The organism is Metabacillus sp. 22489 (genome assembly GCF_052044855.1).
Taxonomy (GTDB): Bacteria; Bacillota; Bacilli; order Bacillales; family Bacillaceae; genus Metabacillus; species Metabacillus niabensis.
This window is the reverse complement of record NZ_JBQENT010000001.1, coordinates 1-57671: the sequence shown is the minus strand read 5'-3', so window position 1 is coordinate 57671 and position 57671 is coordinate 1. Positions and strand designations below refer to the sequence as shown.

The following is a 57671-nucleotide window of genomic DNA, read 5'->3' as shown; positions in this document are numbered from 1 at the left end:
ATTCTACTATAATCGACATAAAGAGTCATTTTATGTGATTATTCGACTATAATAAATATATGAAGAAATCCTCATATTTAATTGATTACAAGAGTACTAAAGTAGAGTTTACGTAAATTTATTACATATTACATCCATTTTGACATTCTCATCGTTGTTCTAGGTTATTTTACAAAAATAGTTCGTTACTCGAGAAAAATGTAAGACAGGAGATATAGAGAAAATGCGCTTAATTACGTTAGATCGAAGTGAGGCAGGGATTACATTAGGTAAATCTATCTACTATGAAAACGGAAAGATGTTACTTGCAAAAGGAACGTTACTATCAGACAGTCTAATTAAAAGGCTTAAAAATTTTCAAGTTTTTACTATATACATAGAAGATGAAGAATCAGAAGGTATCGATGTTGTCGAATCTATACCAGAGGAGCTACGAGTTGAATCAATCGAAGCGATTACTAAAGGATTGACTTCAATTGCTAATTTATCCTCACATACTAAAAATATCCAAGGTATGATGCAATCTGATAAAGCGATACATGAAATGCAACGGATCTTCCAAAGTATTTCAAGCTGTTTAACGGAAAATCGTACTGCGTTAAACTTATTAGCTACGACAAAAATTATTGATAATCACCTATACACTCACAGCTTAAACGTTGCCATCTATGCATGTCAGTTAGCAATTGAGAATGGTTTGCCGAAAAGTCAAATCGAAGAAATTGGTTTAGGCGCCTTATTACATGATCTCGGAAAAATGTTTATCCCACCTGAAGTTTTAAACAAAAAGGAAAGATTATCAGATGAGGAATTTGAACTAATCAAGATGCATTCAGAGCTTGGTTTTGAATTACTTCGTAAAATTCATTCTCTACCTTTAGTCATCTCACATTGTGCACTTCAACACCATGAACGCCTAGATGGAAAAGGCTATCCAAGGGGTATTAAAGAGGAAGAAATTCATCCATACGCAAAAATATTAAGTGTAGCAGATGTATTTGATGCTGTAACATCACAGAGGGTTTATCGATCCGCTATGCTTCCTCATAAAGGATTGGAAGTTTTATATTCAGGATCAGGAACACAATTTGATCAAAACCAAATCAATCTTTTTAGAGGCTGTATCGCGATTTATCCTCCTGGGTTAACCGTCAAATTAAATGACGGCCGAACAGGAATTGTTACAAAATATAACTTCACGTCAGTAGGAAGACCAATTATTCGCATTATAAAAGATGAAGAAAACCAACCTGTCCAACCTTATGAAATTGATTTGTCTACAAGCGAAAACCTTACATTAGAAATTGTTCAAGCTGACGCCTTACTATAATTTCTTTGAACTAACGTAATCACTATATCTAATTTATCTTACATATCATTTCAAACTCTCTATTTTTTAGAGAGTTTTTTTATTAAGAATAAAGTTAAAAAACTACCATCTAATGGATAAAACGAAAGAAAATCATAAATACTATCCACTAGAAATCCAAAAAAGGCGAGGTGAGTAAAATGAAATATTTAACGACAAAGGAATTATCTTTAATAGAGGATGAACTGCGATCTGAACAATTGCTTGCTAAGACCTTCAATTGGTGTGCTTCCCAATGTGAACACGAGGAAATACGCTCTCTTTTAGAACAACTTGCTGAAACTCATCAATTAAATATCGCCGATTTATCTCAATATTTTAATCGGTCGCAAATGATCCAATAAAATACAGGGGGAAAGTTCAATGCCAAATAATATTGCAGGACGCGGATTAACAGACAGGGAATATCTTCAGCTTTGTTTAGAGCTAGAAAAAGGGAGATGTCGTACCTTAAGCAATACACTGCTAGAAATCAATCATCAAGAGCTACGAGAAATATTTTTGCATTGCTTTGAGACTGCACATAAAAATCAATATAATCTATTTGATTTTATGAAAAATAAAGGATGGTATCGTACAACAATTGCCACACAGCCTGAGATTGAAATCGTGCAAAATAATATCCAACATAATTTACATCCCGACAGTTAAATTTTTTAATATGAATCCTAATCAAAACGTTTAGCCGCATTTTCATGATAGCTTTTATGTAACATTCCTAATATATTCACTCAATTACTCAATTTTTCAAATAAACAAAAGCCTTCTTTTAGGAAGGTTTTATTCATTTGACTAACAATCATTTTTTACAAATGTTTCTACAAATATTGAATAAATCTTCCAATAACATACATTCTAATAAAATAACGAATGCACGTTTGTCAGATTTCGTTTCAGCCCATTTGAGGAGTGAATCAGATTTATGAAAATTCCATTTTTCAAAACAAAAAGGCAAGCAGACATAAAGGATGATAGGCTGGAGGAGAAAAAAAAGAAAGAGGTTGAGCAACCCTTTTCTTGGCAAATTAGCAAGGATATTGAAACGTTAAAGGATATCTATTCATTACCTGACAATATCGATTTCGTTGTAAGAGAATTCACTTTAAGAATGAATAACAAAAAAGCTGTTTTATTTTTTGTTCCATCCTTAACAGATATTCAACTTATTCAAGAACAAATCATCAAACCGTTGATTATGAATGAAAAGAAATCAGAAATCCCTTCCTGTATTAGCATAAGTACGATCAAAGAAGAAACTTGTATGAAAAAGGCGATTGAAGAGTTAAATTCAGGAGAAACTGTTTTATTAGTAGAAGGTGAAACGAAGGCTTTTATTATTAAAACAGGTAAAGTAGCCGGTAGAAGTGTCGAGAAACCACAGAATGAGACTACTCTATTTGGTCCTAAAGAATCGTTCATTGAAAAGGCAGACGTTAATATATCACTCATTCGCAAGAAAATAAGAAATGAAAATTTCAAAGTTGAAAAAATGTCAATTGGAAACAGTACGAACAACGAGGTATTTCTTGTCTATCAAAATAACTTAGCTAATAAACAGATTCTAAAGGAAGTAAAACAAAGAATTAACCATGTAAAAAGAGATGATATTCAGAATTTAGAACTTTTAGTTCAAATTATTGAAGACCGAAAATCAAGTTTATTTCCCACTGTTTTACAGACAGAGCGTCCAGATAGAGCAGCATCTTTTCTTGAGGATGGCCATATTATTCTCATTATGAACAACTCTCCTATTGCCCTAATTACACCAGCAACATTTTGGACGTTTCTCCATTCTGCAGATGACCACTATTTACGGTTTATTTATGGTAACTTTACAAGAGCATTACGACTTATTGCCGTCTTTATTACGCTATTTACTCCTTCTATATATATTGCCATAACGAATTACCATCGTGAAATGCTTCCTGCTGATTTACTATTAGCAATAGCTGGAGCGCGTGAAATGGTTCCATTCCCAGCAATCATTGAATTATTTCTCATGGAGCTAGCCTTTGAATTAATTAGGGAAGCAGGAATACGTGTCCCTGCACCAATTGGTCCAACAATTGGGATTGTCGGTGCATTAATTTTAGGTCAAGCTGCAGTAGAAGCAAATGTTGTAAGCCCGATTGTCGTTATCGTTGTAGCAATAACTGGATTATCATCATTTGCCATAAGTGATGTCAATTTAAATTATGCGATTAGAATTGCTAGATTTGGATTTTTAATTGCCGCAAGTTTATTAGGAATATTTGGAATGGTCGGCTGCTTTCTCATTGGTTTATTTTATGTTTCTGTATTTAAATCGTTTGGTGTTCCATACTTTGCACCGATGACACCAAAATATAAATCCTCAAATGATACGTTATTTAGAAGAATGATTAAAAATGAAAGATTCAGACCTGCATATTTAAAAACGAAGGATATAAAAAAAGGCGCAGCAGAATAATTTATTTGGAACAGGTGGTTAGATGGTTACTCGTGAAAAAGATCTCATCAGCTTTAAAGAGTTATCTTCACTTATAGTCATCATGATCGGAACAAAAGCGACTGACATGACGGCAACATTACTTTTTGATCGTAGTTTAAATGCTGCGTGGATCGTTTGTATCCTTTCCTTTCTAATTGTTTTGCCTTCATTACTAGTCCTTAACTATTTACTAAAGAAATTTGAATCAAAAAATTTCCTTGAGATCACAAGATGCTTGATAGGCAAGAAGCTTACGTTTATAATCGGATTTCTTTTCTTTTTATTTGCATTACTAAAAATGGCAATAGACACAAGAAGCTATACAGACCAGCTTATAACAGTTAATCTCCCAAAAACTCCTTTATTTATCTTATATATCCTTCTTCTTCTTGTATGTTTATGGGGGGCTAAAAAAGGTTGGGAAGCGATCGCATCTATTGCGATTATGCTTTTACCATATATATTAATTGCTTTAACATTACTTTATCTTTTACTTTTTAAAGAAATACATTTCAATCGGATTTTTCCTTTATTTGGCTTTGGATTTAAAAACATTACAGAAAACAGTTTTCATTTTTCATCTATGTATGCAGATGCTTTTCTTATCGCAATGATGTACCCGTTTGTCAAAAATCATAAAACCTATACTAGAGGACTGATTGGTTCTCTTACTTTTACAGTTCTTCTAGTGGCGTTACTTTTATTGTTATACAACTTAGTATTTGACTACAGAAGCATTGATAAAATTACATATCCTTTTAATGAAGCAATTCGATTTGTTTCAATCGGAAAAACCATAACAAATATTGAAACATTCTTCCTTACGTTTTGGCTACTAGGTATTTTTGTTAAATTTACGATTTATTTATATTTAGTCTGTAAAATATTTGGTTTTGTTTTTAGTATTGAAGAATTCGAACATACTCTACTGCCAATTACAATTTTAGTATTAGTTATAGGAATGGTTCCAGAAAATGATATTTCTAATATATATTCCGTTAGAACGATTGTTTCTTCGTTTTTTGAATATGGTCTACTTTACCTCCCATTCTCTCTTTTGATTGTATACAAAGTAAAGGAGGTACGGTCACGATGAATAAATGGCTACACTTATTCACAATTTTCTCCATGGTAATCCTTCTGACGGGATGTTGGGATCGTAAGGAATTAGAAGAAATATCATATGCTGTGGCAGTTGGCATCGATATTCCTGAAGGGGTTGATTTAGAAAAAGAGCAATCCTTTGATATTACATTTGAATTTTCTAATCCTAAGCTACAGATTAATGGAGCAGCAGGGGAGACTGATAAAAAGGAGGTCATTACCATTACATCCCCTGATTTTATTACAGCTAAAAATACGGCAAACTCATTTGTGACGAGGCAGATTTCCTTAATACATGCAAAGGTAATTGTTGTTTCAGAAGAATTAGCAAGATCCAAATATTTTTATCGAATGATCGGAACTGCACTAAAGGAAAGGGAGATTAGAAGAGAAATAAACCTCATCGTTACGGATGGAAAAGCAGTCGATTTTATCAAGAAAAACAAACCGGAAATGGAAATTAGACCGCATCGTTATTATCAGTTTGTTTTCGATCGTTCAATCGAAACAGGATTAGTACCTGATTCAACTTTAAATCGGCTATTTTCTATTACTGATGGTGATGCAGATTTGTTTCTCGCGATTTATGGTTCTGTTAATGATGATAAAGATAAGAACGAATTTAAAGAAGAGGATCAATATTTAAGCGGAAGGGTGCCAAAGGAAGGGGGAAATCCCGCACAGCTAATGGGGTCCGCAGTATTTAAAGAGGGAATAATGATCGGGAAATTGTCTGGTGAAGAAACAAGAAGTGTTATGATTCTCGACGAAACGATGGATATGGAAGATATGTATGTTAGCTATACAGACCCAATGAATGATAATTATAAGATCGTTGTAAGGTTAAAGAAAAAAGATAAAACGGATATAAAGGTAACATTAAGAAAGGGACCTCCTAAAATAACGGTCAATGTACCACTATCGGCAGAAATTTTATCGGTACCAAGCATGATCAATTACGCTACAAATGAAAAAAATCAGGATATCCTACGAAAAGCAATTGCTTCTGAAGTTAAAAGAAACTTTGATTCTCTTGTGAAAAGATCACAACAGGAATTCAAATCAGATCCATTTTATTGGTCTCTATATGTTAGACCACTTTTTAAAACGATACAAGAGTATGAAAAATGGGATTGGACAAACAAGCAATTTTCCGAAGCGGATATCAAAATAAATGTAGATATTGAAATCTTTGGGTATGGTAAGCAATTAAAAGAAACAGACATGGAGATGATAAATGATTGATGAGATTTCTATTGTACTTAATCGTATTCTTTGGATTTGCTTATAGTATCGGACATTCATTTGTATTATTTAAAGATAAAAATAAGCTTGGTGCTTTCGGTATGTTGTTAGTCGGTATTTCTATCGTCGTTTTCTCTTTCTTCATTCAACTTAAATAGAAGGCTTATTACAATGCGAATAAAATGGGACAATAACGGGGAAATAAAAAGAGAGGTGATCAAATTGGATCGATTTGAAAAAGTCTATAATGAATACCGCAACCAGCAACAAGATGAAGCTGAAAAAAATCAAAAAGGGACCTTTTCAACTGGAAAAGAGCAAATTGTTGCTGTTCGAAAAAATGATGACGGTGATTTAATTGCCTTTCAAACAAATGCCGGGAGAGAACTTGATTATGTTCAGGCTCTATCTGAAGCAAAATCCGGAAAGCTCGCAAATGTCGATGTATTTCATAAATATGGCCGCGATATTTTAAGAAGTGAGCCTGATGGCATTAAAGAAAATAATTTAGACGAGTTACCTGAATTCTAAAAAGGGACTGACCCCAATTTTTGGGGTTTATTTTTTTGTCTAAACTGATTTCCTTGAAAGAAAATCTGTAGTTTGAAATAATTGTATTGGTAAAGTATTGAAACTGTGAGGTGTATTGCTAATGATTAGTTCGATTGTATTAACAATCCTATTTGCCATTGGATTCATTTATTTAATACAATATCCATTTTATTTAAAAAAGGCCGCTCTATTATCAAAGGAAGCTATCTATCCTCAACAAAAAGACGAATTTCAAACGATCCTACTCCCAAATGAATGGAAAGAGATGACTCCCATTTCTAAAAAAGAGAAATCTTATCAATTTGTAAAATGGGGGACAATTGTCGCAGTCTTGCTCCTGACAACTGTATTGATTATCTCTGTTGCAACCGATTGGTTAAGCTCGTCTTTTTTAAATGTAGCATATCTCTTCATTGTAATTATCAACTCGATAAAACACCATGGTAATTTATTTATTTTGCCTTCAGGTATTATACTTCATTCAAAGTATTATCCGTTTAACCGAATATTAAATTATCATTACGAAGAGATTATCCGTTGGCATGAATTATATGGATTACACCCTCGCCTTAATAATGGATATAAGTTAACAATTACTCTGAAAAATAGGTGGTTTCAACCTAACTATTTAGTAATAGAGGATGAAGAGCATTTAAAAAGAATTATTACTCTATTAAAAGATATGGGAATTGAACAAGAAGAAAAACGTGCAAGCTAATAATATTGTCTATCTACTCCAACTTTTCAAAAAGGTGATTGGTAGGAAAACAAACATGAGCTTTTCTTTCAAATCTCCGATAGAAACATCATCATACATAGATATTAGTAAATTTCTCTGTTATACTGTTAAACGATTCTTTTATTATTAATTAGCTGTGTTAACTTATTAAATCTCTGTGACTATATGTATGGTAAGAGGATATTGGACTTCCACTTTATTTAGTAAACTACAATAAAGTGGAAGTCCTTTTCATGCAGGAAAATACTTAAAAGATGTCGAATATAGAAACCATTATCCCTAAGAGGATAATTTGTAAATAATAATGGAATTGATTTAAGAAATAAAGGGTTTGAATAAACTTCGAAGATACATAAAAGAAGGTGAATCGATTGAGAGTCAATGAAAAAATTAGCACAGGAATAAAAGGCTTTGATCTTACAATTGATAAATTACGTCTAGGTGATAATGTTGTATGGCAGGTCGACTCAGTCGATAGTTACAAAAAAATGGTAGATCCATTTATCGAAACAACCCTTAAAGAAAATCGTAAGTTAGTCTATATTCGTTTTGGGAAGCATGAACCATTAATTGAGGATCACCCTCATATCAAAAGATACAACCTAGATGCAAAGAAAGGTTTTGAGACCTTTGCAACAAAGGTACATAGTATCCTTGAACAGGAAGGAAAACAGACATTTTATGTTTTTGATTGTTTAACAGATTTGTTAGAAGAATGGTACTCAGACCTTATGATCGGAAACTTCTTTAAGGTGTCATGTCCATTCTTATATGAGTTAGATACGATCGCGTATTTTGGATTAATTAGAAATGTCCACACTTACAGCACAATTGCAGAAATACGTGAAACAACACAACTTCTTCTAGATGTATACGAAGTTAACAAGAACATTTACATACATCCTCTTAAAGTATGGCAACGTTATTCTCCGACGATGTTTTTCCCACATTTAATTCAGGGGCAAGAGGCAACCTGTATTACAGCTAGTTCTGAAGCTGCACAATTATTTTCAAGTATTAACAGAGTAGAGAATAGACTCGATTATTGGCACATTGTATTTAGTCAGGCTAAAGAAACATTAAACGAAGATTATGAAAAGCAGGAACAAACAAAAAGATTGTTAATGTCTCTCCTAATAGGGCAAAAATCCAAAATGTTTGATTTATGTGATAAATACTTTACCCTAAAGGATATTTTAACGATTGCCTCAAGAGAAATTGGCACAGGGTTTATCGGCGGGAAAAGTGTTGGTATGCTTCTTGCTAGAAAAATAATTGAAAAGCATGGAAATCAGCAATTGCTATCCCACTTGGAGCCTCACGATTCGTTTTTCTTAGGCTCTGATATTTTTTACACATATATAGTCCAAAACGGATGGTGGAAATTACGAGTTAAACAAAAGACTAAAGAAGGTTATTTTCAATATGCACCAGAGCTAAAGGAGAAACTATTAAATGGAGTGTTTTCAGAACGTATTCGTGAACAATTCATCCAGGTTTTAGAATATTTTGGTCAATCTCCAATTATTATTCGTTCCAGTTCACTGCTTGAGGATAATTTTGGAAATGCGTTTGCGGGAAAATATGAAAGTGTATTTTGTGTTAACCAAGGAACACCAGAAGAACGTTACAAGGAGTTCGAACAAGCGATTCGTACTGTCTATGCAAGTACGATGAATGAGGATGCAATCGCCTATAGAATGAACAGGGGACTTTTTGAAAAAGATGAGCAAATGGCCATCCTCATTCAACGTGTTTCAGGTGACCACCATCATCAATATTTTTTCCCACATATAGCTGGTGTTGGAAATTCCTCAAACTTATATGTTTGGGACAAAAGCATCAACATGGATGCTGGCATGCTGCGGATCGTTTTTGGATTAGGAACAAGAGCTGTAGATCGAACCGTAGGAGATTATGCAAGAATTGTTACTCTTGATAATCCAATGCGTATGCCACTTATGAGTCAGGAGGATATTAAAAAGTTTTCTCAGCATGATGTTGATGTTCTTTCTTTATCAGAAAATGTTTTAACAACTGTTAAACGGGATGAATTATTAAAATATGATCTTCATGCGTCTAAAACACTTTTTGCCCGACCTGATGAAGAAACAGCAAATCGCCTTTATGAATTAGGATATACGGACCGTTATCCATATCCTTATATTCTGGATTTTCATTCTTTATTAAAGGACACAAATTTCCCACATATGATGAGAGAGATTTTATCTCTGTTATCAAAAGAATATGAATATCCAGTTGATATTGAATTTACAGTGAACTTTGATGATAACAATGATTTTAAAATTAACCTTTTACAATGTAGACCGTTGCAAACAAGTGGTTTAGGCAAACAAATTGAAATGCCAAAACTTACAGATGAATCAAGCTGCTTCTTTTCGACAAACGGAAACTTTATGGGAGGTAATATCCGCCTTCCAATCGAATATATTGTTGCGATTAATACAGAGGAATATTTAAATCGAAATGAACAAGGAAAATATGCTGTCGCACGAAAAATTGGGAAGATTAATTCTGTTTTGAAAGATAAAAATGTGATGCTCATGGGACCAGGCCGGTGGGGAACAACAACACCATCCTTAGGGATTCCCGTTCACTTTTCAGAGCTTTCCAATATGAACGTCATTTGTGAAATAGCATCCCAAGAAGAAGGCTTCATGCCAGAATTATCTTACGGGAGTCACTTTTTTCAGGATTTAGTTGAGTCTGGAATTTTTTATGTCGCAATATTTGCTGGGCAAAAGGATGTCATCTACCATCCAGAATGGCTCAAAGATAAAGAAAATCTGTTACTAGACTTTTTACCACAAAGTGAAGAGTTTATTGATGTCATTCAGATTGTAAAAACAAATGGAATGAATATTTATTCCGATATTACGACACAAAAGCTCATTTGTAAGTAGAAGAGTCAACGTCTATAAAATAAAGGTTTACCTTGTCCTCTCAGTATTATAGGAGGTACGATGGATATCATACCTCCTATAACATTTCATTATTTTATTCATTTAACACAGTTTGAAGTGTTTCAATATTTTTCTCCATAATACTGAAATAATCTTCTTTATTTTTAATATCTTCTTCTGTCACTGATTCAAGATTATGAAGGGTTAACGACTTAGCACCAATTTCATCTTGAATGACTTTTGCTACGTTAGATTGTACATTTTGTTCAAATAAAACGTAATTTATATTATGCTCTTCTGATTCTTTGATAATTTCAGTAAGTTGTTGTTGGCTAGGTTCTTGAGAAGGAGAGAGACCAGCAATTGAAATTTGTTTAATATCATACCTTTCCTGCCAGTAACCATAAGCAGCATGGGAAACTAAAATGTATTTTGTCTTTGAGTTTTCAATAGTATCTTGAAATGTTTTATCTAAGTCATTTAAATCAGCTTTGAGTTTTGCATAATTTTCTTCGAATATATCCTTTGACTCCGGTTTTATTTCTATTAATGCATCTTTAATATTTTCTGCTAATTTAATAGAATAAATTGGGTCAAGCCAAACATGTGGATCGTGATCACCATGATGATGTTCGTCTTCGTGAGTTTGCTCTTCCTCATGAGCATGTTCGTCTTCAAGAGTATGTTCGTCTTCATGAGTATGCTCGTTTTCATGAATATGCTCTTCCTCGTGTGCATGCTCGTCTTCAAGGGCATGCTCGTCCTCATGATTATGCTCATGTTTTTCTGCACTTTTTAATAATTCGATACCTTCAGCGGCCTTCAATATTTTAACGTCTTCCTTCTTTAAGCTCTGCTCTGCCTTTTCCGCAAAGCCCTCTACACCTGCACCTGAATAGATAAATAAATCTGAGTCTGCTATGTTTTTCATTGTCTTAACTGTTGGTTCATATGTATGAGCGTCAACATTGGGTGGGTAGACACTCGTTACGGTAATTTCATCGCCACCGATTTTTTTTGTAAAATCCTCTAATGGGAAAATGGTTGTATAAACCTCTATTTTACGGTCAGAATTAGCATCACTGCTTGTACCATTTGTTGATTGATTTTCTTGATTACCACAGCCTGCTAATAAAAGACCTAGTGAAAGCATTGAGGTTAGTAAATATGATCTCGTTTTCATTGTTACAACTCCTAACATTTTTTTAAATAAACTTTTTAATAGGGGAGAATTTGATGTTTTTTATCAAGTACCTAATATGAATAAAATATAAATTGGAACCATTTCGATTTAACTGGTAGAAACAAATAGTAATGATTACGATTTGTATTGTACACCTAAAACTCGATTGTGTAAATAGGAATAATTTCGATTTATAATCGATATATATGTATTGTGTTGAAAAGGAGGGAAAGTGATGAAGACAATACCAGTCTTTATTTTAAGCGGATTTTTAGGAAGTGGTAAGACTACACTTTTAAAGCAATTACTACAAGTATGTAATGAAAGGAAAATGAAGCCAGCAGTTTTAATGAATGAAATTGGTAGGACAGATACAGATGGAGAAAGTATATCCGGGCTGTTAAAAAATAGCCATCTCGAAAAATTACTAGATGGATGTATGTGCTGTAATAAAAAAAGTGAAGTAACGAACTGTCTAAAAACACTTCTTAGTCGCAAACCGGACATGCTATTTATTGAGTTAACAGGGGTTGCAGATCCAGAAGAGGTTGTTGACTCTATAACAGAACCTGAACTTCTACAGCTTCTTTGCTTAGAAAAAGTCATAACGATCGTAGATGCAGAAAATATTCTTTCATATAATAATGTGTTTGAATCAGACCGAGATCTTGTAAGAACAACAAGAAAGCAAATTAGGGTTGCTGATTATCTTATTGTCAATAAAATTGATTTAGTATCTTATGAAAAGAAGAAAAAGGTAGAAAGACTACTTAGAAAAGAAAATTCCTCCTCACCTATTACCTACACAACATTTAGCCAGGTTGACATAAACGAAATTTTTTCTATTAATCATTCAGTTATGAAGAGATTTAATATAAAACGAAATGATGAACCATCAGATGAAAAGGCTTCAGCATCTTTTTCAAGAATAAAGAGTATCTCACTGCCACTTACAACCAATACAACAAAGAAACAAATTGAGAGGTTTTTGAAGAAATGGAGAAGTGACTTGCTTCGGGCAAAGGGATATATACCTATGACAGATGGGATATACTTAATGCAAACTGTTATGAAACGTGTTAATTGGGAACCTTCGCAATTTAAAGGTGAATGTTATTTAGTTATGATTGGAGTCAATCTAGATATAAAAGTAATTAAAAAAGATTGGGAAAGAACAATTAAAGAGCCGATATACGCTGAATAGGAAATAAAAGAGGCTTTCCACTTCGGGGCTAACATCTCCATGTTAGCTCTACCTAACTAAATTGAGAAAATAGGCTTTAAAGTTGTTTTAAAAAATTTGAAAGTAGTAGAAATCAAGATAAAGGTGATTGAATAAACAAAAGCTAGTATGTACTGGAGGTATTTCTTATGAAGATAAAAAACAGAGGGTTTATAAAATGAGGATAAGGACCAATATCGAAATAATAGGATTCGCTTTCCTAGGATGTTGCATTTTACTATTTTATTTTCACGAAGGAATAAAGCTAAGCGAATCTCTTTTTTCGGATTCTTTCTTAACCTTTAATGTCGTGTTTATAAGTATATTACTAGAAGCATTGCCATTTGTTTTAATCGGTGTTTTGCTCGCAGGGGTCATTCAAGTATTTGTTTCAGAAGAACAAATGCGCAAATTTATCCCTCGTAACAAGTTATTAGCAATCATGATGAGTTGTTTAGTAGGTGCATTATTTCCTGCCTGTGAATGTGGAATTGTTCCAATTGTTCGTCGTCTAGTTAGTAAAGGGATGCCTCTTTTTGCAGGGGTCGGTTTTTTACTTACAGGACCATTAATTAATCCGATCGTTATTTTTTCTACCTATATGGCTTTTGGTGAGGATGGGAGAATGGCTTTACTACGAATGGTTCTAGGTTTAATTATTGCTCTTATCATTACTTCAGCTATCTGTATACTCTTTAAACACAATCAACTGAAAATAACGAAGGAATCCTTTAGAACAGAAGCTCAAAGAATAGTAAAGCTACCCTTACTAACGAGACTAAAAGCTATAATCGAGCATGCGATTGATGAATTTTTTGATATGGGAAAGTTTTTAATTATTGGAGCGCTTCTTGCAGCTTTTGTACAGACGTATATCTCTACAAGATCTATTTTAGCTCTAGGAGATGGTTTGTTAGGTTCTACTCTCGTGATGATGGGACTTGCTTATCTATTATCCCTATGCTCTGAAGCAGATGCATTTATCGCGGCATCATTTGATCATATACTTCCAAAAACTTCCTTGCTTGGCTTTTTAATCTATGGACCCATGCTAGATTTGAAAAATACAATTATGTTATTATCTGTCTTTACATTTCGTTTCGTCATCACGTTAACAATTCTCATTACGGTCACTGTGCTTGTTTTTTTATTACTAGTTCACCCGCTAATATAAAGGAGAGACTGATCTTGACCCTACAAAAGAGACAAGGAATAAAAGCAATTATATTATTGCTATTCGCCAGTTTTATTTTTATTTTGCATCATACGGGGGATATTACTAACTTTATCCATCCTAATTATCTACATTTTAGTCAAATCGCTTCAATCATTTTCTTGATTCTTTTTTTCTTTCAAGTTCCCCGTATTTTTAAAACACTTGAAGCTGAGCATGATCATACTTACTGCAGTCCTTGGGGGTGTCATCATGAAGAAGAACAGTTTTCCATCAAATCATTAATATCGATTGGAATGATGATGATTACTCTTTTATCAGGTTTCATGATGCCTTATAAAACCTTTGGGGCTGATGAAGCACTAGTGCGTGGTATTCAATATTCAAGTTTCAATCATAAAAAGTCGGGGGATATTGACTTAGAGAATGAAAATATAGATAGGATTATGAATCGTCCTATTATTCGTTTAGATTATACAGGTTTTACTGATTATATGGGGATTCTTTCAAAATATCCAGCGGTTTTTGAGGGAAAACAAATAGAAATAGAAGGGTTTATTGCTGAAGACATGATGAAAAAACAAAAAGTGATTGCTAGATTTCAAGTTACCCACTGTGTTGCAGATGCACAAGCAAGTGGAATAATACTTACAAATAGCGATGAGCTTCAATTAATGGAGGATACTTGGGTACGAATCAAAGGCGTCTTGAAGGTTAAGGAAGAAAATCAACAGTATATACCAGCTATTCATGTGACCAGTATCGAGAAAATCGTTACGCCAAAAAATCCTTATATATATCTTTAGTTTCTTTACAAAGAGACAGTCCTAAGAATCTATGAGACTGTCCTTATTTTTCTATTTATTGTAAGATTTGTACTCTGCCTCGTCACTGAAAACTTTATCTAATGCTTGCCAAGGCATTAAAGCACAATTATGTCTTGCCTTTAATTGATGAACACCTTGTAAAGAGATACTATCCCCTAAATCAATTTTTTCGTTTGTGAGCTCTCCAGTTCGAATCAAATCTTCAAAAACATTTCTTAGTAATTTAATTTCCTTTAGTGATTTGTTTTGAATAAGCTCTGTCATCATTGAAGAGGATGCCATACTTATGCTACACCCTTCTCCAAGGAAGGATGCTTTTTTTACTAAATCATGTTCAACTTCAATAAAGAGGGTCATCACATCCCCGCAAGTTGGATTTTTGTAATAAACTTTTAAAATATTCTTACCAGATAATTCTTTGAAATTGCGTTTATGACGATAATGATCTAATATAACCTGACGATAAATATGATCCAGCATGACAAGTATTCACCTTCTTCCTGATAACCATTATTTTTCTCACATCATTTTGACACTTTTTTTACTTTATCCGGATCTTTACGAATCCCCGTCACAACTTCAGGTGAACGGTCAAATCCGTGATTATTATAAGAATGACTAATTTTCCCTGTATAATCTTTATTATCCAGAAGGGAATCAATAAAGATAGTTACATCCTCAGGCTTTAAGTCCTTATACCAATTTCCTTGTGGATAGTTAATAACGACACACTTATCATGGCATCTACCATTACATCTTGTTCGTGTTGTATGAATCATATCGTCTAAGCCTCTTATAGATATTTCCATCCGTAACTCCTGGGTCAAGTCTTCTGCTCCAACACGATTACAACTGCTACCATTACAGATAAGAAGATGATGAATAGTGTTACTTAAATTCCATGTTGCCATATTAAACTCCTCCTCGATAAAAGTCCTAACGACGAATAATGTAATATCATTTAAAACAAAAAGTCGATTCCTTTAAATTTTTGGCTTAATCAAACTCTTTAAATAACTTTGCAGGAAGATGCTGACGGATACATTCTTCATCTTTATGAATACGACTTTGAAATGCTCCGTTTTGTCCAACATACTTGCCGGAATATGGAGGAGCCTCAAGATCAAGCTCAGCAAAGACAAGTTGACAAACCCTCCTTCCGAAAGTTAACTCAATGGGGACTTGATTTGCATTATATAATTCTAGAGTGATATTTCCTTCAAATCCGGGATCTACCCATCCTGCATTTTGAATGAAAAGCCCGAGCCTCCCGATTGAACTTCTTCCCTCTACAAATGCTGTTAGGTTATTTGGGAGCTTAATCCACTCAAGAGTCGTCCCAAGGATAAACCCATGGGGAGGAATAAGAATTTTATCTTCGTAAAACTCTTTGTACTCAGCAGCTTTTTCTAATGATAGATATGGAACTGATGTTTCATCAATAGCTAAAAAGTGGTTTCCTAAACGCAAGTCTACAGAAGCAGGTTGAAATTGTGTTTCAGTAATAGGAGTAATTTTTATCTCATTATCAAATAATCTCCTTTTTATTGATTGATTGGAAAGAATCATTTTCTAAATACCTCCTAGGTTAATGCGAGAGAGGAAAACAATCTACCCTTGCAAAACGTAATCATTACGATTTATAATGAATAAAAATAATCTACCATTTTTTTTGAATCTGAACAAGTTCTTCTAAAGATTTTGCAATGATATTCGAAAATTTTTTTGAATTGACTTAAAAAAGGGAGGAAAAATCATGAAAAAAATACCTGTTACAGTCTTAAGTGGTTACCTAGGAGCAGGAAAGACAACGATTTTAAATCACATTCTTCAAAATCGCGAGGGCATAAAGGTAGCTGTCATCGTGAATGACATGAGTGAAGTAAATATAGACGCGGAAACCATTAAGCAAGGTGGAGGATTAAAAAGAACAGAAGAAAAATTGGTTGAAATGTCAAATGGCTGTATTTGTTGTACTCTCAGAGAAGACTTGCTAATTGAGGTTGAAAAGCTAGCGTTAGAGGGGAACATCGATTACATTGTCATCGAGTCTACAGGAATAAGTGAGCCTGTTCCTGTTGCTCAAACCTTTTCATATATTGATGAGGAGCTGGGCATTGATCTTACCCGTTTTTGTAAGCTTGATACGATGGTTACTGTTGTTGATGCGAATCGCTTTTGGAAAGATTTTAGATCAGGAGATAGCCTTCTTGATCGAAAAGAAGCTCTAAGTGAGGAAGACAACCGTGAAATAGCAGATTTATTATTGGATCAAATTGAATTTTGTGATGTTCTCATTATTAATAAATGTGATCTTGTAAGTGAAGAAAAATTGAGGCATTTAGAAAAGGTGTTACGCAAACTTCAACCAGAAGCACGAATAACTCGAACAAGTAAAGGCAAGATTCAGCCAAAAGAGATTCTTAATACAAATCTTTTTGATTTTGATAAAGCTAGTGAATCTGCAGGGTGGATAAAAGAGCTGACAATGGGACATAAGGAACATCAGCCTGAAACGGAAGAGTATGGCATTACATCCTTTGTTTATAAAAGAAGACTACCATTTCATAGTGAACGATTTTATCAGCTCATGCATTCACTTTCTCAAAATATTGTTAGGGTAAAAGGAATTGCCTGGTGTGCAACTAGAAATGAATTAGCTCTTTCAGTCTCACAAGCCGGACCGTCCATCCAAATAGAACCGGTTGCTTATTGGGTGGCAACCATGTCAATTGTTGAACAAGATTATATTTTAAGTGAAAATCCTCATATAAAAGCTGAATGGGATCCTGAATTTGGTGATCGCATGACTCAATTGGTTTTTATCGGTACAGATATGAATGAAAAAGAGGTATCCAAACAATTAGACGCTTGTTTACTAACTGGTGATGAATTTGATTTAGATTGGAAGTTGTTTAAAGATCCATTTCATTGGGATATTCCGAATAGAGCATAATGAGCCATTGTAAAAGCTAGCCACAGCAAACTTCATTCGCCAAACAGCATAACCATACTTATTTGATAAGAAGGAAGGTTCTTATGCAAGCAAATGTAGAAATATATATCCTAGCTGGATTTTTAGGCAGTGGAAAATCAACTTTATTGAAAAATTTTTTGATAGAGGAGAAAGAAAAAAACCGTAAAGTGGCGGTTTTGATAAATGAATTAGGAGAGTTATCCGTAGATTCTGGTATTATAGGGACGGATGTATCTATTAGGGAGCTTTTAAATGGATGCATATGCTGTACGCTGAAGGATGAATTGGAGATTCAGCTTTTGATGCTTTATCAGCAGGAACAACCAGACGTCATCTATATTGAAGCAACTGGTGTTGCTCATCCGATTGAAATTTTGGATGCATGTATGTCACCTGTTATTGCCCCTCATGTTCATGTGAAGTCGATTATTAGTGTCGTAGACTCAAAAAGATGGCTTGATCGCAACCAATTAAATAATCAACTTCAAAAATTAATCGAAGACCAAGTTAAATATGGGGATATAATATTATTAAACAAATCAGACTGTATATCAGCAGTTGAACGAGCGTATATCCAAGAAGAAATCACAAAAATAAACACAAGAGCACAACAATTCTTTACCACTTTCGCAGATGTACCTCTGTCTAAACTTAGAAGTAGTCGAGAGGATATGGGAAATTCAGATAACGAAACCGTACATGTTCATCATCACTTACATATTCAAGCAATGACCTATCAATTTCATAAGATGTTATCAAAGGAACGGTTCGAGACGTGGCTAAACAGTCTTCCACCTACAATTTATCGAGTTAAAGGGTTTGTTCGCTTTAAGGAGAATCCACTTATTCATGTAGTCCAATATTCATATGGTGTTCCTTATCTATTTGGACAAAAAATTAATTTTCCGGAAAATTTAGTCCTAATTGGAAGTGGATTGGATAAAAAGCAGCTAATGATGGAGCTGTCTGAACTCGAAACACTTAGTGAATAGAAATGTGAAATAAATTATACAAAGTGAAGAATAGAGAGGTATTCTATTAAAAAAGCTACAAGAAGCATTTATGGTTTGAAACTTTTTAAATATAATAACCATATAAAAATAAACAAGTATGTGAGGACAAAAGGGATATCTAAATGGGGAAGCAATTATCCACTAAGATAACCCTTTTGTTATTTATATGTTATTTTCATCTCTTGATTTAGGAAATCCTTGATTTTTATCAGCTTTCTTAATCGAGGTTAGTTCCTCAGATGCCTCTGCTTGATATTGAAGAGAATGATTCACTCTTTTTGTCTGATAGGAATCCTTGATTACCCTTGTAATTAAATATCTATGAAAAAAAGCTTCAAATAAGGCTATACCAGCTGCAGTTATGAAAGAAACTAGAAAGAGAAAATTATTAGCATTCGTTACATTTGCAAGGTAAAACCACGTAAGCAATAATGCCAAGGCAAAATCTGAACATGTTGCAAGTAGGTTACTCGTTCTAGCTAGGAGTAATAAATCACCTAAAATATAGGATATGACTCCTAATAGTAGAGAAAGGGTAAAAATATGAACAAATGAATAATTAAAGGCTAAGCCAAGAACGATAAATAACAGAAATAATGTACCAATAAATTTAATAACAACTGCCTTAATGTGATCCATCTTCTTATCATTCCTTTTTAAATGATGATCTTAATTGACGAATTTAAGTTAATAATCAAGTTCTGCATTAGTAAATTCGAAAAAGGACCACAGAATGGTCCCCATATTTACTTATTTTTTTTTGAACTTTTGTTTTGTTTGTTAGGACCCTCATTGCTGAAAGCCGATTCTGTTTCATGATCATTTCTTAATTGTTCAATACTAGAATTTTGAATCCCTTTTTTCGCCAACTTTTTCACCTACTTTTCAAAACAGTTTCATTATCGCTCGTTAGTATCTCACAATTCATGAAATTAATACAAAATCATTCAGTTCGTTTATAATAGAATAAAATGACAAATTACCAATAAATTTGAGCGGTATACCGAAACGAGGAGTAAAAATGAAGATTGCTTTAATAACCGGAGCGAATAGTGGAATTGGGTTTTATACGTCAATTGAATTACTTAAGGCAGGATTTGTTGTCGTTGCAACAATGAGGGATATATCGAAACAAGAAGCATTAGTGAAGGAAGTTGAACTACTTGGGCTAAAAAAAGCATTATATATCCAACAGATGGATGTAACAAAAAAAGAAGAGATTATAAATGTAAAAAGCATGATAGAAGAGAAATTCGGTAGCTTAGATATTTTAATTAATAATGCAGGCTACTGTCAGGGAGGTTTGTTAGAAGAGATTACTTATGATGAATGGGAGGCACAGCAAAAGACTAATCTACTGGGAACATTGCAGGTTACGAAAGTATTCCTTCCATTATTAGAAAAGAAAACTTCCTCTCAAATCATAAATATGAGCAGTGTTAGTGGTTTTTTTGGCTTTCCAGGAATGTCGGCCTATACATCCTCAAAATTTGTAATTGAAGGATTAAGCGAAAGCTTGAGATTAGAGCTACTCCCTAAACAAATCTTTGTTACTCTTATTGAGCCTGCATCATATAAAACGAAAATTTGGCAAAAGGGATTAGAAAATATTACTGCCCAGGGAGATGACTTTAAACAAAATCTATTTAAATATGCAAAAGCATCGGCAAATAACGGATCTGACCCAATTGAAGTCGCTCTATTAGTTGTTAAAATTTGTCAAACGAATAAACCTAAATTTCGTTATCCAATTGGGAAAGGTGCAAGAACTTTAGCTTTTCTTAAAAGAGTGCTGCCTTGGTCGATCATTGAAAAAATCGTATTAAATCGATTACGCTAAAAAATAGAGGAGATTCATATGGAAAATTCAGCTGTCACTCTTTATACAAAAGATAACTGGGAAAAACTAAAATGGGAACATTTCCAGGAAGGTCAGTTAATGAAAAGCTATTTTTTACCACTCCTAAAAAATAATACAAATAACTTAATTAAGAATGTACATACTTCTTTAGGATTTGTTGCAATAGATGATATTTTATTACCTTATACAGTAAACGAAGAGGAATATGATAATTCCTATGTCTGTTCACCATATAATCATTACATAACATATTCAAAAGAAGAATTATCGATGCTAAATAACAAGTTACTGGAAGCAATTTTTCATTTTTTGCTAGGATTGATTTCTAAATTTGCGAAAAAAATCGAAATCAATAAGGTTGTGTATATAAATAACTGGCTTATTTCAACAAATTTATCTCCAAGCCTTTCAAAGGAACAATTAGAATCGATCAAAAACACGATGCTAGCTAATTATCCTGATTACTTAATTGGTTTTCGTTCAATTAATGAAGGATTATACCCAAAAATGAAGGTGGACTTAGAAGCATTGCAATTTCAGTTGCTCCCGAGCCGCTTTGTTTACATTTCTAGGCCAGAGGAGATATTAAATGCTACTAAAAAAGTACGAAATACATTAAATCGAGATAAAAAATTACTAGATAAAAATGAATTTGACATCATACAACATGACGATTTTACAAAGGAAGATTTAATCCGTGCAAAACAATTATACGATAAATTATATTTAGAAAAATATTCTTATAACAATCCACAATTTACGGAAGACTTTATCCTTTCGACACATGCTGGTCGTGCATTAACATACGTAGGTTTAAAAAAAGACGGGGTATTAGAAGGAGTATTTGGATCGAAAATCTTTCAAAATATGATGGCAAATCCTGTCCTTGGCTATAATACTGATTTACCTAAAGAAAAAGGGCTATACAGAATCCTACGCTATTTAGCAGTCCAAGAATCGATAAACAATCAGCGGCTCTATCATCAAAGTGCTGGTGTTGGAAGGTTCAAATATGATAGGGGAGCAAAAGGCTATCCGGAATTTACAGCGATTTATATTGAGCATTTAGCAAAACGAAAACAATATTTTTGGAAATCCTTATGTTATTTATTGAATCGCTTTGCAATTAAAATCGTTGATAAAAAGAAATTATAAAGTAAAAAAAACGCAGTGAATCACTGTAAAACGATTCCTGCGTTTTTTATTAAATTTGGGCGATATTCATTAACGAAGGAATAAGCAAGCTTCCCCATCCCATCGTCAGGAGTGCCGCAAAAATCATTGCAAGAGTTGAAAATGTTCCTTCTTGTTCACCATATTCCATCGCTTTTGAAGTTCCAACTCCATGAGCACTCATACCTAATGCTAAGCCCTTTGCAATAGGAGACTTTATTGAGAGCCATTTAATTGCAAACGGCCCGATAATTCCGCCAATAACACCTGTCAAAATAACAAAAATTGTTGTAAGTGTTGGTAAGCCCCCAATTTCCTTCGATACTTCAATCGCAATTGGTGTTGTTATTGACCTCGGGATGATGCTAATTAGAAAATTTGGCGTTAATTTAAAAAGAATTGATAATGCCATTGACGAGAAGATCGCAACCAATGTCCCAACTGTAATACTTATCACGATATTTCCAATATATTTTTTAACTAAAGAAAAATGCTTATAAATCGGAATCGCAAACGCAACTGTTGCAGGTCCAAGCAAATGTGTAATACCCTTTGTAGCTTGAAGATAATAATCTGCATGTATATGAAACAGTGTAATAAAGGCAATAAGAATAATTGGACAAACTAACAAAGGATTAAGCAAGGGAAATGACCATTTTTTATAGCAGAATTTACTTATTTTATATATGACGAATGTCAATAATGTATACAAAATATAATTCATTTTGAAACACTGCCTTTTCTCGTCTGAATATAATCTGCTATATATGCAGTTACCGCCATGACAATAAAGGTACTTAAGCCAATTAATAAAATCGATTCTAACCCTTGTAAACTTAAGATTTCATCATAATTAACGATCCCAACAGCAGAAGGGATAAAGAATAACAACAATTCTGCTAATAGCCAATTTCCTCCTTTTTCAATCCACTCTAGCTTTACAATTCGTAAAAATAAGCATAATAGTAGGATAACAAGCCCAATCATTGAAGCTGGGATTGGGATATCTAGAAACTGCTTAATTGCAATTCCAAGGAAAAGAAAAACATGTATAAAAATGATTTGTAAGATAATCGTAATGATGTTCATTGATTATAACCATCCTTCATAAGAAGAAGCTAACGTTATACTTCTTAATTGATAATGATCATATTACTACGCATTCGATTATTCGTAAAATATATAATAATTATCACAAGTATAACCTTTGGTTATAATCATTTAGAAACAAAAAAATCAATAAATGTTCGAGCTGCATAAGATATATATTTATGTTTTTTTGTAATAACCGCTAGATTCCAAGGTGTAATAGGGTGTAAATTTATGATTTTCACCTGTTTATTTTCGACTCTATTACATATCGATTCCGGTAATATCGTTACACCTAAATTTGCACCAACCATTTCAACCATAAAATCCCATTGTGAGCTTTTAAATAATATTTTCGGCTCAAAGCCTTCTTGAATACATCTTTCCCACATAATGTCGTGAAGAGCGAAATCCTCGTGATAGAAAATAAATTCTTCATCCATTAATTCACTTAATTGAATTGTTTCACGACTCGCTAAAGGATGTTCATGATGTATTAATAACTTCATTTCATCTTCAACGATTGGGTATATATTAAATTCCTCTTCATCAACAGGTAAAACGGCGACACCTAATTCAAATTCTCCCTCCTCAACACTTTTTACAACCTTTGCGCCACCATATTCGGTTATCGTAATCGAAATATTTGGATAGACTCTATGGAACTCTGCCATAACACTCGGAAAGTACAAGCTTCCAATAATCGGTGGTAAGCCTATTCGAATCGATCCACGCTTCAAGCTTGTCAAATCATTTAAGGTTGTTGATAGCTCCTCAATTTGTGAAAGAATCTTTTGGGCATATTCCATAACGATGACTCCACCATCCGTTAATTCACTTGTTTTATTAGAACGAATAATTAATGTCATATCGAGCTCTTCCTCAAGACTTTTTATCATCTTACTTAATGCTGGCTGTGATATATGTAATGATTCAGCTGCCTTTGTCATACTTTTATGCTTCACAACTTCAAGAAAATAGGTTAATTGTCTCAATTCCATAATCTCACCTCTACTTTTCGTTTATTATAGCAATAAATATACAACCTGAGAAAAACATCCGATTATAGCTACCCAATAACAATGTTTTTTAGAATTTATTTGATGATTTTCACTTTTCTATAGAGAAAATTAGTTTATTTAGCAAATGTATAGTAAAATAGAGGAATGGTTTAAATTGTTTTACAAAAATTTTCTAGGGGGAACGTGTATGTTAACAAAAATAAGAAAAGTGAAACTTGAAACTTCCGGTAAAAATCCAAATTACCGAGTCGTCCTTGAATCTCCTGAAGGAAAAGAATTGTATATTCATTTTGATTATACATATAAAACAAAAACATTTTGGCCGTTAGAAGTCAATTACGATGGTAAGAAAAGAGGCGCAAAACTCGCCTGGTATACAAATGATATTGAAAAAATGACAGTAGCCGTCTTTTTAGAAAGAATCGCCAAGAAAATCAATAAAAAATACGGTTATATGTTAAAAGCATAATTGAAATCATTGTATGAAAATGAGAAAATTTATCTTTCCTTATTCTTTTTTGAAGATCATTTTTCTTAGAACTTTATAAATTAATCTCTTTATCCAATAACGATAGAGAGATTGTTTGTTCAATCATGTTCTTCCTATAACACTTGCTCTATATAAACAAATTTCTAAAGTTCCTACTATGAAAACTACATAAATTCAACACTAATTTCTCCAAAAATAAACTGTCGCAAATCTCATCTACCTTTTTAATCAACATCTTTTGAAGAAGCTTTAATTTATAACCTATAAATGTAACAGCTTTTGCCTCTTCCTTTTCAAAATTCAACTTTACCGAATGATATTTCAGATATTGTAGATACTAAAAACATCATTAAATAAAGGAGAAATAGCAAATGACAGAAAAAAATCGCCTTTCAGATCAAAATATTGATAGAACTTCAATAAAAAATCATCTAGCAAACGATAATGCATTTAGTGATAAAGGCTTACAAAACGCAGAAAAAACAAATAAAGCGGCCGGAAAGCGAAAATCGTGAAATAAACGAAAATTGTTCAAAGCAACTTTTTATTTGATTCGTGACTTTAATGGTGGAAAGAGTTATTATTATTTAATAATAGACTAGTAGCTTAATCTAATAGAGCTCTTAACAACCAGGGAGGAACATACGATGACTATGAAAAAAGCTTTAACAATTGCCGGATCCGATACTAGTGGTGGTGCAGGTATACAGGCTGATTTAAAAACATTCCAGGAGCTTGGAGTTTATGGGATGACATCGTTAACTGTTATTGCAACGATGGACCCAAAAAACAGCTGGCATCATAATGTATTTCCAATTTCTATTGATGCATTAGAAGCACAATTAGATACAGCACTTTCAGTAGGAATCGACGCTGTCAAAACAGGTATGCTTGGAACAGTCGAAACGATTGAGGTAGCAGCTAAAAGAATTAAAGAATCAGGGATAAATAATGTCGTAATTGACCCTGTAATGGTTTGTAAAGGTGAGGATGAAGTACTCAATCCTGAAACTGCAGATGCACTTCGTGAAGTCATGGTGCCAATTGCAACAGTTGTTACACCAAACCTTTTTGAAGCTAGTCAGCTAGCTAAAACAAGTCCAATTAAAACAATCGATGATATGAAAAATGCAGCAGTAAAAATAAATGAACTCGGTGCAAAATTTGTTATTATTAAAGGTGGAAGTAAACTACAGCACGATAAAGCAGTTGATTTACTTTTTGATGGTAACGAATTTACTTTATATGAAAATGAAAAAATCGATACGACTTATATTCATGGAGCAGGTTGTACATTCTCTGCTGCTATAACTGCTGAATTAGCAAAAGGAAAATCTGTTCTTGAGGCAATTGAAGTTGCAAAACAATTTATTACAGAAGCGATTCGTCACGGATGGAAGCTAAATGAATATGTAGGACCAACAATGCATGGTGCTTATCGTTTATATGGCGCTGGACGATTAGAATCAGAACAGCTAAATAAATAAGTCTTGAAAGGAGCCAAATTGGTTCCTTTTTCTTTTACTATATTAACGAAAATAATACATGATATCGAAATGAACAATAGAAACTATATAAAAACAGATATTCAATAAGATAAAAGGAAGATTTGCATGAATGAGCAGTTAATTTCTTATTACAACAAAGCGATTAAGCGAACGAAGGAAATGGCTTATCAGGATATATTTCATTATTTTGCAACGATGGAAGCAATCCCGACTTATGAGCAATATTTACGTGAAAGACGACAATATTTGGAGCAAATTTGGTTGAACGCATGGTTAAATTCAACAGTTAGTCATGTGTCTTACTCTGAGAAGAAAAGTTATTTATCGGCAAAAGGTTATGAGGTTGAAGGGATAAGCAAAAAGATAATTAACCAGATGTTTCGTAACGAACTAAGAGAAGTCAAACCATTTGATCTATTTAATTGGCTAGATGAGGAGTTTGTAAACAAACAGCAAAAATGGAATGAAAAATATAAAGAGGCCCGGAAATCATATATTGCTCAACAAAAGGCAAATAAGCAAAAGGAGTTAGAGCGTTCGTTTTATTTATCATTCCAAAATACAATTGAACAAATTGTTAAGGAAAAGTATGAGGAGTTATATCTCTATGTTCGATTCTTACTTGGCAGCAGGCTTGCAATCGAAATTGAGCAAAAAGGAATCCTTCTCCCAACAGAATGGATAACCTTTTCCGAATATTTAGATGAAGAATTCGCCTTTTCGGAAAGGAATTATCGATACTCTCATCATCTTTCTGAAAAATATGAAAGCATCATTACAAACGATATCATCGATTTCGGACCAAATTGGTTAAAAGAACAGCTCCCTAATCATATATTCTCGGAATACAAAACGACATTTCACCATGATTTATCTGATCATATTTTAAAACAATATTCGTTCGATTTATTCGTAGATGTTAGTCTAGAGTTATTTGATGATTTATTAGAGGAATATGTACAGGATCTTATAAAACTAATTGATATTCCATTTGAAATCGAAACACATAAACAAATACTAAAAGCAGATCAAAAGGAAAGAGATAGAAAAGAACTCGAGGAACAAGAAGCGATTAAACGCCAAAAAGAAGCAGAAGCAAAAATGATTGATGATATCTTTGGACGAGAATATTCCCCACCTGCAGGTCGAAATATTCAATACATTCTTCATGTAGGGGAAACGAACACCGGAAAAACATATCAGGCGATTAAACGAATGAAATCTGCCAATAGTGGGATTTATTTAGCTCCTTTACGATTATTAGCATTAGAAATATATGAATCGTTAAATGAAGACGGAATCCCTTGCTCCTTAAAAACTGGTGAAGAAGAAAAAACGGTCGAAAATGCTTCACATCTTTCATGCACAGTTGAAATGTTCCGTGAAAAAGATTATTACGATATTATTGTCATCGATGAAGCCCAAATGCTTGCAGATAGGACAAGAGGATTTTCGTGGTATCGAGCGATAACAAAAGCCAACGCAAAGGAAGTTCATATTATTTGTAGCTTTAATGCCAAGCAAATGATCTTAGAACTACTAGGAGACTCTCACATTGAAGTACATGAATATGTAAGAGAAACACCACTTGAGGTTGAATCAGCTACATTTAAGTTAGGACATACAAGGAAAGGTGATGCATTAGTCTGCTTTTCGCGGAAGCGAGTACTAGAAACAGCTTCTGATTTACAACGAAATGGTAAACAAGTAAGTATGATATATGGGAGTATGCCTCCAGAAACACGAAAAAAGCAGATGCAGCGGTTTATTAACGGTGAGACAACGGTAATCGTTGCAACAGATGCAATAGGAATGGGGTTAAATCTCCCTATTCGCAGAATTGTTTTTCTAGAAAATGATAAATTTGACGGTACGAAAAGGAGATTTTTAAGCTCTCAGGAAGTAAAACAAATCGCAGGTCGCGCCGGAAGAAAAGGAATTTATAATATTGGTAAGGTTGCATTCACAAATCATCATAAAATGATGACACGACTTTTACAACAAGAAGATGAACCGCTACAAGGATTCGCCATAGCACCTACAACATCAGTTCTTGAAAGATTCCAAAAATATTCACGAAAGCTAGGACTGTTTTTTTACCTATGGGATAAATATAAAAATCCATATGGTACAAAAAAGGCATCATTATCAGAAGAAAAGTTATTATACGAAATGATCGAGGATTCGATTATTGAGGCAAAATTATCCGTTCATGAGCTATACAATTTTTTACACTTACCTTTCTCATCTAATGAACCGACGTTGAGAGAGCAGTGGAAGCAAAAGCTTGAGGCGATCGTCGAAGGAACTGAGCTACCTGACCCTATTATAAAGGAATCAGGACTTGAAGAACTTGAGCTTTCATATAAATCTGTTGGCCTCCATTTATTATTTTTGTATAAACTTGAAAAAAGAACCGAAGCACATTATTGGGAAAGAATTCGAGAAGAGCTAAGTGATAAAATTCATGAAAAGTTAAAAACTGGAGTAGAAGTAAAAAAACGAACATGTATCGTTTGTCATAATCCATTACCTCGTCGCTTTAAATTTCAAATATGTGATGAGTGCCATCGTCAAAAACGAACAAGCAAACGAAATGGTAAAGAAATAAAATCTAATGTTCAAGGCCAGAATAGAATGTCACTAAAAGGTAAAAATAAGAGAAAATAATTTAAGGAGTTTTTCTCTAATGGGTAAACATTTAACATCTGCTGAAATAGGAAAGCTTTGGGTAACGTATATTGGGAATACGTTATCAAGACCCATCCTAACTTATTATTTGAAGAATACAGATGATCCAGATATTAAAAAGATCGTCAGTGACGCCTTATCATTATGTAAACAAATTATTCAAACGATTGAGAAGGTGCTTAAAGAAGAAAAGTATCCAATTCCAATTGGATATACGGATGCTGATGTTAACTTGGAAGCTCCTAGATTATTCGCAGACGATTTTTACCTCTTTTATTTAAGATACACTGGTAAGGCCGGAATGAGCATTTATGCAATGGCTATTCCTTTAGTTACACGAGAAGATTTACGAAATTTTTATATTGATACATTAAATTCAACAATGCAGCTTATTGTGGAAATTGATAGTGTCTTAATGAATAAAGGACTTTTATCGAAACCACCAGTTATTCCAGTAATGGAAAAAGTCGATTTTATTAAAAAGCAAAATTATTTAAATGGATTTTTTGGCAATGTGCGTTCCCTACATGCATTAGAAATTGCCCATCTTTATGATAACCTTGATAGTAATGTAGCCAGTAGAGCATTACTTATTGGATTTAGTCAGGTAGCAGAAAGCGAAAAGGTCCGTCAGTATTTACAGAGAGGAAAAGAAATAACATCTAAACATATTAAGCATAGCTCTGAACAACTTCATAAGGACAATTTACCATCACCACCGATTTTAGACCATTTAGTAACGACATCAACCATTTCACCATTTTCAGATAAGCTCATGCTAAGTCATAAAATTGATATGTTTTCGATGAAAATTAGAACATATGCAAATGCTTTATCATTAAATGGCAGACGAGATATAGGTGCTATGTATGGTCGTTTTATAATGGATATTGGCAAATATGTCGAGGATGGAGCAAATATAATGATTGACCAAGGCTGGATGGAGCAACCACCAAAAGCTGCAAACCGTGAGTCATTAAGCAAAGATTAAAAGTGGATGTAGCTTTGAAGTTTAAAAAGTACGTTTAGTCTTTATACCCATTAAATAACAATTGTCACAAGGAAGTCGAACGTATATGGGGTTGTCTTTATTTATTGACAATAATTACGCATGTTTAAATAAAGTTTAAAGATTTTTCTTCCTAAAAGTAGCATGTTCGAGGTTCAGGTTACTTCGTACATGCTACTTTTTATATTCACCTTACTAGACCGCTTAATGTTATTTAAAGCCAATGCCATATGGAAATACCGTATTTAGAAATCGACTTTCAAATACCACCAGATCTTTAATTAGAATGTGATTTAAATCACAGAGTTTCCAAACGAAATTTTATACAATAAAACCATCATTAAAGAAAGACATTAAGGGCAAACAAACATGTGAAACATTGAGCAAAATGGAGGTTATATGATGGTTAAGCAAAGGCTAGTTATGATCGGAAACGGTATGGCAGGTGTTAGGACAATTGAAGAAATCCTTAAGATACGTCGAGAGCAATTTGATATCACAATATTCGGTAAGGAGCCACATCCAAATTATAACCGCATCCAATTATCGACTGTTTTACAAGGTGATACGACGATAAACGATATTATATTGAATGATTGGAATTGGTATAAGGAAAATAACATTACACTATTTACAGGAGAGGAAATTGTTCAAATAGATGCTGAAAGAAAAATTGTCATTTCCGATCTTGGCCGTGAAACAGTCTTTGACAAATTAATTTTTGCAACAGGCTCTTCACCATTTATATTACCGATACCTGGAGCTGAAAAAAACGGAGTTACTGGTTTTCGGGATATACAAGACTGTGAAACTATGATTCAAGTCGCGAAAACGAAAAAAAGAGCAGTTGTCATCGGTGGCGGTCTACTAGGTCTTGAAGCTGCAAGGGGGTTATTAAACCTCGGTATGGAAGTGGATGTCGTACATCTATTGGAAACTTTAATGGAAAAACAGCTTGATGAGACAGCTTCTAACATGCTTGAAAAGGAACTTTCACGTCAAGGTATGAATTTCCTTAAAGGAAAACAAACAGCTGAAATTACCGGTAATGACCGAGTAGAAGGTGTTCGCTTTACTGATGGCACGGAGGTAACTGCAGATCTAGTCGTAATGGCAGTTGGGATTGTCCCAAGTATTAAACTAGCAAAAGAGTGTGGAATCTATACGAATCGTGGAATTGTCGTAAATGATTTTATGGAAACATCTATTAAGAATATCTTTGCAGTAGGAGAATGTGCTGAACACCGAGAAATTGTATACGGCTTAGTCGCACCATTATACGAACAAGCAAAAGTATTAGCTAACAAAATATGTGGAGTAAATAATACGAAACGTTACGAAGGCTCTTTTACTGGAACGCAATTAAAGGTAGCAGACGTCAACTTATATTCTGCAGGGGAAATTTTTGAGGATAACACAACAAAAGCAATAAAAGTTCACAATGAATTTGATGGAATATACAAAAAAGTCCTCATCCGTGACAAGCATATTGTCGGGATTGTCCTATATGGAAATACAGATGATAGTACACGGCTATTTAGAATGATGATAAAACAAGAAGATATTCATGATATGACGAATATTGCCTTCCTTCAAGCTGAAGGAGCGAAAGCGGAAGCCACCGATGTATCATCAATGCATGACGATGAACTAATATGTGGATGTAATGGTGTAACAAAGGGCACTATTGTCTCTGCCATTCATTCACATGGATTAACATCAGTTGCTGAGGTAGGAAACTGTACAAATGCTGGACGCTCATGTGGTCGTTGTAAACCACTAATCAGTACCATTCTTGAACACACACTAGGTGAACAATTTGATAGTTCAGCACTAAAGGAAACGATTTGTAGCTGTACTACTTATAGTCGTGAAGAGATCATTGCAGAAATTCGTGATAAGAGATTAACAAATGTAAAGGAAGTCATGCACGTACTTGGCTGGAATCAGATTGAAGGCTGTTCAAAATGTCGCCCAGCACTAAATTACTATTTAGGAATGATTTATCCAGACTATCATGATGACAGAGATTCTCGTCTTGTAAACGAGAAAATACATGCGAATATCCAGAAGGATGGAACGTTCACAGTTGTTCCAAGAATGTATGGTGGTGTTACAAATGCAGAGGATCTTCGTAAAATTGCTAATGTAGCAGAAAAATACGAAATTCCACTAGTGAAGCTTACCGGTGGACAGCGGATTGCGTTAATGGGTGTAAACAAAGAGGATCTACCAAATATTTGGCAGGAATTAGGTATGCCTTCTGGCTATGCATATGGGAAGACGCTCCGTACTGTAAAAACATGTGTTGGATCTCGATTCTGCCGCTACGGGACCCAAGATTCAATGGGATTGGGAATAGAGCTAGAAAAAAGATTTGAACGGTTAGATACACCACATAAAGTTAAAATGGGTGTGTCAGCTTGTCCAAGGAATTGTGCAGAATCAGGAATTAAAGATGTTGGGATTGTTGGAATTGATGGAGGCTGGGAAATTTACGTAGGTGGTAATGGCGGAACAGATTTAAGAGCGGGTGAGTTGCTCGTAACAGTGAAATCTAAAGAAGATGTATATAAGATTGTAGGTGCATATCTTCAATATTATCGTGAAACTGCCACTTATCTTGAACGTACCTCAAAGTGGATAGAGCGTCTTGGCTTGAATCATATAAAAGACATTTTAGCAAATGAGAATATGGTCAAAGGTTTAAATACACGACTTAACAAGACACTAGAGCGGTACAATGATCCATGGAGTCTTGCAATAGTAAATCCAACAATCCGTGAGAGCTATTATGCAAAACAAACAGTAAACGTACCAGCTGAATAAAGGAGGGAGTTTTATGAGCAACCTAAAAACAAAGGTGGAGATCGGATCATATTCAAAACTGCCGACAGGTGTTGGACAGACGTTTCAAATAAATGAGGCGGAAATCGTATTATTTAAGTTATCAAACGGTGATGTAAGAGCGCTCGAAAACAAAAGTCCCCATCCAAAAGGTGGCACGCTTTCAGATGGACTTGTAAGTGGAGAATTTGTCTACTGCCCTGTCTATGATTTGAAAATATCACTAATCGATGGATGTGTCCAACCACCTGATGAAGGGTCTGTTAAAACGTATAGCATAAGTATTGAAGACGATATTGTTTCAATTACGATATAAGTAAATAGGATTGAAGAAAATGCAAGGGAGCGAATAATTTGCTCCCTTCTTATGTTAACCATTATGGATAAAAGGAGATAAGAAAATGAGTCAAGGGAAGGTGTATTTGGTAGGAGCTGGACCAGGAGATGAAACTCTCATTACGCTTAAAGGAAAAAATGTCTTAGAAAAGGCAGATGTCATCCTCTATGACCGTCTCATAAATCCCATGCTTTTACAATATGCTACAGATAGATGTGAGTTTATATATTGTGGAAAGTTACCTGATAGACATATATTGCGCCAGGAAAAAATAAATCAATTACTTGTTCACTTTGCCAACCTTGGTAAAATTGTCGTTCGTCTAAAAGGTGGAGATCCTAGTGTATTTGGTCGAGTTGGAGAAGAGGCTTACGAATTAGCATCACATAATATTTCTTTTGAAATTGTTCCTGGAATTACTTCAGGTATTGCAGCACCTAGCTATTCAGGAATTCCTGTGACTCATCGTGAATATGGGGAAAGCTTTGCGCTTATTACAGCACATAATAAATCAAGTACTGGTAAACCAAAAATTGATTGGAAGTCACTAAGTAATGGAATTGATACGATTGCCTTTTACATGGGGATCGCAAATTTACCTTATATTTGTGAAAGCCTACTAAAACATGGAAAACCTGCAGATACACCCGTAATATTGATTCAATGGGGAACGATGGGGAAACAAAAAACATTACAAGGAACATTAGCGACAATTGCAAAAAAAGCAGAGAAAGCAGACATTAGTAATCCTGCAATAACATTAGTTGGCAATATAATTGAATTAAGAGAAAAAATTAACTGGTTTGAAAAAGAACCACTGTTTGGTAGACAAATATTACTTGCTCAATCAAGTATATATAGAAATAAGCTTGCTGCTCAGCTAAGAGAGCTTGGAGCTGATGTCGTAGAAATACCAAAACTAAAAAAAATAAGTGAGATGACTAAGATAAAACAAACAATTTTGTCTAAGATTGAGAAATATGAAACATTTATCTTCACTTCACTTGAAGCGACCGAACAATTTTTTCTTGATCTGCTTTTGGAAAAAATCGATATCCGATCAATTAAAGCAAGATTTTATAGCATAAACGAGGAAGTATTAGTTGAATTAACGAAAAGAGGATTTACAGCTACAGGGCTGGATAGGATAAATAGTCATGAAAATATGTTAATCATTGGAGAGAACAAGGATGCTATAAATGGTGAATTATATGCAACACATCGAGTTGCAATAGATAGCCGATTTGACCAAATATATAGAAGATTGGTTGAAGAGACTAATTATGACACCATTATCTTTCCAACTCATTTATCTGTTAACCTATTCAATGATTACGTAAACACATTATTAAATTGCGGGGACTCATTCTACAACGAAAAACAAGTTATCAGTATAGGGGACGAGACATTTATAGAAGCAAAACGAAATAATATTTCTTCAAAAAGAATACCTAATAACATTAATATAAATGTTCTACAAGAATATTTTATTAATCATACAGAAACTAAATAAAATAGTGGGTGCTTTTCTTTATTAAGTTCTTTTACGACGTATTGAAAACACCCGCTCGACACCTTTTAAATGCTTGAATTTATTAATTAATGCCTTATGCACAAGGAATCATCCATGTAGCAGCTATTTTGAACCCGCTTGCAATATTTCTTTATTTTTGTGGCATTTGCTACAATTTCCTCAACTGAGCGGTACTGTTTATTTTGCCGAGAAATAACCGCAATGGAAATCGCAACAAGAGGAATTTTTTCTACCTTACCTAATCTGTTTTCGGCGGTAATAAACCCTTGTGAAAAATGCTCTTCTGTATAGAAATGACGAATCAGCTTATCAAAATCCTGGATGATCTGTTCACAAACATTTTGATATGAATGGTTATATAATATAGCAAGAAAATCATCCCCACCGATATGACCAAGAAAATCAGAAGTACCGTTTAAATGATGCTTTAAAAGTGCTGCAGTTTCTTGAATCATTTGATCGCCTTTTGAAAATCCATAGATATCGTTATATGTCTTAAAATGATCTAAATCAATATATAGGACAGAGAACACAGTTTCCTTTAATGCTTCATGTAATTTTTCATTTATAATTTGGTTCCCCGGTAGCCCAGTAAGTGGATTCATATAGGTTGCTATTTTTGATTGAACCTTTGCTAATGTTATTAAAAGCGTACGAATACTAACAACTCCATGATAATATCCATCTTTCGTAACGATTATATAATCATAAAGTTGCTCTTCTTTTCTCTTCATCGCTCGTTCACTTACGTCAGTAATTGATTGGTAATAATCAACACATAATATATTTGAATTCATTAATAAGCGTACTGTTCTCCCCATGTAAAGATTATAACCGTATAATGTACCGAGTTTTTGATAGAAGCTCGTTCTTGTAATAAGAGCAATCGGTATTTCATTTTCTGTAACAACTATTCCTTGTGTACTGGAATCCTCTGTAAATAGTTGGTCAACAATTTGATTCGATGTGGAAGCATTCACCTTTGGAACAATTTCAGAAATCTCTCCAATGAATATATTCATCTTAATCTCCTTGTGATACTCGATTATAAAAAGATTTTTATAAAAAACAATATTCTAGTTATTTTTAGATAGGTTAGATCTAACACACAGAGAAAAACTACTTTTTCTTTATACTTACGTGCATTTTAATGTTTCATAGCAGTGATAAAAAACTAGTAACAAATCAATCCTTTTGCTTGCTTTTTCTCACAAATCAATTTTACCGATTATTGTATTATTATGGAATTATTTTTTATTATTAATTTTAATCTACAAATATAAAGGAAATATTAACCATATGTAAATCTTACCATGAATTGTCGACAAAAGCTTTTTAAAGATTTTTAAATAAATATAAAAATCATTGTAAATTATATAAATTAAAGATATAGTTTTATGGATACTCAAAAAGGAAGTGTTCCGATGATTAAAATTGAAAAACCGCAAGCAGACGTCGCTATTTTTAAAAGAAAACAGCAACAAACTGAAAATGAACCCGTTATACCATCTATTCAAGGATTTATCGATCTTCATAAAATTCCTAGAGATAAAGGAGGAATCATCTTATTTTTTAATCGGTACGATGAATTATTATTTGTCGGTAAGGCTAGAAAACTGAGACAACGAGTTAAAAAACATTTGGAGGATAACGTTTCACCTTTAAAGGAACATAGAGGAGACATACATAAAATTGAAGTTAGTATTGTTGAAGATCCAATGGAACGAGAAATTTACGAGACATATTTGATTAACAAATTACATGCAAAATATAATGCAGATAAGGTATTTTATAAGTAATTGTTAACATAAAATCTCATAAAGGATTAGCATTATACCCATTACATAAATTACCATATCATTCAAATAAGCTTTCATGATATAGTATTAATGTAATAGCTGATGGTAAGGATTCAAAACTTACATTGTACTATTAGTGGAATACAAACATACTTTACTCATCATCATACATACCGTGCTAGATGGGGAGCTGGCGGTGCCCTTTTACCCGCAATCCGCCTTAGCGGGGTTGAATTCCTTTTCAGCGGTATGGTTTAGGTAAGGATTGCCTTTAGAAAAGCAGTGATGACAGTTGGGGTCCGCGCAACAGAAGTCTATGAACCTGGTCAGGCCTGGAAGGGAGCAGCCATAAGTAGAACAATCTGTGTGCCGCTGGGTAGCCCTGATCGAGCCGGCTCCTAAAGTAACACTTATCTATCCATATCAATGTAAGGTGCACGGTTTAAAATATTTTGGGGCCTTAGCTCAGCTGGGAGAGCGCCTGCTTTGCACGCAGGAGGTCAGCGGTTCGATCCCGCTAGGCTCCATACATACTTATAAAAAACTACGAGGCATATTTTTGAATCGTAGTTTTTTTGCTATTTTAGGCTTTTTGTTCTTTTTTTCATTGCTAAATTAAAGAGAGCAATAAACCGAAATTTCTCTTAGGTTTTAGGCTTGCATTATTTTCTTCAAATTCAAACAGACACTTATCAGTTTATTATCAAATAAAAAGTACTGTTATTTATTCTTGAGTTTATTACAATAAATGTATACGATTCTTTTTATACACGTTATAATGATAGCGATTACATTGGAATATAGTTAAAATAAGGTAATAGTATTTTAAATTTATAGTGTTCTTCTCACTTAAAGGGGGATAAAGAAATGAACTTAGCAGATATACATTATCTTGCACAAAAGATGAAAGAAACGATTCAAAGAGTTGTCATCGGAAAAGATGAACAAATCAACCATTTACTCATTGCACTAATCTCATCAGGGCATGTGCTTTTAGAGGACGTTCCAGGAACAGGGAAGACATTGCTAGCAAAAACATTAGCAAAGTCGTTGTCATGCAGCTTTAATCGGATTCAATTTACACCAGATTTGCTACCAACTGATATAACAGGAATGAATTTTTATAATCAGAAGGAGGGGGTATTTGAATTTAGACCTGGCGCTATTTTTTCAAATATTGTCCTTGCAGATGAATTAAATCGCGCAACTCCTCGAACACAATCAAGCTTACTTGAATGTATGGAAGAACGACAAACAACAATAGATGGACATACATATCAATTAAGACGCCCCTTCATGGTCATCGCAACACAAAATCCAGTAGAAAACCACGGAACCTTCCCATTACCTGAGGCTCAGCTCGATCGTTTTTTACTAAAGATTCAATTAGGGTATCCAACGAAAGAAGAGGGATTACATATATTAAAACGATTTAAGAATGTGAATCCATTAGAAGATATCGATTCTATCGCAAGCACAGAGGAAATACTTGCTGCACAAGACTTATATTCTAGTATTTATGTCAGTGATGATGTTCTTTTATATATTATGAATATTGTCGAAATGACTAGAGCACATTCCGCAGTCGAATTAGGTGTAAGCCCTCGTGGAAGTCAAGCATTATTAAAGGCAATTCAAGTATTAGCGATATTAAAAGGAAGAGATTATGTTAGTCCAGATGATGTGAAAGAAATGGTGAAACCAGTTCTAGGTCATCGGTTACTTTTGAAGTCTGTAATAAGAGCTAAATTTACTAAAGTTGAGAGTATATTAGACGAAATTATTAGTTCTGTGCCAGTTCCAACAGAAAAAGCTCTCACGAAAGGTGTCCATCAGTAAATATGAGTATCTCCTGGTTTATCATTATTACTTGTTTAATCGCATTAATTCAAAGCATTATTTTCAATAAGTGGGGGTTATCAAGGGTCAAATATCAACGGTTCTTTAATAAAGAAGCAGTGTTTGCTGGTGAAGAAATTGAAATGATTGACCAAATTTCAAATCATAAATTACTTCCAATTCCATGGCTTAGATTAGAATCAAAGATTGATAAGCAATTACAATTTTTAAAGAAACAGGATCAAGAAATTGAAATTCATAGTGAAGAGTTTCATCGAACTTTATTTAGTCTTTTACCGTTTCAAAAAATAACAAGAAGGCATAGGGTACGTTGTAATAAACGAGGATATTATGAGCTTAAATCTGTTTCTTTGACAATTGGTGATGTCCTTGGTCTTGGGGAATCCTTTCATCATGTCGATGCTGTAGCTACTGTAATTGTTTACCCTGAAATTATCCCAACTGATGACATTCCTTTACCTTCTCATAGCTGGCTTGGTGAAATTTCCGTTAGAAGGTGGATTATAGATGATCCATTTATTATAGCAGGTGTTAAAAAATACGCTTATGGTGACCCAATGAATAGTGTCAATTGGAAGGCAACTGCACGTACCAATAGTTTACAAGTGAATAAGCGAGATACGACTGCAGATCATGAGTTAATGATATATGTGAATTTTGACGAGTCAGAGGACATTTGGATGCCGATACAAAATATGGAACTTATCGAGAAGGCTATATCCTATGCAGCTTCTATTGCTCATTACAGTATTTCAAAAGGGATTCCAACTGGTTTTGCCTGTAATTCCTATTTGGTCGAGCCATTTCGAGAAAATCTTGATAGTAATATTAAAAAACCGATTCGAATTGAACCGAAAAATGGAACAGAGCAATTAACCTTTATATATGATACGATGGCTAAGCTTTGCATGGATAAAAGCATTAGTTTTAATCATTTATTAAAGGAGGAACTACATAATCGAACGAACAATGATATTCTTATCATTACATTCATCATGACGGAAAGCATGGAGGAATCAATTCGCATTCTTGAAACAGAAGGAAACAAAGTGGAAATCATGGTTGTTGATGAAGAGATAGAAGGTGAAAAAGATGAAAAATAATTTATATGGAATTTTGCAAAAGGGAAGTTATGCAGTAATTGAATTCATCCTAGTTTTCCCGGTACTAGTTCTTATGGGAATTTACACTGTTACGGATTATTTTTTGTTCTGGCTAGCAAGTTTACCTACATTCTTTAGTATTGGGTATTTATTTTCAATGCTATTTAATAACAAAATTAAAACACGGTTTATCTATATGGTTCTTATGATTATGATAAGCGTACTCACTTCGCTTCTATTTAGTGACCATTTCATTACGACCATTATTATTTCACTAGTCTATATATTCGTTTTATATCGCAGTAAAGCCTACTACGATAAATCATCTGAGGATTTACTGACCAATTTCACATTATGGGTCATTGGTCTTCCAGTGTATTTTTTTGCTTATTTTATTTATCGTTACTTCGAAGCACTTAATCCATTTCAAAATATCATCACATGGAGTGGGGTACTTTTCATCATCATTACATTATTTCTATCAAATCGTGGTACATTAAAAGCTTCCACCCTAGCGAAAAGTAAAAAAACAAAAGTATCTAAGACGATTAAGAGAAAAAATTATGTTTACATCATAATTATGTTTGGAATCATCTTGTTAGTAACAAACTTTGGTATTGTAAAATCTTTGTTCTATAAAACAATTTCATTATTTATCTCAGGGATTCTTTCATTTCTTTCTTTGTTTAATCATGAGAGCGAACCGATTCAAAAACGTCCCCAAGCTAATGAGCAACCTTTTCCTGTTTTAGAAGCTGGAGAACCTTCGACATTAGCAGTTATCCTTGAAAAGCTCATGTACATAGCCTTTTATATAATCGTAACGCTACTTATCATCGCTTTAATAATATATGGTGGAAGAAGGATAGGCCATATTATAAGAACCATTTATAAGTGGCTAATGAAACAAATTAGTAAATTTCTTAATTTAAGTGAACCATTTCCACCAGAATTCCTCGAGTATATTGATGAAAAGGAAAGTTTACTTGATTTAAATAAGCTTCAATCAAAAGTAAAAGAGAAAGTAAAAGGATTATTTCGTAATCGATTTTATCAGCAACCAAAATGGGAGGAACTATCCGATCATGAGAGGGTGAGATATGCATATAAGCAACTTGTTAAAAACCAAATCCTTCAAGGTTATCAATTTCAACCATCCAACACATCAACTGAAACATTAAACGATATCATTATGCGTGTCGAAAGCAAGAGACCTGAGTTAAATACCTTAATAAAAAGCTATAGTAAAGCTAGATATGGAAACAAACCATTAAGCTCTGATGAGGTAGAGATTGTTAAAGCATTATTCAACTCACATTTATAAATGAATGTTTAAGGCTGTCTAAACTCAATAGCTTTTCTGAGACAGCCTTTTGATTAAAGAATCAATTAATTACATAAACCCACGGAAAACGGCTAAAATACTTAACCCAAATCCAATTAAGGTGAGAAATGAAAAAATGACTAATTCTTTTTTCTCCTTGTTCCTTACTAGTCTTGGTACTTCCCAAGCAAAGATGAAAGCAAAAGTAAGAAATATGATAATGTATTTAAGCATTTTTAACCTCACAACAAAAAATTTTTATTTTCTTAATCCCACTCTTCTTAAATAAACCTCAGCATTGATCGAAACATCTAATTGTGAAAACATCTCGTCCCATTTTTTTTTGTAGATAGAATTCCAATCATTTGGATATTTTTTGTATACAGTTTGTCCAAATCCAAATATATCTGAACGATAATCCTTTTGAACCTTATCAACTACTTGTCTGACTCTATTTTCAAGCTCAGTTTCCATTCGTTTTTGCAAGTCTTCAATTACCTTTGGATCATTTAAATTTAATTGCGAATCATTTTCTATTACTCTTAATTCTGTAATAATATTTACGTCAATCTTTAATTCTCCATGTTCTTTCCTAGGGACAATTTTAGACTCCGCTCTAATGATTTCACCGCTAATATTTCCATCTTCCTTTGAGATAGGATGTGTAATAATCCCTTTACGCAATGTATTTCGAATCCATAAAATCGCTCTGGTTTCAAAGCTATCTAACCAACCGACAAGCTTTTCACCTTTAAACACAGCAGAGCCAGCTATTTTTTGACCTTTATCCTCATCGCTATCTCCGAGTGGTGCAAGTGAATAATGAGGTGCGATGGGTTCCTGTCCCTCTGTCAGTAGCATATCTAAGAAATCCCTTACATAAATCGTAATCCCTTTTCCTAATTTGGCTAATTCCTTTGATTCTTCAGACGCGATACTTTCTAATACAGGTCTTGCTTTTAAGACTTTCAATGCATCTCCCTTTGTCATCATAATAAAGCTATTTATACGTGGTTCATGGTACCTAGTGTGAAAGTCAATGATATTTTTTACTCCTTTTCGAGCCAAATCCTCTCCAATTAATAGCACACGACTTTGAGAAAAAAATACTCTTCTACCAATTTTTTCTTGTAGATTATTATAAGCCTCTGAAACGTTTGCACCTGTCTCAGAAATTATAAATGTACTACTTCCACTTTCTCCACCACTTTGAGTTGGCCCTAATTTTGAAGGAATTGCTACTTGAAGCGATAAGCGAAGTCTTTCATCCTCAGCAAGATCTATTGCAATTGCCGTCACAATCGCAATATCATTCACTTCAACACGATCCCAACAACCACCAAGAAATATCGTTAAAATAAATAAAAGTAAGACTTTAATTGTCCTCATAAGCACCATCCTAACCTAAACCAAACAAATATATCTATTTCTCTCCAAACCGCTTCAAATTTCGTTTTCCTGTTTGTTCTGGACGTTCGTTCATTTTCCACCATGGAACTCGAATAAAGATATCTTTAATATTGTTTAAATTAAAAGGTGCAATCGGTGCTAAATAAGGAACACCAAAGGAACGCAACTTTACAAGATGTACTAATATAAAGAAAACTCCTAGCAAAATGCCATAAAAACCTAATATAGCTGCTAAAAAAATCATCACGAAGCGAAGAAGCCGAATTGCACCTGTAAATGCATAACTAGGGAACATAAACGAAGCAATTCCTGTTGTCGAAACAACAATAACTAATGGAGCCGAAACAATTCCGGCCTCAACAGCTGCTTGTCCGATTACTAATGCACCGACAATACTTACTGTTGAACCAATTGGCCTCGGCAGCCTTAACCCCGCTTCTCGTAAAGCTTCAAAGGTTATTTCCATTAATAATGCTTCAACAACGGCAGGGAAGGGGACTTTCTCCCTTGATGCTGCAACACTAAATAAAAGATTTGTTGGTAATAATTCCTGGTGAAAGGTCGTCACAGCAATATAAATTGCAGGAAATAATAACGCAATTAATAAAAACAAATAGCGAATACCTCTAATAAAGGATGACATCACAAATCTTCCATAATAGTCTTCAGGAGAATTCATCATTTGAAAAAAGGTGACAGGAACAATTAATGCAAAGGGACTATTATCAACGAGAATCGCTACTCTCCCTTCAAGGATGTTCCCGACAACTCGATCAGGACGTTCCGTTTGTAAGGCTTGAGGAAACACCGTATAAGGGTCATCTTCAATAAATTCTAAGATATACCCACTATCCTCAACAGCATCGAGTTCAATACTATTTAAACGCTGCCTTACTTCATCAACAATTGTTTTTTGTGCAATGTTTTCTAAATAAACAACCGCTACATCAGTTTTAGATAATTTTCCAATCTTCAATGTTTCAAACTTAAGTTTAGTCGTTTTTAATCTCCTGCGAATCATGCTAATATTTGTGCGAATATTTTCATTAAATCCTTCTCTCGGACCTAAAACAACCGCTTCTGATAAAGGTTCATCTATAGAACGCTGGGTAAATTTATGCTCACCAATCAGCAATGCTTGATTATAGCCATTCATTAATAGAACCGTACCACCAGAAAGGATATAATCAATTACTTTTTGATAGGAGGTATCTTTTTCGATTTGTGCGGCACTGATGTCTGCCATAATATCATCCAAAGTTGGATTCTTCTTTTGATGAAGTCCATCTTTTTCATTTAACAACGGATTAATGACATGATGTTCCATCCTTTTCATATCCACTAATTGATTTAAATAGATAATTGCAGCAGGGATAGAATTATGAATTTTAAACTCACGGAAAGAAAAATCTTCTGCGCCATTGAATAACTGTTTAATTTGTTCTAGAGTATCTTCAAGATTAGTTGAAATATCACCCATTTCGCTATGCTCATGAATATGTTCTTTTTGATAATGTGGTCCTTTAGTTAATGTTTTTTTTCTTTTAAATAGCGGCAATAGAAGTCCTCCTCAATTAGCTCCTGTCAAATACGTTCATTTTGACCTCTTTTTATTCATTTTGTTACGAAGCATCGCTATGATTAATAAAAGAAGTGGGATTATGATTTGGAGCGGAATATGAAAATAGACAGGGACAATCTCCAAACCGATTTCATTATATTCAATCTGATTTGAAGAAATAATTAGGGATAAAGGTGCTATCACCGAGCCTAGACCTAAAAGAACCGAACGATTATGTTTCAACTTAAGTACTTGTGCAATTCCAGATGCAGCCCCATATGTCCAGCCACCCACCTTAAAAAAAACGCCGGCAACCATCATTAATATAATTAAGGCATCAAATCGTTCTAAAAAATCAGCAATTGAGATCATTCTTGTAGCAGAAAGGAGGGGGAAAAATTGATCCCGATATATTTCTGGTCCTAAGACACTTATCACCATGATAATATTCATAATTAATAAAAAGGTAGTCATCATAATAGCGGCAAATCCAACTTTTTTCAGATTTGTACCCTTAACTAGAAAAGGGAAAAACATCGTAATAATAACTGATTCACCAAACGGGAAGGTTAATACGGTCGGAAACACTTCATTTAGTACTGGCTTAATCCCATTACCTAAAACAGGGGTGAGATTTTCGAGTGTAAATTGATCGACAGTTGATAATAAAATCCAAACAACCGTTATCGCAATAATGTAAACAGGGAACACTACCTCTCCCATACGACCAAAAACTTCAACACCTCCGCGTAAACAATAAATCATTAAGATCATAAAGCTGCCAATGACAACCTCCATTGGTGTCTCATCTAAAATCGTTGCAGAAATTAGTTCTCCAAAATCGCGACATGCCTTTGCAGCAAGATAAGTGAAATAGATAATATAAGCTAAAATAATCGGATATGATAAAAATTTGCCAATAATTTTTGGAATCAACTCTATTAATGAATCACCAGGATAGTATCCACATAATTTTATATATACGTACATTAAAAATAATCCACCTAGCATAGAGAGGAGGAAAACTACCCATGCATCTTGCTTCGCACCAGAACCAATATTGTACATAAAGGTATTTCCTATTTGAAAGCAAACAATGACAAAAAATAATTGGAGTGAGCTTATTCTTTCCTTAGGCATCAATAGTCTCCTAAAAATGATATATAGTAGTTAAACGGAATGAATCGTTTGATGACTATTATTTTCCATAAATTAAAAATTATGCAACTATCCGTTATTGAACAATAGTTGATTAATCAAAACTACTTATATGAATAAAAGGAGGAGATCAAATAAAAGAATTTGCATAAGCTACGAAGGTTTCTTCAAAAGAAAAAATGTAAGACACAAATGTATAAAAATAGCGATTGGAATCTCATTTCTATTTAAAAAGAGAATTAGACTAATTTAAATAGATTAAAAATAAATATCATTTAAATAAATTCATTTATTGGGAAAGAAAGAGGCTAAGGTTTGTTTTGATTAATGAAAAATTCGAAAAGTTTATTCGCAATAATGTCTCTAAACAACTCAATAGTGACCAAGTACTTATTTAAACATTGATTTTTACGTAATAATTTATTAAGTTAATACAACTATTGGAGATGAAATTCAAAGAAAATACGGTAGATCCTTCACTTGTTTTACAGAGGTCGATTGACAGCGTTAGTCCACTAGCCCACCAGAAGCATGTATCAATCATTATGCACCAATTTGGTGAGGAGTGTGTAGTCATTGGTGATTCGCACTTATTGGAGCGAGCCATGAACAATTTATTGGATAATGCGGTCAAGTTTACACCCTGCAATGGGAAGGTTTTTGTAGAATGCTATAAGAATGGCAACAATGTAACCTTTACCATTAAAGATACAGGTGAGGGTTTCTCTTCAGATGAGGTTCAACGAGTTTTTGAACCATTATATTGTGGGGAAGCATCGAGAAATCGTTTAACTGGGGGAGTTGGGCTGGGCATGACGATTTCAAAGAGAGTCATTACGCAACACGGAGGTGACCTTGTCGAAGGTAACCATTCAGAAGGCGGTGCACTCCTAAGTGGCTGGATACCCTTTGCAAACAGTTCTTTCTATTCTCATACTTGAAAGCCTTATTTGGCAATCCTGATTAACTGATTCCTTTTGTCTAGATCCTCTTTCTAAGAAATATTTTGCTTTACCATCAAACTAGCAGTGAACCGTATCATAAATAATTATTGAATTATTCAACAATCTGGCGCTTTTCTTTAATAAGAAGGCGTCTTTTCTAATCAATCAGATTCTGGAGCAACACATTTAAATTGGAGTTATATTAAGGTGTAAAAGAGATTGTAAAGGATTCTACTTAAACTACCATGTAAGAACGTACTTTTCTTGCATTTTCTGTGGTGAAGCTTTGCTTCATGGATGGCTAACGGGGGCGTTAATCCAAGATGGATTAACGCTTATTTTGAGTGCTTATTCCAGGTTAACTTATTAAGAAAAAGTGCTATCAAATATGAAAAGCACTTTTGTATCGATTATCAATTAATAGTGTTTTCAAAAACAAAAGAAATAAAATAACACCGGTACAAAGAAGAATACTAATCAAAACAATAGCGTACGTATGTGATGGATTTAAATCCATCCAATCATCTGCTGGCGAACAATTAGCTACTACATGTTCTTCTGAATTTCATTCCAGCTCTCACCCTTTGCCCCATTAGTTCAATGTATTCTAATGGGATTCTTATTTATTTTAAAGGTGATTCAGGAGTATTAGGACTATCTCTTACACATTCCGCATAGAAGGGGAGTAAAATACATCACTATGCATGTGCTGGATTTTTTCCCAATTGCTTGGATTGGTCGTGTCGGGAGAGCGGTTCTCCAAAATGTCCTGATATAGGATTGTTTTTTGTTCTAAATGGGCAATATGTTGTTTGGCTTCTTCAAGCTTAACGAGCGCAGCTTCTTTATGCTCCATCATGAGGGTGTAGCGTTGCTGAATGGTAGAATCCCCTTCGAGGCAGAGATCGACATATTTTTTTATGATTTCAATAGGCATCCCGGATTGCTTGAGGCATTTGACACCATGCAGCCAGTTGATCGATTCTTCGTCGAACAACCGAATATTATTTTTATTGCGTTGTACGCTTGGCACGAGACCCTTATCTGTATAAAAGCGAACGGCGTGCTCGGTGAGTCCTGTTATCAGGGCAGCTTCCTTGACTGTGTGCATATGTAATCCTCCTTGAAAAAATAAATTGTTGATGATGTCTTGACTTCGTGTTAGACGAAGGTTATAGACTGATTATAACGCAAATCAGCCGTAAGCGGAATTAATTCTGCAGTGCCCGTTTTTCGGGATGCGTGCAAGTTTGTAGTTTTAATATTGATCAATATAAGAGGAGGAATTACCATGCAAACTGTAACATTAAACAATGGAGTAAAAATGCCGATTATCGGTTTTGGTGTTTACCAAATCCCCGATGCTCAAGAATGTGAGGATACAGTATATGAAGCGCTGATGGCGGGATACCGGCTGATCGATACTGCTGCAGGTTATCTAAACGAGGAAGCGGTTGGACGTGCAATTAAGCGGAGTGGAGTACCGCGTGAGGAATTGTTCATCACGACAAAGCTTTGGATTCAGGATGCCGGCTATGAAAGTACTAAGTTAGCATTTTCTAAATCCTTGAAGAAACTACAGCTCGACTATCTCGATTTGTACCTCATCCATCAGCCGTTCGGTGATTACTACGGCGCATGGCGTGCAATGGAAGAATTATATCGCGAAGGCAAAATCAAAGCGATTGGGGTTAGCAATTTCCATCCTGACCGTTTAATCGATCTTATTGTGCATAACGAGATTGTCCCAGCCGTCAATCAAGTCGAAACACATCCGTTCTATCAGCAAATTGAGAGTTCAGCTTTTATGAAAGAGCAGGGAGTATTGCATGAGTCATGGGCACCGTTTGCTGAAGGACGCAATAATATGTTCGGCAATGAAGTGTTGACTGCGATTGCGGAAAAATACAATAAGTCCGTCGCCCAGGTAGTGCTTCGTTGGCTTATCCAACGTGAAGTCGTTGTTATTCCAAAATCGGTGCGTAAAGAGCGCATTGTTGAAAACTTTGACATCTTCGATTTTGAGTTGAGCCCAGATGATATCGAACAAATAGCGTCTCTTGATACGGGAGAAAGTCTTTTCGGGTCGTACCACGATCCGGAAATTGCCAAGGCAATGGGTACCTTGAAAGTCGATCTGTAATTTTTATGTAAACCGCAAATTCATAATAAGTTTATTCTTATATTATTAATAAAGGACAGGCGGGACGCCTGTTCTTTAATCGTGGTTTTAGTGACATAACAGCGGCTGCTTCGGCAGCTTTTTTTCTTGTTCCACTAACGAAGCAGTTTAGTGGAACAAGTAAGAAGACCTTCAAAAGGCAGAAAAATGGGGGGTAGGAGGTTTAAAATGACCCACCAAATCTTCAATGAACAAACTGAGTCACAATTAAAGGTATTGGCTAAAATCAGTACGATATCTGCAAGGATTGGAATTGAATTCTGGTTGCGTGGAGGATGGGCTATCGATTTTATTCTTGGCAAAATTACTCGTTCACACGATGATATTGATTTAATAACTTGGATACAAAATCGAGAAGGTTTAGAAGATTCACTTTTAAAAGCTGGATATGAGAAGATACCCGTTAAAGAGGAATTTCGAGAAAGGCAGTCTGATTTCTGTAAGGATAGTGTAGAAATTCAATTGGCTATATATGCCGTTCAGACGATGGAAGCCTTATTATGAATGGATTACCTCAATGGATTTGGAGATCAGACTGTTTGCTTTCAAAAACTTTTATTTTGAAAGAGATATCGGCTCACGCACTAAACCCTAAACAACTTTTAGAAGAAAAAGAGGTCTATGAACAAATTGGTCGTACACTACGACAAAAAGACGAAGAAAGCAAAAAGATATCGCAACAAATAATAGATAAAACATTGTTTTAATTTTAGATTGTGAAAAAATGTACTTAAAGTAACGGGTGCTTTAGTTGAAGAAAGAAGTTATATATTGGTTAAAAAAAAGAGGCTGGGACATAACGAAAATATTTTTAATGAAAACCGAACATTGCTTATTGCAAAAAACTATAAAAGAAAAGACTCTTTAAGAAGAGGTCGGTTTTTTGTGCAAAATTTTATTAAGGTTGATTGGAGCAGATTGCGAGACTCCTGCGGGATGCGTGGGAGAGGTGAGACCCCGCAGGTTTACACCGAGGAGGCTCACCACCCACCCCGCGGAAAGCGAGTACTGCAGTGGAAATCAACCAGAACGACTACTAGTAAAAAGCAACAATGTATACAAGTATTGCCACTTACAAAAAGGACACGAAGTTTAAAGCAGAATTCCAAATTATAGTTCGGATTTTTCTTGTGTTGAAAATCTTTTGTCCCAACCTCTTTTTTATTTAACTTTATGAGTGAAGTTAGTTATTAATGAAATATCACAACTTTATTTAATATGTCACAACTATAATTCGTTCGGACAATAGAGCCAAAATAAAAATCAACTAGACCTAACTTAGTACGTATAAGACAAGAAGGGATGGCCAGTAAAACGGACATTCCTTCTTGTCTTTATAGAGAATTAACTTATTTTTAATAATTCTGGGTCACAACTGAGTTGTTTGAGGCACAATTAAATTGTTCAAGTCACACTTGATTTGTCTAAGTCACACTTGATTTGTCTAAGTCACACTTGATTTGTCTAAGTCACAACTGAGTTGTCTTGAAACAAATAAACAATTACAAATCTTAAGAACTCTCCATCCACATTATTACGTAAAATATAAATTTGACGTAATAAACTATAGGGATTAAAATAATCATTAGATAAAATACATTTCGAGGTGTTATTTTTATGAATGAACAATCACAATTACATCATAAAAAATTAAATATATTACTTAAGGATTTACCATGGTATGTTGCGGAATATATCGACCATAAACGAAGAAAGCTTTCAGCAGCATCATTACTAAACTATTGTCATGATTATAAAATCTTTTTTCAATGGATTATATCTGAGCATCTATTTAACGGTAATCTAAAGGACATACCATTACAGCTATTAGAAACATTAACAGTACAGCAAGTTGAAGGCTTTTTAAATGCGCTTCAATATGAATATCATAACAAAGAAGTCACTGTAAATCGAAAGCTTTCAGCCTTAAAATCGCTTTTTAATTATTTGCAAAACATTGCGGAAACAAGAGATTTGAAGCCTTATATCCAGCGAAATGTGATGGCTAAAATAGAATTTAATGAGCTCAAACAAAGCATGGAAACACTAGCAAATAAAATGGAAGGTAAAATTTTATTAGGAGATGAATATGAGAATTTCCGCAGGTTTGTTGCCCATGATTATCGTGAACTTGTAAAAGACAATAAAAAGTTGGTAAATTTTTATACATTTAATCAGGAACGCGATACAGCGATCATCTCATTAATATTAGGCTCAGGACTTCGTTTATCTGAAGTTGTAAACCTCGATTTAGATGATATTGATTTTAACAAATACTCTGCACGTGTTATTCGTAAAGGTAATAAAGAGCAATATGTTTTCTTTAGTAAAATTGCTATGGATGACCTACAGCAGTATTTAATGATTAGAGAAAAACGTTATCATGTTGAAAAATCAAATAAAGCATTATTTGTTGCAGCTCCAATGGGTCCTAAAGGAAAATCAAGACGTTTAACTGCACGATCAATCGAAAAAATGATTGAAAAATATGCAAATGCCTTTGGAAAACCTGCATTATCCGTTCATAAATTACGACATTCATTTGCAACGAGATATCACGCAGAAATTAATGATGTCCCAAAGCTGAGACGACAGCTAGGTCATTCATCAATTCAGACAACGATGATCTATACACATATTAAAAACGATGATCTACGAAGTGCCGTTGATAAGATGGATATACCGAAAGACCATTAATTATGGTCTATTTTTTATGCTAGTTTACATAATATATATTCTCGGAAGTTAATGAAAATAATGAATTTCTGTCTCATATCAAAAGTTAACTTAAGAGATTGAGACAGAAAAAATTAAAAATAAATAGTTCATTTTCATTAAATGTTTAATTTATAATCGTTTAACTATATTTCAAGAAAAATTTATTAGAATTCATTATTATAATTATGTTACACACAATTATAAACGACAAAAGTTGAATTCTAAGGAATTAAATTCATTTACCAGACCATTTTCAATTAAAAAACAATGATTTTCTACGATATCACATAACTTCTTTTATATTATAATCCCTTGTTACCTTTTATAACTACAACAATCATTGCAATCTACATATGCAATTGCGTTATCATTAAATTTATTCCCACTTCTACCCTATAAATTGATTACGCTGATTGAAAAATGTTCGATACCCAAATTGGGTAAAAATAACCATTGTTAATGCAACACTTCCTGAAATGCCTAATAAAACAGCAACTTGATACTCCACTGCTATCAATGGACTGATTCCGGCTAATATTTGCCCTGTCATCATTCCTGGAAGAAAAACGATTCCCATACCTACCATATTATTTATCGTCGGCAAAATTGCAGATTCAAAAGCCGAATTAACGATTGATTTCGTTGCTACCTCTGGCTTTGCCCCAAGCATCAACGCACATTCAATCAATTGCCCTTCTCTCTGAACCCCATCAATTAAATGTTTAACACCGAGTGTGATACCAGTCATTGAATTTCCAATAATCATTCCAGCGATTGGAATTATGTATTGTGGTTGGTACCATGGTTCAAAATGGATAACAACAAAATTAAAGTACGCTAGTGTGATAATCGATCCAGATGTAATGGAAATCGCAATGATTTGCTTCATTTTCTTATTCAATGGTCTCCCTACTTGCTTAAACGTATTATATATAGCAAAAGCTAGCATTAATAAAACGATAAGTAGGATAAGAAACGGGTTAGGATTCTCAAAAATATAGGTAAGTATATACCCTACTAAAATCAATTGTAATGTCATTCTCGCTGTCGATACCATGATTTGAATTTCCCGCTTCAATCCTCGCCATTTAACAAACCCTATTAAAAGAAGTATAAACACATAGCCTACAGCTAACCTCCAAAACTCAATATCCTTAATTACATTTGTCATACTATCCCCTCCTCCCTTCTCTTTAGGATGATTTTATTCTCACAATATGTATCAGCAATTTGGGGAGAGTGAGTAATTAGAACAACTGTTTGATTTTTTTGTTTTGCGGATTGAATAAAGTTTTTCATAACTAAATGCTCTGTCTCTTCATCTAAGGCTGACGTTGGTTCATCTAATAAAAATACTTCAGGCTCCATTAAATATACCCTCGCCAATGAAAGCCGCTGCTTCTCTCCACCAGATAGAGTCCCCGCTTCTTCATCAAGCTCTTTCTTTAATGACACAATACGTAACGCCTCTTTAAGTTCACGGTCATCTTTAGGCTGCTTCTCGGAAAATACTAATCCAATTTGGAGATTATCACGTATGGTTCCTTCAAAAATAGTTGGTTGCTGTGGTGCCATTACGACTCGTCTCCGATGTGAGATGGCGTCTTCTTCATTAAGGTTTTTCTCTTGAAAATATATTTCACCTTCATCGGGTGAAATCATCAAATTAAGCATTCGTAATAAAGTCGTTTTTCCTGCTCCGCTTTGACCTACTAAACAAGTAATCGTTTGCCCAGGGATCGTCATTTTCTCTATATCGAGAATATCCTTGTACTTAACATTATGTAATTCGAACATATATTCCCACCTCTTTTATATCTACATCTATCTTGGCTGAATACTTTTATTTTGTAAATAAAAAAATTACCCACATACATGTTGTACGTGGGTAATACATAATCCAATGCTTATTTTAAATCCTCAATTGAATCAATATCCATATATTCTGGTACGACTAAGCCTGTTTTTGCACCTTCAAGGTTTGCACCAAGGTCTTCGAATTGACCTTCAAATTTCTTATATTGATCCGCATGTGTTAATGGAAGCCATCCAGCAATATGTGCATCTATACTTCCATCTGCTACTCCAGCCCACATTGGACCTGCTTCAACCTGGCTTAATGTTACTTTATAGCCTAAATCTTGAAGAACCTTAGCAACTACATTCGTGCTTGCAATTTCACTGTCCCATGCAACATACGCAAGCTTGACTTTATCACCGTTACCTTTTTCAGCACCTTTTGTCCATTCTGCTACTTTATCAGCATTTTCTTCTACCCAGCTAGCTGCTGCTTCTTCAGGTGATGTGCCATCTTGAATACTGCTCATCACAACTCCCATTTCATCAGGAGTCCAATGGAATTGATCTAATACTTTATAAACACCTGGAAGATCTTCAGCTAATCCTTTACGAGCAATTGAGTGAATGTCTTCTGCTTCACCATAAACACCCTTCGGATCTTCCAAATATTTTAAATCAAACTTAGAAAACATCCAATGTGGCGTCCAACCGGTAATAACAATCGGCTCTTCCTTATCAATCGCCTTTTTTAGAGCAGCAGTCATCGCTGCCCCTGAACCTTCAATTAGCTCCCAATCTGATAGTTCATATTCTTCAAGAGCATTCGCAGTAGCATTCATAATTCCAGCGCCTGGGTCAATTCCTGTTATTTTATAATCAACGGATTCACCGACAGAACCAGAATTAGCTGAGCTTGCATCTTTCCCTCCGCTACAAGCAGCTAAACTAAAAGATAAACCTAACGCCAATGAAACTGTTGCTATTTTTTTAAACATTATACATTTCCTCCCCTTTTTGTCTTCCCGATATTTTGCGTAATTCTATCTAGAATAATCGCAATGATTACGATTGCCAATCCAGCTTCAAATCCTGTTCCAGTTTGCAATTGTGTAACGGCACGATACACATCTGCTCCTAATCCAGGTGCTCCAACCATTGATGCAATTACTACCATTGATAATGCTAACATGATGCTTTGATTGATTCCGGCCATAATAGTCGGTAAAGCCAATGGTAATTGAACCTTAAGTAGCTTCTGTCCTGTTGTAGAACCAAATGCTTGTGTCGCTTCAATTAGATCATCTGGAACCTGTTTAATACCTAAGATCGTTAAACGAATTGTTGGTGGCATCGCAAAAATAACCGATGCAACAACTCCTGGTACTACTCCAATATTAAAGAAAAAGATAGCTGGTAAAAGATATACAAATGCAGGCATCGTTTGCATAAAGTCTAAAATCGGTGTAACCACCTTACCTACTTTCTCGCTTTGGGATGCCCATATTCCAATCGGAACCCCAAGTAATATGGAAATCCCAACTGAAGTAATCACTAGCGCTATCGTATCAAGCATATTTTCCCAATACCCTAGATTATCTATTAATAATAATCCGATTATAGTAAAAAGAGCGATTTTCCAGTTACAGACTTTCCAAGCAAGTAAGCTTACGAGGAGTGCTAATATAATGACTGGGATATATCCTAAACCTAATACAATACCATCTACAAAAAATTCTAAGCCAGTTGCAATCCCTTCAAAAAACGGTTCAAAATGCTCAACTAACCACTCAATTAATACGTCTATCCAATCAGCTATTGGTAACTTTGGAAATAAATTATCCATTTTATTCTACCTCCCTTTCAACTGTTAAAGGGGGCTCGGTTATTTTATCAGCTTCGTTAATATACGTTTCATTACCTGATAGTGCACCAATTAATGCACCTCTTATAACAATTCCTTTTAAGCGATGAGCATCATCTATTACAGCTACTGGTATTGTTGCTGTTGATACCTCATCAAATAAATCAACAAGTAACGTATCCTCCGATACAGTTACAAGCTGCTTTGTAATGACTTCTTCTAACGGAAGTCCTTTTTCGATTGCTTGATTTGCATCCTGCGCTGTAACGGCTCCTATCAATCGCTTCTGTTTATCGACAATATAAACTGTAGATATTTGATGATCCTTCATCACCTTGAGCGCGATTCTAGCACCCTTTTCAAGCTGTATTGTTTCGGCTCTCTTCATGACATGACCAGCTGTTAGAACTTTTGATAAGTCAACGTCTTCAACAAAACGTTCAACATAATCATTTTCAGGATTCATTAAAATTTCTTCAGGTGTTCCTATTTGAACGATATTTCCATCCTTCATTAATGCAATACGGTCACCAATTCGTAATGCCTCATCTAAATCATGTGTAATGAAGATGATTGTTTTCTCCATTGTTGCTTGAAGATCCAACAGCTCGTCCTGCATGTCTTTTCTAATTAATGGGTCAAGTGCACTGAATGCCTCATCCATTAATAAAATATCAGGATCATTCGCTAAGGCACGAGCAAGTCCAACCCGTTGCTGCATACCACCACTTAGCTGACTTGGATATTGTTCCTCATATCCTTCAAGACCAACTAATTTAAGAGCTTCTAATGCAAGCTTTCTACGTTTCTCTTTATCTATCCCTTGGATCTCTAAACCATACTCAGTATTTGCTAGAACTGTTCGATGTGGAAATAAAGCAAATCGTTGGAAAACCATACTCAATTTTTTTCTCCGGACATTTCGTAGAGCTTCCTTATTCATTGCAACTATATCTTCCCCATCAATAAGAACTTGGCCACTTGTTGGCTCTATTAATCGATTAAACATCCGAACTAATGTGGACTTCCCGCTACCTGATAAACCCATAATCACGAAAATCTCACCAGGATAAACATCAAAATTAGCGCGATTCACCCCAACAGTTGAACCTGTTTCTTTTAAAATTTCTTGCTTAGTTTTTCCCTGTTTTAGAAGCTGAGCAGCTTTTTTCGTATTCTTGCCAAAGATTTTCGAAACTTCTCTTACAGAGATTTTTGCCGAACTATTATCTTTACTCATTTTTTCACCTCAATTAAACTTTTAAAAAACGCGACGTATTATCAATATCGGCAAACCCTCCTTTTTATTTTTTGTCACGAACACTGTACCTATATAAGTATAGGAATATTACAAATAGATTACAAAGCGCAAATACTAGCATTTACCTTCGTAAACTTTGTACAGAAAAAACTGTACAGACTTAACGTTCCATATTCTTATAAATCCTCTATATTCCTCCCAATTCTTAGTCTTTACTTTCAAAACACTTAAATGTAGTCTGTATATATATAATCACTAATAGGATGTGAAAGGGTTTGCAAGAGAAAGAAGAACATGAAAGGGCTCGTGAACGAGTCATCGAGGCCATATCTCAAAATATGAATTTATATGGAGTAACTCCCTCAGTAGGTAGACTATGGGGTCTTCTTTATTTTCAAAATCAACCGATGACACTTGATGAAATGAAAAATGAACTTGGAATGAGCAAAACGAGTATGAGTACATCGGTAAGACACTTAATGGATTTGAATATGGTTGATAAAGTATGGAAAAAGGGAAATCGAAAAGATTTATATGTAGCTGAAGAAGATTGGTACCAAACTTTTATCGATTTTTTCACAATAAAATGGCGCAATGGTGTTAACATAAATGTGTCTGCAATTGAAAAATCACTAAAGGAACTAAATAAGCTACTTGAATCACCTACAATATCCGAAGAGCTTAGAATTCAAATAACTCAGGATATTGAAAAGCTCCATAAAGCATTAGATTATTATGATTGGCTCAATCGACTAGTGGATAGCTTTGAGTCAGAAGAAATTTTTAATTTTATACCAAAAAAGGAAACGGATTTGCCGAAATAATTGCAAATTCAATTTCTTCAACATATCAGATTCATCAAATAAAAAATAATAAGCAGCGGGTTTCTACAACTCGTTGCTTTTTCAATTTTGCGCGTTAAAAACATCTAAATATCCATTATTTTATTGTTTAATTGTATAGATAAACGAATAACTCCTAATCCTATTGATATTTGGATCTACTTTATATGATTAAGTCGTAACAATAAGGATGTGTCTTTATGAATAATGAGACAATTGTTGAAGAGTTAAATACCATTTTAAGAGGAACTTATATGGGAATTCGTTCAATGGAGCATTATATCCAAAGAACGGACGATTTGTCTGTAAAAAGCACTTTCCAATCGATGCAGCAAGAGGTCAAGCAAAATGCACAAGCATTAGCTGAACGAATCCAAAATTTAGGCTGAGTTCCTGCTGATGATGAAGGCTTGTCTGGCTCCATTCACTCCTTTATGCACAAGGTCATGCTCCCAAACAGTTCAGAAGCAATGATTAAGGATGCCATTAAAGGAAATGAGAACTATGGGGTTGAATACTCTGAGGAAGTTGTAAAAGGTGATTTAGACATTGAAAGTAAACGAATTGTTGAAAACATAATCGATACGAATCGGAGACATGTTTCGTTGTTAAAAGAAATAATTGAAAGATATTAATTATTTAGTTCCAAATTTAGGATTAACTTCTAGGGGTTAATCCTATTTTTTTTCATTATTTTCCTTTACTAATTAACTTTTCAAATAATAGATTTTTTTAGGTTTATAGTTGAAAAGTCTTTATATAAGAATAAATTACCAAAAATCGATGTTATTAGACAATTAAAATACTTTTCAAACGTGAAAAAAAGGATTAAAATAGTTTTATTACTCGATAAAGGGGTGATTCCATTGAAACTGTCAAAGTATGTAAGCTTTCTTTTAGTCCTAATGTGTATGTTTGTGGGCTATCAAATCGTTTCAATGTCTCACTATCATCATTCTGTTAGTCATGGAGGCGTAGTGGGCGTTGAAAATGAAATCTCGTTCACAACTGTTGACCAACATCAGGATGAGAAGAAGCATCCCGATTACTTAGGAAATCTTTTTATTGAGAATTTAGAACAAGCTACTGCAATAGTCGTGCTTCTAACTGTGCTACTTTCTGTTCTAACTTTACTCATACAAAAATTATTTCTTAAGGCAGTTTATTATCAATCTTCCTATTATTCAAATCATCATTGTATTTTAACCTAACTTATCTTAATAATAAGGAGGTAATCAATGATGACATTTTTAAGATTGATTCCAGTAGCATTATTTTCACTTACTGCATTAAGTTTATTAACTTATCAAGGAATTGAAATCGTGCATGCATTAACTGAGTACGTTCGAAATAAATAATAAAGGATGTTTAAGAAAAACCGGGCATAGCCCGGTCCTTTTCATGGTTAGAGAATATCCGATAATTTGTACTCTATGCCATGTACCCCTTTATAATACTCAGGATACATTTCACCCCCACATTTTTCAC

The 57671-nt window shown here is 34.2% G+C and carries 58 protein-coding genes, 1 tRNA gene and 1 other RNA gene; 40 read left to right on the top strand and 20 right to left on the bottom strand.

What is annotated here, in order from left to right; translation table 11 throughout:
* The first annotated feature begins 223 nt into the window (after positions 1–223).
* From ACTJJ9_RS00300 to ACTJJ9_RS00255, 10 genes are all read left to right on the top strand, one after another.
* Complete coding sequence (locus ACTJJ9_RS00300) at positions 224–1330, top strand: HD-GYP domain-containing protein (RefSeq protein ID WP_145582424.1); 1107 nt, start codon at positions 224–226, stop codon at positions 1328–1330.
* Between the two features lie 179 nt (positions 1331–1509).
* On the top strand, positions 1510–1713 hold the full coding sequence (locus ACTJJ9_RS00295; protein ID WP_145582423.1) for a hypothetical protein: 204 nt from the start codon (positions 1510–1512) through the stop codon (positions 1711–1713).
* A 19-nt stretch (positions 1714–1732) separates the two neighbouring features.
* Positions 1733–2020: a spore coat protein gene (locus ACTJJ9_RS00290; protein WP_145582422.1), complete on the top strand. Its 288-nt coding sequence runs from the start codon at positions 1733–1735 to the stop codon at positions 2018–2020.
* Between the two features lie 271 nt (positions 2021–2291).
* Positions 2292–3818, top strand: a complete 1527-nt coding sequence (locus ACTJJ9_RS00285) for a spore germination protein (protein WP_145582421.1) — start codon at positions 2292–2294, stop codon at positions 3816–3818.
* A 22-nt stretch (positions 3819–3840) separates the two neighbouring features.
* On the top strand, positions 3841–4935 hold the full coding sequence (locus ACTJJ9_RS00280; protein WP_145582420.1) for an endospore germination permease: 1095 nt from the start codon (positions 3841–3843) through the stop codon (positions 4933–4935).
* The gene (locus ACTJJ9_RS00275; protein WP_145582419.1) at positions 4932–6188 is read left to right on the top strand and encodes a Ger(x)C family spore germination protein; all 1257 of its coding nucleotides are present in this window, start codon (positions 4932–4934) and stop codon (positions 6186–6188) included. Before ACTJJ9_RS00280 ends, ACTJJ9_RS00275 begins: the two co-directional genes overlap by 4 nt.
* A complete protein-coding gene (locus tag ACTJJ9_RS00270; protein WP_174881454.1) occupies positions 6185–6346 on the top strand; it encodes a hypothetical protein in 162 nt (53 codons plus the stop codon). The genes ACTJJ9_RS00275 and ACTJJ9_RS00270 overlap by 4 nt, the downstream gene beginning before the upstream one ends.
* A 13-nt stretch (positions 6347–6359) precedes the next feature.
* Positions 6360–6719 carry a DUF3892 domain-containing protein gene (locus tag ACTJJ9_RS00265; protein WP_440768341.1) on the top strand — a complete coding sequence of 120 codons (360 nt, stop codon included), beginning with the start codon at positions 6360–6362 and terminating at the stop codon, positions 6717–6719.
* Positions 6720–6840: 121 nt separating this feature from the next.
* Complete coding sequence (locus ACTJJ9_RS00260; protein WP_145582418.1) at positions 6841–7458, top strand: hypothetical protein; 618 nt, start codon at positions 6841–6843, stop codon at positions 7456–7458.
* 383 nt (positions 7459–7841) lie between these two features.
* Complete coding sequence (locus ACTJJ9_RS00255) at positions 7842–10403, top strand: PEP/pyruvate-binding domain-containing protein (protein WP_440768340.1); 2562 nt, start codon at positions 7842–7844, stop codon at positions 10401–10403.
* A gap of 94 nt (positions 10404–10497) precedes the next feature.
* On the opposite strand, the gene ACTJJ9_RS00250 is transcribed toward ACTJJ9_RS00255, so the two are convergent.
* Positions 10498–11586, bottom strand: coding sequence for a metal ABC transporter solute-binding protein, Zn/Mn family (locus tag ACTJJ9_RS00250; protein WP_145582416.1), 1089 nt, complete (start codon positions 11584–11586; stop codon positions 10498–10500).
* Between the two features lie 235 nt (positions 11587–11821).
* Between ACTJJ9_RS00250 and ACTJJ9_RS00245 the strand changes: the two genes are divergently transcribed.
* From ACTJJ9_RS00245 to ACTJJ9_RS00235, 3 genes are all read left to right on the top strand, one after another.
* Positions 11822–12790, top strand: a complete 969-nt coding sequence (locus tag ACTJJ9_RS00245; protein ID WP_145582415.1) for a CobW family GTP-binding protein — start codon at positions 11822–11824, stop codon at positions 12788–12790.
* A 196-nt stretch (positions 12791–12986) separates the two neighbouring features.
* Positions 12987–13982 carry a permease gene (locus tag ACTJJ9_RS00240; RefSeq protein WP_145582414.1) on the top strand — a complete coding sequence of 332 codons (996 nt, stop codon included), beginning with the start codon at positions 12987–12989 and terminating at the stop codon, positions 13980–13982.
* Between the two features lie 14 nt (positions 13983–13996).
* Positions 13997–14788, top strand: a complete 792-nt coding sequence (locus ACTJJ9_RS00235) for a TIGR03943 family putative permease subunit (protein WP_440768339.1) — start codon at positions 13997–13999, stop codon at positions 14786–14788.
* Between the two features lie 51 nt (positions 14789–14839).
* On the opposite strand, the gene sufU is transcribed toward ACTJJ9_RS00235, so the two are convergent.
* The 3 genes from sufU to dcd form a co-directional block, all read right to left on the bottom strand.
* Positions 14840–15289: a Fe-S cluster assembly sulfur transfer protein SufU gene (gene sufU, locus ACTJJ9_RS00230; protein WP_145582412.1), complete on the bottom strand. Its 450-nt coding sequence runs from the start codon at positions 15287–15289 to the stop codon at positions 14840–14842.
* Positions 15290–15333: 44 nt separating this feature from the next.
* Positions 15334–15720, bottom strand: a complete 387-nt coding sequence (locus tag ACTJJ9_RS00225) for a (2Fe-2S) ferredoxin domain-containing protein (protein WP_145582411.1) — start codon at positions 15718–15720, stop codon at positions 15334–15336.
* An 85-nt stretch (positions 15721–15805) separates the two neighbouring features.
* Positions 15806–16378 carry a dCTP deaminase gene (gene dcd, locus ACTJJ9_RS00220; protein WP_145582410.1) on the bottom strand — a complete coding sequence of 191 codons (573 nt, stop codon included), beginning with the start codon at positions 16376–16378 and terminating at the stop codon, positions 15806–15808.
* A 187-nt stretch (positions 16379–16565) separates the two neighbouring features.
* Here dcd and ACTJJ9_RS00215 point away from each other — a divergent pair, with 187 nt between their 5' ends.
* Positions 16566–17765, top strand: coding sequence for a GTP-binding protein (locus ACTJJ9_RS00215; RefSeq protein WP_186324219.1), 1200 nt, complete (start codon positions 16566–16568; stop codon positions 17763–17765).
* An 83-nt stretch (positions 17766–17848) separates the two neighbouring features.
* Complete coding sequence (locus ACTJJ9_RS00210; protein ID WP_440768338.1) at positions 17849–18778, top strand: CobW family GTP-binding protein; 930 nt, start codon at positions 17849–17851, stop codon at positions 18776–18778.
* Between the two features lie 183 nt (positions 18779–18961).
* Here the strand turns inward: ACTJJ9_RS00210 and ACTJJ9_RS00205 are convergent, their stop codons facing one another.
* Together ACTJJ9_RS00205 and ACTJJ9_RS00200 are read right to left on the bottom strand one after the other, a co-directional pair.
* Complete coding sequence (locus tag ACTJJ9_RS00205) at positions 18962–19438, bottom strand: YndM family protein (protein ID WP_145582407.1); 477 nt, start codon at positions 19436–19438, stop codon at positions 18962–18964.
* 107 nt (positions 19439–19545) lie between these two features.
* Positions 19546–19668 (bottom strand): biofilm-forming protein, encoded by a 123-nt coding sequence (locus ACTJJ9_RS00200; protein ID WP_095300919.1) that lies wholly within the window; start codon positions 19666–19668, stop codon positions 19546–19548.
* Between the two features lie 152 nt (positions 19669–19820).
* On the opposite strand from ACTJJ9_RS00200, the gene ACTJJ9_RS00195 reads away from it, so the two are divergent.
* Both ACTJJ9_RS00195 and ACTJJ9_RS00190 read left to right on the top strand, forming a co-directional pair.
* Entirely contained in the window at positions 19821–20639 is an 819-nt protein-coding gene (locus tag ACTJJ9_RS00195; protein ID WP_145582406.1) for an SDR family NAD(P)-dependent oxidoreductase, read from the top strand.
* 18 nt (positions 20640–20657) lie between these two features.
* Entirely contained in the window at positions 20658–21815 is a 1158-nt protein-coding gene (locus ACTJJ9_RS00190) for a GNAT family N-acetyltransferase (RefSeq protein WP_145582405.1), read from the top strand.
* Between the two features lie 49 nt (positions 21816–21864).
* Here ACTJJ9_RS00190 and ACTJJ9_RS00185 read toward each other — a convergent pair whose 3' ends face one another.
* The 3 genes from ACTJJ9_RS00185 to ACTJJ9_RS00175 all read right to left on the bottom strand — a co-directional run bounded on the left by ACTJJ9_RS00185 (position 21865) and on the right by ACTJJ9_RS00175 (position 23923).
* On the bottom strand, positions 21865–22557 hold the full coding sequence (locus tag ACTJJ9_RS00185) for an LrgB family protein (RefSeq protein WP_145582404.1): 693 nt from the start codon (positions 22555–22557) through the stop codon (positions 21865–21867).
* Complete coding sequence (locus ACTJJ9_RS00180; protein WP_145582403.1) at positions 22554–22922, bottom strand: CidA/LrgA family holin-like protein; 369 nt, start codon at positions 22920–22922, stop codon at positions 22554–22556. The genes ACTJJ9_RS00185 and ACTJJ9_RS00180 overlap by 4 nt, the downstream gene beginning before the upstream one ends.
* A 128-nt stretch (positions 22923–23050) precedes the next feature.
* On the bottom strand, positions 23051–23923 hold the full coding sequence (locus tag ACTJJ9_RS00175) for a LysR family transcriptional regulator (protein WP_145582402.1): 873 nt from the start codon (positions 23921–23923) through the stop codon (positions 23051–23053).
* A 208-nt stretch (positions 23924–24131) separates the two neighbouring features.
* Here ACTJJ9_RS00175 and ACTJJ9_RS00170 point away from each other — a divergent pair, with 208 nt between their 5' ends.
* The 8 genes from ACTJJ9_RS00170 to cobA all read left to right on the top strand — a co-directional run bounded on the left by ACTJJ9_RS00170 (position 24132) and on the right by cobA (position 34339).
* Positions 24132–24413, top strand: coding sequence for a hypothetical protein (locus ACTJJ9_RS00170; RefSeq protein WP_145582401.1), 282 nt, complete (start codon positions 24132–24134; stop codon positions 24411–24413).
* Positions 24414–24805: 392 nt separating this feature from the next.
* Positions 24806–24949: a hypothetical protein gene (locus ACTJJ9_RS00165; protein ID WP_186324218.1), complete on the top strand. Its 144-nt coding sequence runs from the start codon at positions 24806–24808 to the stop codon at positions 24947–24949.
* Between the two features lie 132 nt (positions 24950–25081).
* Positions 25082–25921, top strand: coding sequence for a pyridoxine/pyridoxal/pyridoxamine kinase (pdxK, locus tag ACTJJ9_RS00160; RefSeq protein WP_145582400.1), 840 nt, complete (start codon positions 25082–25084; stop codon positions 25919–25921).
* A gap of 126 nt (positions 25922–26047) precedes the next feature.
* Positions 26048–28612, top strand: a complete 2565-nt coding sequence (locus ACTJJ9_RS00155) for a DEAD/DEAH box helicase (RefSeq protein ID WP_440768337.1) — start codon at positions 26048–26050, stop codon at positions 28610–28612.
* 19 nt (positions 28613–28631) lie between these two features.
* A complete protein-coding gene (locus ACTJJ9_RS00150; RefSeq protein ID WP_145582398.1) occupies positions 28632–29624 on the top strand; it encodes a DUF3231 family protein in 993 nt (330 codons plus the stop codon).
* A 420-nt stretch (positions 29625–30044) separates the two neighbouring features.
* The gene (gene nirB / locus ACTJJ9_RS00145) at positions 30045–32471 is read left to right on the top strand and encodes a nitrite reductase large subunit NirB (protein ID WP_440768336.1); all 2427 of its coding nucleotides are present in this window, start codon (positions 30045–30047) and stop codon (positions 32469–32471) included.
* Positions 32472–32484: 13 nt separating this feature from the next.
* Positions 32485–32805 (top strand): nitrite reductase (NAD(P)H) small subunit, encoded by a 321-nt coding sequence (locus ACTJJ9_RS00140; protein WP_095300908.1) that lies wholly within the window; start codon positions 32485–32487, stop codon positions 32803–32805.
* An 85-nt stretch (positions 32806–32890) separates the two neighbouring features.
* Positions 32891–34339, top strand: a complete 1449-nt coding sequence (gene cobA / locus ACTJJ9_RS00135; RefSeq protein ID WP_145582397.1) for a uroporphyrinogen-III C-methyltransferase — start codon at positions 32891–32893, stop codon at positions 34337–34339.
* Positions 34340–34425: 86 nt separating this feature from the next.
* Here cobA and ACTJJ9_RS00130 read toward each other — a convergent pair whose 3' ends face one another.
* On the bottom strand, positions 34426–35382 hold the full coding sequence (locus ACTJJ9_RS00130) for a GGDEF domain-containing protein (protein ID WP_095300906.1): 957 nt from the start codon (positions 35380–35382) through the stop codon (positions 34426–34428).
* Between the two features lie 402 nt (positions 35383–35784).
* Here ACTJJ9_RS00130 and ACTJJ9_RS00125 point away from each other — a divergent pair, with 402 nt between their 5' ends.
* The 6 genes from ACTJJ9_RS00125 to ACTJJ9_RS00100 all read left to right on the top strand — a co-directional run bounded on the left by ACTJJ9_RS00125 (position 35785) and on the right by ACTJJ9_RS00100 (position 40446).
* Complete coding sequence (locus ACTJJ9_RS00125; RefSeq protein WP_145582396.1) at positions 35785–36159, top strand: nucleotide excision repair endonuclease; 375 nt, start codon at positions 35785–35787, stop codon at positions 36157–36159.
* Between the two features lie 173 nt (positions 36160–36332).
* An RNA gene (ffs, locus tag ACTJJ9_RS00120) (signal recognition particle sRNA large type) lies at positions 36333–36600 on the top strand.
* 13 nt (positions 36601–36613) lie between these two features.
* Positions 36614–36686 (top strand) — tRNA-Ala (locus ACTJJ9_RS00115).
* A 340-nt stretch (positions 36687–37026) separates the two neighbouring features.
* The gene (locus ACTJJ9_RS00110; RefSeq protein WP_145582395.1) at positions 37027–37998 is read left to right on the top strand and encodes an AAA family ATPase; all 972 of its coding nucleotides are present in this window, start codon (positions 37027–37029) and stop codon (positions 37996–37998) included.
* A 2-nt stretch (positions 37999–38000) separates the two neighbouring features.
* Positions 38001–39122, top strand: coding sequence for a DUF58 domain-containing protein (locus ACTJJ9_RS00105; protein WP_145582394.1), 1122 nt, complete (start codon positions 38001–38003; stop codon positions 39120–39122).
* Positions 39112–40446 carry a hypothetical protein gene (locus tag ACTJJ9_RS00100; protein ID WP_145582393.1) on the top strand — a complete coding sequence of 445 codons (1335 nt, stop codon included), beginning with the start codon at positions 39112–39114 and terminating at the stop codon, positions 40444–40446. Before ACTJJ9_RS00105 ends, ACTJJ9_RS00100 begins: the two co-directional genes overlap by 11 nt.
* A 69-nt stretch (positions 40447–40515) precedes the next feature.
* On the opposite strand, the gene ACTJJ9_RS00095 is transcribed toward ACTJJ9_RS00100, so the two are convergent.
* Genes ACTJJ9_RS00095 through ACTJJ9_RS00080 form a run of 4 tightly spaced genes read right to left on the bottom strand, consistent with a single transcriptional unit; the run spans position 40516 to position 44557 of the window.
* A complete protein-coding gene (locus ACTJJ9_RS00095; RefSeq protein ID WP_170944369.1) occupies positions 40516–40680 on the bottom strand; it encodes a hypothetical protein in 165 nt (54 codons plus the stop codon).
* A gap of 24 nt (positions 40681–40704) precedes the next feature.
* Positions 40705–41835, bottom strand: a complete 1131-nt coding sequence (locus tag ACTJJ9_RS00090) for a Ger(x)C family spore germination protein (RefSeq protein ID WP_186324217.1) — start codon at positions 41833–41835, stop codon at positions 40705–40707.
* Between the two features lie 34 nt (positions 41836–41869).
* Positions 41870–43414, bottom strand: a complete 1545-nt coding sequence (locus ACTJJ9_RS00085) for a spore germination protein (RefSeq protein WP_145582391.1) — start codon at positions 43412–43414, stop codon at positions 41870–41872.
* Positions 43415–43450: 36 nt separating this feature from the next.
* Positions 43451–44557: an endospore germination permease gene (locus tag ACTJJ9_RS00080; protein WP_145582390.1), complete on the bottom strand. Its 1107-nt coding sequence runs from the start codon at positions 44555–44557 to the stop codon at positions 43451–43453.
* A gap of 464 nt (positions 44558–45021) precedes the next feature.
* Between ACTJJ9_RS00080 and ACTJJ9_RS00075 the strand changes: the two genes are divergently transcribed.
* Positions 45022–45516 carry a sensor histidine kinase gene (locus ACTJJ9_RS00075; RefSeq protein ID WP_145582427.1) on the top strand — a complete coding sequence of 165 codons (495 nt, stop codon included), beginning with the start codon at positions 45022–45024 and terminating at the stop codon, positions 45514–45516.
* A 664-nt stretch (positions 45517–46180) separates the two neighbouring features.
* Here ACTJJ9_RS00075 and ACTJJ9_RS00070 read toward each other — a convergent pair.
* The gene (locus ACTJJ9_RS00070; protein WP_145582389.1) at positions 46181–46630 is read right to left on the bottom strand and encodes a MerR family transcriptional regulator; all 450 of its coding nucleotides are present in this window, start codon (positions 46628–46630) and stop codon (positions 46181–46183) included.
* Between the two features lie 180 nt (positions 46631–46810).
* Between ACTJJ9_RS00070 and ACTJJ9_RS00065 the strand changes: the two genes are divergently transcribed.
* From ACTJJ9_RS00065 to xerS, 4 genes are all read left to right on the top strand, one after another.
* Positions 46811–47662, top strand: coding sequence for an aldo/keto reductase (locus ACTJJ9_RS00065; protein ID WP_145582388.1), 852 nt, complete (start codon positions 46811–46813; stop codon positions 47660–47662).
* A 207-nt stretch (positions 47663–47869) separates the two neighbouring features.
* Positions 47870–48205 (top strand): nucleotidyltransferase domain-containing protein, encoded by a 336-nt coding sequence (locus ACTJJ9_RS00060; protein WP_255451919.1) that lies wholly within the window; start codon positions 47870–47872, stop codon positions 48203–48205.
* Complete coding sequence (locus tag ACTJJ9_RS00055) at positions 48202–48408, top strand: hypothetical protein (protein WP_255451918.1); 207 nt, start codon at positions 48202–48204, stop codon at positions 48406–48408. Before ACTJJ9_RS00060 ends, ACTJJ9_RS00055 begins: the two co-directional genes overlap by 4 nt.
* Positions 48409–49318: 910 nt before the next feature.
* Entirely contained in the window at positions 49319–50398 is a 1080-nt protein-coding gene (gene xerS, locus ACTJJ9_RS00050) for a tyrosine recombinase XerS (protein ID WP_186324216.1), read from the top strand.
* A 409-nt stretch (positions 50399–50807) separates the two neighbouring features.
* Here the strand turns inward: xerS and ACTJJ9_RS00045 are convergent, their stop codons facing one another.
* The 5 genes from ACTJJ9_RS00045 to ACTJJ9_RS00025 form a co-directional block, all read right to left on the bottom strand.
* On the bottom strand, positions 50808–51590 hold the full coding sequence (locus ACTJJ9_RS00045) for an ABC transporter permease (protein WP_145582386.1): 783 nt from the start codon (positions 51588–51590) through the stop codon (positions 50808–50810).
* A complete protein-coding gene (locus tag ACTJJ9_RS00040; RefSeq protein WP_095300895.1) occupies positions 51587–52216 on the bottom strand; it encodes an ABC transporter ATP-binding protein in 630 nt (209 codons plus the stop codon). The genes ACTJJ9_RS00045 and ACTJJ9_RS00040 overlap by 4 nt, the downstream gene beginning before the upstream one ends.
* 110 nt (positions 52217–52326) lie before the next feature.
* Positions 52327–53214: a glycine betaine ABC transporter substrate-binding protein gene (locus tag ACTJJ9_RS00035; RefSeq protein ID WP_095300894.1), complete on the bottom strand. Its 888-nt coding sequence runs from the start codon at positions 53212–53214 to the stop codon at positions 52327–52329.
* Positions 53214–54062 carry an ABC transporter permease gene (locus tag ACTJJ9_RS00030; protein ID WP_145582385.1) on the bottom strand — a complete coding sequence of 283 codons (849 nt, stop codon included), beginning with the start codon at positions 54060–54062 and terminating at the stop codon, positions 53214–53216. The genes ACTJJ9_RS00035 and ACTJJ9_RS00030 overlap by 1 nt, the downstream gene beginning before the upstream one ends.
* 1 nt (position 54063) lies before the next feature.
* A complete protein-coding gene (locus ACTJJ9_RS00025) occupies positions 54064–55320 on the bottom strand; it encodes a quaternary amine ABC transporter ATP-binding protein (protein ID WP_095300892.1) in 1257 nt (418 codons plus the stop codon).
* Positions 55321–55616: 296 nt separating this feature from the next.
* Between ACTJJ9_RS00025 and cudC the strand changes: the two genes are divergently transcribed.
* From cudC to ACTJJ9_RS00005, 4 genes are all read left to right on the top strand, one after another.
* Positions 55617–56165: a choline uptake/conversion transcriptional regulator CudC gene (gene cudC, locus ACTJJ9_RS00020; protein ID WP_095300891.1), complete on the top strand. Its 549-nt coding sequence runs from the start codon at positions 55617–55619 to the stop codon at positions 56163–56165.
* Positions 56166–56383: 218 nt separating this feature from the next.
* Positions 56384–56572: a DUF2383 domain-containing protein gene (locus ACTJJ9_RS00015; RefSeq protein ID WP_255451917.1), complete on the top strand. Its 189-nt coding sequence runs from the start codon at positions 56384–56386 to the stop codon at positions 56570–56572.
* Between the two features lie 21 nt (positions 56573–56593).
* Entirely contained in the window at positions 56594–56818 is a 225-nt protein-coding gene (locus ACTJJ9_RS00010; protein ID WP_255451915.1) for a hypothetical protein, read from the top strand.
* 231 nt (positions 56819–57049) lie between these two features.
* Entirely contained in the window at positions 57050–57394 is a 345-nt protein-coding gene (locus tag ACTJJ9_RS00005; protein WP_145582384.1) for a hypothetical protein, read from the top strand.
* The last annotated feature ends 277 nt before the right edge of the window (positions 57395–57671 follow it).

Excerpts from the sequence above, each read along its gene's own strand:
- ACTJJ9_RS00300 (WP_145582424.1), top strand. The coding sequence starts at position 224 with ATGCGCTTAATTACGTTAGATCGAAGTGAGGCAGGGATTACATTAGGT.
- ACTJJ9_RS00295 (WP_145582423.1), top strand. The coding sequence starts at position 1,510 with ATGAAATATTTAACGACAAAGGAATTATCTTTAATAGAGGATGAACTG.
- ACTJJ9_RS00290 (WP_145582422.1), top strand. The coding sequence starts at position 1,733 with ATGCCAAATAATATTGCAGGACGCGGATTAACAGACAGGGAATATCTT.
- ACTJJ9_RS00285 (WP_145582421.1), top strand. The coding sequence starts at position 2,292 with ATGAAAATTCCATTTTTCAAAACAAAAAGGCAAGCAGACATAAAGGAT.
- ACTJJ9_RS00280 (WP_145582420.1), top strand. The coding sequence starts at position 3,841 with ATGGTTACTCGTGAAAAAGATCTCATCAGCTTTAAAGAGTTATCTTCA.
- ACTJJ9_RS00275 (WP_145582419.1), top strand. The coding sequence starts at position 4,932 with ATGAATAAATGGCTACACTTATTCACAATTTTCTCCATGGTAATCCTT.
- ACTJJ9_RS00265 (WP_440768341.1), top strand. The coding sequence starts at position 6,360 with ATGCGAATAAAATGGGACAATAACGGGGAAATAAAAAGAGAGGTGATC.
- ACTJJ9_RS00260 (WP_145582418.1), top strand. The coding sequence starts at position 6,841 with ATGATTAGTTCGATTGTATTAACAATCCTATTTGCCATTGGATTCATT.
- ACTJJ9_RS00250 (WP_145582416.1), bottom strand. The coding sequence starts at position 11,586 with ATGAAAACGAGATCATATTTACTAACCTCAATGCTTTCACTAGGTCTT.
- ACTJJ9_RS00245 (WP_145582415.1), top strand. The coding sequence starts at position 11,822 with ATGAAGACAATACCAGTCTTTATTTTAAGCGGATTTTTAGGAAGTGGT.
- ACTJJ9_RS00240 (WP_145582414.1), top strand. The coding sequence starts at position 12,987 with ATGAGGATAAGGACCAATATCGAAATAATAGGATTCGCTTTCCTAGGA.
- sufU (WP_145582412.1), bottom strand. The coding sequence starts at position 15,289 with ATGCTGGATCATATTTATCGTCAGGTTATATTAGATCATTATCGTCAT.
- ACTJJ9_RS00225 (WP_145582411.1), bottom strand. The coding sequence starts at position 15,720 with ATGGCAACATGGAATTTAAGTAACACTATTCATCATCTTCTTATCTGT.
- dcd (WP_145582410.1), bottom strand. The coding sequence starts at position 16,378 with ATGATTCTTTCCAATCAATCAATAAAAAGGAGATTATTTGATAATGAG.
- ACTJJ9_RS00215 (WP_186324219.1), top strand. The coding sequence starts at position 16,566 with ATGAAAAAAATACCTGTTACAGTCTTAAGTGGTTACCTAGGAGCAGGA.
- ACTJJ9_RS00210 (WP_440768338.1), top strand. The coding sequence starts at position 17,849 with ATGCAAGCAAATGTAGAAATATATATCCTAGCTGGATTTTTAGGCAGT.
- ACTJJ9_RS00205 (WP_145582407.1), bottom strand. The coding sequence starts at position 19,438 with ATGGATCACATTAAGGCAGTTGTTATTAAATTTATTGGTACATTATTT.
- ACTJJ9_RS00195 (WP_145582406.1), top strand. The coding sequence starts at position 19,821 with ATGAAGATTGCTTTAATAACCGGAGCGAATAGTGGAATTGGGTTTTAT.
- ACTJJ9_RS00190 (WP_145582405.1), top strand. The coding sequence starts at position 20,658 with ATGGAAAATTCAGCTGTCACTCTTTATACAAAAGATAACTGGGAAAAA.
- ACTJJ9_RS00185 (WP_145582404.1), bottom strand. The coding sequence starts at position 22,557 with ATGAATTATATTTTGTATACATTATTGACATTCGTCATATATAAAATA.
- ACTJJ9_RS00180 (WP_145582403.1), bottom strand. The coding sequence starts at position 22,922 with ATGAACATCATTACGATTATCTTACAAATCATTTTTATACATGTTTTT.
- ACTJJ9_RS00175 (WP_145582402.1), bottom strand. The coding sequence starts at position 23,923 with ATGGAATTGAGACAATTAACCTATTTTCTTGAAGTTGTGAAGCATAAA.
- ACTJJ9_RS00170 (WP_145582401.1), top strand. The coding sequence starts at position 24,132 with ATGTTAACAAAAATAAGAAAAGTGAAACTTGAAACTTCCGGTAAAAAT.
- ACTJJ9_RS00165 (WP_186324218.1), top strand. The coding sequence starts at position 24,806 with ATGACAGAAAAAAATCGCCTTTCAGATCAAAATATTGATAGAACTTCA.
- pdxK (WP_145582400.1), top strand. The coding sequence starts at position 25,082 with ATGACTATGAAAAAAGCTTTAACAATTGCCGGATCCGATACTAGTGGT.
- ACTJJ9_RS00155 (WP_440768337.1), top strand. The coding sequence starts at position 26,048 with ATGAATGAGCAGTTAATTTCTTATTACAACAAAGCGATTAAGCGAACG.
- ACTJJ9_RS00150 (WP_145582398.1), top strand. The coding sequence starts at position 28,632 with ATGGGTAAACATTTAACATCTGCTGAAATAGGAAAGCTTTGGGTAACG.
- nirB (WP_440768336.1), top strand. The coding sequence starts at position 30,045 with ATGGTTAAGCAAAGGCTAGTTATGATCGGAAACGGTATGGCAGGTGTT.
- ACTJJ9_RS00140 (WP_095300908.1), top strand. The coding sequence starts at position 32,485 with ATGAGCAACCTAAAAACAAAGGTGGAGATCGGATCATATTCAAAACTG.
- cobA (WP_145582397.1), top strand. The coding sequence starts at position 32,891 with ATGAGTCAAGGGAAGGTGTATTTGGTAGGAGCTGGACCAGGAGATGAA.
- ACTJJ9_RS00130 (WP_095300906.1), bottom strand. The coding sequence starts at position 35,382 with ATGAATATATTCATTGGAGAGATTTCTGAAATTGTTCCAAAGGTGAAT.
- ACTJJ9_RS00125 (WP_145582396.1), top strand. The coding sequence starts at position 35,785 with ATGATTAAAATTGAAAAACCGCAAGCAGACGTCGCTATTTTTAAAAGA.
- ACTJJ9_RS00110 (WP_145582395.1), top strand. The coding sequence starts at position 37,027 with ATGAACTTAGCAGATATACATTATCTTGCACAAAAGATGAAAGAAACG.
- ACTJJ9_RS00105 (WP_145582394.1), top strand. The coding sequence starts at position 38,001 with ATGAGTATCTCCTGGTTTATCATTATTACTTGTTTAATCGCATTAATT.
- ACTJJ9_RS00100 (WP_145582393.1), top strand. The coding sequence starts at position 39,112 with ATGAAAAATAATTTATATGGAATTTTGCAAAAGGGAAGTTATGCAGTA.
- ACTJJ9_RS00095 (WP_170944369.1), bottom strand. The coding sequence starts at position 40,680 with ATGCTTAAATACATTATCATATTTCTTACTTTTGCTTTCATCTTTGCT.
- ACTJJ9_RS00090 (WP_186324217.1), bottom strand. The coding sequence starts at position 41,835 with ATGAGGACAATTAAAGTCTTACTTTTATTTATTTTAACGATATTTCTT.
- ACTJJ9_RS00080 (WP_145582390.1), bottom strand. The coding sequence starts at position 44,557 with ATGCCTAAGGAAAGAATAAGCTCACTCCAATTATTTTTTGTCATTGTT.
- ACTJJ9_RS00075 (WP_145582427.1), top strand. The coding sequence starts at position 45,022 with ATGAAATTCAAAGAAAATACGGTAGATCCTTCACTTGTTTTACAGAGG.
- ACTJJ9_RS00070 (WP_145582389.1), bottom strand. The coding sequence starts at position 46,630 with ATGCACACAGTCAAGGAAGCTGCCCTGATAACAGGACTCACCGAGCAC.
- ACTJJ9_RS00065 (WP_145582388.1), top strand. The coding sequence starts at position 46,811 with ATGCAAACTGTAACATTAAACAATGGAGTAAAAATGCCGATTATCGGT.
- ACTJJ9_RS00060 (WP_255451919.1), top strand. The coding sequence starts at position 47,870 with ATGACCCACCAAATCTTCAATGAACAAACTGAGTCACAATTAAAGGTA.
- ACTJJ9_RS00055 (WP_255451918.1), top strand. The coding sequence starts at position 48,202 with ATGAATGGATTACCTCAATGGATTTGGAGATCAGACTGTTTGCTTTCA.
- xerS (WP_186324216.1), top strand. The coding sequence starts at position 49,319 with ATGAATGAACAATCACAATTACATCATAAAAAATTAAATATATTACTT.
- ACTJJ9_RS00045 (WP_145582386.1), bottom strand. The coding sequence starts at position 51,590 with ATGACAAATGTAATTAAGGATATTGAGTTTTGGAGGTTAGCTGTAGGC.
- ACTJJ9_RS00040 (WP_095300895.1), bottom strand. The coding sequence starts at position 52,216 with ATGTTCGAATTACATAATGTTAAGTACAAGGATATTCTCGATATAGAG.
- ACTJJ9_RS00035 (WP_095300894.1), bottom strand. The coding sequence starts at position 53,214 with ATGTTTAAAAAAATAGCAACAGTTTCATTGGCGTTAGGTTTATCTTTT.
- ACTJJ9_RS00030 (WP_145582385.1), bottom strand. The coding sequence starts at position 54,062 with ATGGATAATTTATTTCCAAAGTTACCAATAGCTGATTGGATAGACGTA.
- ACTJJ9_RS00025 (WP_095300892.1), bottom strand. The coding sequence starts at position 55,320 with ATGAGTAAAGATAATAGTTCGGCAAAAATCTCTGTAAGAGAAGTTTCG.
- ACTJJ9_RS00015 (WP_255451917.1), top strand. The coding sequence starts at position 56,384 with ATGAATAATGAGACAATTGTTGAAGAGTTAAATACCATTTTAAGAGGA.